The sequence below is a fragment of the Sphingobacterium chungjuense genome (assembly GCF_011316935.1).
Lineage (GTDB): Bacteria > Bacteroidota > Bacteroidia > Sphingobacteriales > Sphingobacteriaceae > Sphingobacterium > Sphingobacterium chungjuense.
Window position 1 is genome coordinate 461,372 of sequence record NZ_WLYS01000003.1, and the last position, 57,671, is coordinate 519,042.

43 protein-coding genes, 1 tRNA gene and 1 riboswitch (1 of these 45 cut by a window edge) are annotated in these 57,671 nt (G+C 41.7%); of the genes, 21 read left to right on the plus strand and 23 right to left on the minus strand.

What is annotated here, in order from left to right; genetic code table 11:
- Positions 1-98: 98 nt before the first annotated feature.
- Positions 99-2,366, minus strand: a complete 2,268-nt coding sequence (locus tag GKO22_RS09715) for a S9 family peptidase (protein WP_206367866.1) — start codon at positions 2,364-2,366, stop codon at positions 99-101.
- 120 nt (positions 2,367-2,486) lie between these two features.
- On the opposite strand from GKO22_RS09715, the gene GKO22_RS09720 reads away from it, so the two are divergent.
- Positions 2,487-2,999 (plus strand): hypothetical protein, encoded by a 513-nt coding sequence (locus GKO22_RS09720; protein WP_166334533.1) that lies wholly within the window; start codon positions 2,487-2,489, stop codon positions 2,997-2,999.
- 156 nt (positions 3,000-3,155) lie between these two features.
- Here GKO22_RS09720 and GKO22_RS09725 read toward each other — a convergent pair whose 3' ends face one another.
- From GKO22_RS09725 to GKO22_RS09740, 4 genes are read right to left on the minus strand one after another with little or no spacing between them, the layout of a single operon-like run.
- Positions 3,156-6,203: an efflux RND transporter permease subunit gene (locus GKO22_RS09725; protein WP_166334535.1), complete on the minus strand. Its 3,048-nt coding sequence runs from the start codon at positions 6,201-6,203 to the stop codon at positions 3,156-3,158.
- Positions 6,204-6,222: 19 nt separating this feature from the next.
- Positions 6,223-7,281, minus strand: coding sequence for an efflux RND transporter periplasmic adaptor subunit (locus GKO22_RS09730; RefSeq protein WP_166334537.1), 1,059 nt, complete (start codon positions 7,279-7,281; stop codon positions 6,223-6,225).
- An 8-nt stretch (positions 7,282-7,289) separates the two neighbouring features.
- Positions 7,290-8,639 (minus strand): TolC family protein, encoded by a 1,350-nt coding sequence (locus GKO22_RS09735; RefSeq protein WP_166334539.1) that lies wholly within the window; start codon positions 8,637-8,639, stop codon positions 7,290-7,292.
- Between the two features lie 20 nt (positions 8,640-8,659).
- Positions 8,660-9,298, minus strand: coding sequence for a TetR/AcrR family transcriptional regulator (locus GKO22_RS09740; RefSeq protein ID WP_166334541.1), 639 nt, complete (start codon positions 9,296-9,298; stop codon positions 8,660-8,662).
- 220 nt (positions 9,299-9,518) lie between these two features.
- On the opposite strand from GKO22_RS09740, the gene clpB reads away from it, so the two are divergent.
- Positions 9,519-12,128: an ATP-dependent chaperone ClpB gene (clpB, locus tag GKO22_RS09745; protein ID WP_166334543.1), complete on the plus strand. Its 2,610-nt coding sequence runs from the start codon at positions 9,519-9,521 to the stop codon at positions 12,126-12,128.
- An 86-nt stretch (positions 12,129-12,214) separates the two neighbouring features.
- Here the strand turns inward: clpB and GKO22_RS09750 are convergent, their stop codons facing one another.
- Complete coding sequence (locus GKO22_RS09750) at positions 12,215-13,417, minus strand: S41 family peptidase (protein ID WP_166334545.1); 1,203 nt, start codon at positions 13,415-13,417, stop codon at positions 12,215-12,217.
- A gap of 37 nt (positions 13,418-13,454) precedes the next feature.
- Positions 13,455-14,195, minus strand: a complete 741-nt coding sequence (locus GKO22_RS09755) for a porin family protein (RefSeq protein ID WP_166334547.1) — start codon at positions 14,193-14,195, stop codon at positions 13,455-13,457.
- A gap of 494 nt (positions 14,196-14,689) precedes the next feature.
- Here GKO22_RS09755 and GKO22_RS09760 point away from each other — a divergent pair, with 494 nt between their 5' ends.
- Positions 14,690-16,108, plus strand: a complete 1,419-nt coding sequence (locus GKO22_RS09760) for an SDR family oxidoreductase (protein ID WP_166334549.1) — start codon at positions 14,690-14,692, stop codon at positions 16,106-16,108.
- A gap of 63 nt (positions 16,109-16,171) precedes the next feature.
- Positions 16,172-16,600: an EamA family transporter gene (locus GKO22_RS09765; protein WP_166334551.1), complete on the plus strand. Its 429-nt coding sequence runs from the start codon at positions 16,172-16,174 to the stop codon at positions 16,598-16,600.
- Positions 16,601-16,611: 11 nt separating this feature from the next.
- Here GKO22_RS09765 and GKO22_RS09770 read toward each other — a convergent pair whose 3' ends face one another.
- A complete protein-coding gene (locus GKO22_RS09770; RefSeq protein ID WP_166334553.1) occupies positions 16,612-17,073 on the minus strand; it encodes a GreA/GreB family elongation factor in 462 nt (153 codons plus the stop codon).
- Positions 17,074-17,277: 204 nt separating this feature from the next.
- Between GKO22_RS09770 and rpsF the strand changes: the two genes are divergently transcribed.
- The 4 genes from rpsF (at position 17,278) to GKO22_RS09790 (ending at position 18,748) form a co-directional block, all read left to right on the plus strand.
- Positions 17,278-17,646, plus strand: a complete 369-nt coding sequence (gene rpsF, locus GKO22_RS09775) for a 30S ribosomal protein S6 (RefSeq protein ID WP_066750515.1) — start codon at positions 17,278-17,280, stop codon at positions 17,644-17,646.
- Positions 17,646-17,909, plus strand: coding sequence for a 30S ribosomal protein S18 (gene rpsR / locus GKO22_RS09780; RefSeq protein ID WP_066750513.1), 264 nt, complete (start codon positions 17,646-17,648; stop codon positions 17,907-17,909). The genes rpsF and rpsR overlap by 1 nt, the downstream gene beginning before the upstream one ends.
- A gap of 14 nt (positions 17,910-17,923) precedes the next feature.
- The gene (gene rplI, locus GKO22_RS09785) at positions 17,924-18,367 is read left to right on the plus strand and encodes a 50S ribosomal protein L9 (protein ID WP_166334555.1); all 444 of its coding nucleotides are present in this window, start codon (positions 17,924-17,926) and stop codon (positions 18,365-18,367) included.
- 87 nt (positions 18,368-18,454) lie between these two features.
- Positions 18,455-18,748 carry a hypothetical protein gene (locus tag GKO22_RS09790; protein ID WP_166334557.1) on the plus strand — a complete coding sequence of 98 codons (294 nt, stop codon included), beginning with the start codon at positions 18,455-18,457 and terminating at the stop codon, positions 18,746-18,748.
- Positions 18,749-18,769: 21 nt separating this feature from the next.
- Here GKO22_RS09790 and GKO22_RS09795 read toward each other — a convergent pair whose 3' ends face one another.
- Positions 18,770-19,531 carry a copper homeostasis protein CutC gene (locus tag GKO22_RS09795; RefSeq protein ID WP_166334559.1) on the minus strand — a complete coding sequence of 254 codons (762 nt, stop codon included), beginning with the start codon at positions 19,529-19,531 and terminating at the stop codon, positions 18,770-18,772.
- A gap of 150 nt (positions 19,532-19,681) precedes the next feature.
- Here GKO22_RS09795 and GKO22_RS16875 point away from each other — a divergent pair, with 150 nt between their 5' ends.
- The 4 genes from GKO22_RS16875 (at position 19,682) to GKO22_RS09810 (ending at position 28,092) form a co-directional block, all read left to right on the plus strand.
- Positions 19,682-19,993, plus strand: a complete 312-nt coding sequence (locus GKO22_RS16875; RefSeq protein WP_394352158.1) for a DUF6660 family protein — start codon at positions 19,682-19,684, stop codon at positions 19,991-19,993.
- Positions 19,994-20,218: 225 nt separating this feature from the next.
- Positions 20,219-24,580 (plus strand): CusA/CzcA family heavy metal efflux RND transporter, encoded by a 4,362-nt coding sequence (locus GKO22_RS09800; protein ID WP_166334561.1) that lies wholly within the window; start codon positions 20,219-20,221, stop codon positions 24,578-24,580.
- Between the two features lie 7 nt (positions 24,581-24,587).
- Positions 24,588-25,883, plus strand: a complete 1,296-nt coding sequence (locus GKO22_RS09805) for an efflux RND transporter periplasmic adaptor subunit (protein ID WP_166334563.1) — start codon at positions 24,588-24,590, stop codon at positions 25,881-25,883.
- A gap of 148 nt (positions 25,884-26,031) precedes the next feature.
- Entirely contained in the window at positions 26,032-28,092 is a 2,061-nt protein-coding gene (locus GKO22_RS09810; RefSeq protein WP_166334565.1) for a heavy metal translocating P-type ATPase, read from the plus strand.
- A gap of 122 nt (positions 28,093-28,214) precedes the next feature.
- On the opposite strand, the gene GKO22_RS09815 is transcribed toward GKO22_RS09810, so the two are convergent.
- Positions 28,215-31,469, minus strand: coding sequence for a TonB-dependent receptor (locus GKO22_RS09815; RefSeq protein WP_166334567.1), 3,255 nt, complete (start codon positions 31,467-31,469; stop codon positions 28,215-28,217).
- Between the two features lie 179 nt (positions 31,470-31,648).
- Positions 31,649-31,743: riboswitch (TPP riboswitch) on the plus strand.
- 68 nt (positions 31,744-31,811) lie between these two features.
- Here GKO22_RS09815 and thiD point away from each other — a divergent pair.
- From thiD to GKO22_RS09830, 3 genes are all read left to right on the plus strand, one after another.
- The gene (gene thiD, locus GKO22_RS09820) at positions 31,812-32,657 is read left to right on the plus strand and encodes a bifunctional hydroxymethylpyrimidine kinase/phosphomethylpyrimidine kinase (protein WP_166334569.1); all 846 of its coding nucleotides are present in this window, start codon (positions 31,812-31,814) and stop codon (positions 32,655-32,657) included.
- Positions 32,629-33,288 (plus strand): thiaminase II, encoded by a 660-nt coding sequence (tenA, locus tag GKO22_RS09825; RefSeq protein WP_166334571.1) that lies wholly within the window; start codon positions 32,629-32,631, stop codon positions 33,286-33,288. Before thiD ends, tenA begins: the two co-directional genes overlap by 29 nt.
- A gap of 66 nt (positions 33,289-33,354) precedes the next feature.
- The gene (locus GKO22_RS09830) at positions 33,355-34,302 is read left to right on the plus strand and encodes a zinc dependent phospholipase C family protein (RefSeq protein WP_206367868.1); all 948 of its coding nucleotides are present in this window, start codon (positions 33,355-33,357) and stop codon (positions 34,300-34,302) included.
- A gap of 1 nt (position 34,303) precedes the next feature.
- On the opposite strand, the gene GKO22_RS09835 is transcribed toward GKO22_RS09830, so the two are convergent.
- Positions 34,304-36,217, minus strand: a complete 1,914-nt coding sequence (locus tag GKO22_RS09835; RefSeq protein ID WP_166334573.1) for a TonB-dependent receptor plug domain-containing protein — start codon at positions 36,215-36,217, stop codon at positions 34,304-34,306.
- Positions 36,218-36,284: 67 nt separating this feature from the next.
- Between GKO22_RS09835 and GKO22_RS09840 the strand changes: the two genes are divergently transcribed.
- The 4 genes from GKO22_RS09840 (at position 36,285) to GKO22_RS09855 (ending at position 40,488) form a co-directional block, all read left to right on the plus strand.
- Positions 36,285-37,781: an aminotransferase-like domain-containing protein gene (locus tag GKO22_RS09840; RefSeq protein WP_166334575.1), complete on the plus strand. Its 1,497-nt coding sequence runs from the start codon at positions 36,285-36,287 to the stop codon at positions 37,779-37,781.
- A gap of 108 nt (positions 37,782-37,889) precedes the next feature.
- Positions 37,890-39,059, plus strand: a complete 1,170-nt coding sequence (locus tag GKO22_RS09845) for an MFS transporter (RefSeq protein ID WP_166334577.1) — start codon at positions 37,890-37,892, stop codon at positions 39,057-39,059.
- Between the two features lie 46 nt (positions 39,060-39,105).
- Complete coding sequence (locus GKO22_RS09850; protein ID WP_166334579.1) at positions 39,106-39,252, plus strand: hypothetical protein; 147 nt, start codon at positions 39,106-39,108, stop codon at positions 39,250-39,252.
- A 54-nt stretch (positions 39,253-39,306) separates the two neighbouring features.
- Entirely contained in the window at positions 39,307-40,488 is a 1,182-nt protein-coding gene (locus GKO22_RS09855; RefSeq protein WP_166334581.1) for a cysteine desulfurase family protein, read from the plus strand.
- Positions 40,489-40,500: 12 nt separating this feature from the next.
- Here the strand turns inward: GKO22_RS09855 and GKO22_RS09860 are convergent, their stop codons facing one another.
- The 7 genes from GKO22_RS09860 to GKO22_RS09890 form a co-directional block, all read right to left on the minus strand.
- A complete protein-coding gene (locus GKO22_RS09860) occupies positions 40,501-41,481 on the minus strand; it encodes an MBL fold metallo-hydrolase (protein ID WP_166334582.1) in 981 nt (326 codons plus the stop codon).
- Positions 41,471-42,064 carry a dephospho-CoA kinase gene (coaE, locus tag GKO22_RS09865; protein WP_166334584.1) on the minus strand — a complete coding sequence of 198 codons (594 nt, stop codon included), beginning with the start codon at positions 42,062-42,064 and terminating at the stop codon, positions 41,471-41,473. The genes GKO22_RS09860 and coaE overlap by 11 nt, the downstream gene beginning before the upstream one ends.
- Positions 42,065-42,066: 2 nt before the next feature.
- Complete coding sequence (locus GKO22_RS09870) at positions 42,067-42,939, minus strand: YbbR-like domain-containing protein (RefSeq protein WP_317165707.1); 873 nt, start codon at positions 42,937-42,939, stop codon at positions 42,067-42,069.
- A 191-nt stretch (positions 42,940-43,130) separates the two neighbouring features.
- Positions 43,131-43,457: a preprotein translocase subunit YajC gene (gene yajC, locus GKO22_RS09875; protein ID WP_166334588.1), complete on the minus strand. Its 327-nt coding sequence runs from the start codon at positions 43,455-43,457 to the stop codon at positions 43,131-43,133.
- Between the two features lie 40 nt (positions 43,458-43,497).
- Positions 43,498-43,944: a DUF1573 domain-containing protein gene (locus GKO22_RS09880; RefSeq protein WP_166334590.1), complete on the minus strand. Its 447-nt coding sequence runs from the start codon at positions 43,942-43,944 to the stop codon at positions 43,498-43,500.
- A gap of 20 nt (positions 43,945-43,964) precedes the next feature.
- Positions 43,965-44,915, minus strand: coding sequence for a transcription antitermination factor NusB (nusB, locus tag GKO22_RS09885; RefSeq protein ID WP_166334592.1), 951 nt, complete (start codon positions 44,913-44,915; stop codon positions 43,965-43,967).
- Between the two features lie 74 nt (positions 44,916-44,989).
- Entirely contained in the window at positions 44,990-46,063 is a 1,074-nt protein-coding gene (locus GKO22_RS09890) for a Glu/Leu/Phe/Val family dehydrogenase (protein WP_166334594.1), read from the minus strand.
- Between the two features lie 151 nt (positions 46,064-46,214).
- Here GKO22_RS09890 and GKO22_RS09895 point away from each other — a divergent pair, with 151 nt between their 5' ends.
- Together GKO22_RS09895 and GKO22_RS09900 are read left to right on the plus strand one after the other, a co-directional pair.
- Positions 46,215-47,993 (plus strand): ABC transporter ATP-binding protein, encoded by a 1,779-nt coding sequence (locus GKO22_RS09895; protein WP_166334596.1) that lies wholly within the window; start codon positions 46,215-46,217, stop codon positions 47,991-47,993.
- Positions 47,994-48,067: 74 nt separating this feature from the next.
- Positions 48,068-48,141 (plus strand) — tRNA-Ala (locus GKO22_RS09900).
- Positions 48,142-48,647: 506 nt separating this feature from the next.
- On the opposite strand, the gene GKO22_RS09905 is transcribed toward GKO22_RS09900, so the two are convergent.
- From GKO22_RS09905 to GKO22_RS09925, 5 genes are all read right to left on the minus strand, one after another.
- Positions 48,648-49,505: a hypothetical protein gene (locus GKO22_RS09905; protein WP_166334598.1), complete on the minus strand. Its 858-nt coding sequence runs from the start codon at positions 49,503-49,505 to the stop codon at positions 48,648-48,650.
- 141 nt (positions 49,506-49,646) lie between these two features.
- Complete coding sequence (locus GKO22_RS09910) at positions 49,647-49,856, minus strand: hypothetical protein (protein ID WP_166334600.1); 210 nt, start codon at positions 49,854-49,856, stop codon at positions 49,647-49,649.
- Between the two features lie 795 nt (positions 49,857-50,651).
- Positions 50,652-52,835: a hypothetical protein gene (locus GKO22_RS09915; RefSeq protein ID WP_166334602.1), complete on the minus strand. Its 2,184-nt coding sequence runs from the start codon at positions 52,833-52,835 to the stop codon at positions 50,652-50,654.
- 72 nt (positions 52,836-52,907) lie between these two features.
- Positions 52,908-53,195: a hypothetical protein gene (locus tag GKO22_RS09920; protein WP_166334604.1), complete on the minus strand. Its 288-nt coding sequence runs from the start codon at positions 53,193-53,195 to the stop codon at positions 52,908-52,910.
- 26 nt (positions 53,196-53,221) lie between these two features.
- On the minus strand, positions 53,222-57,671 hold the 3' portion of the coding sequence (locus tag GKO22_RS09925) for a hypothetical protein (RefSeq protein WP_166334606.1). The gene runs 125 nt beyond the window's last position; only the last 4,450 of its 4,575 coding nucleotides appear in the window; its start codon lies beyond the right edge, outside the window; its stop codon occupies positions 53,222-53,224.

Here is a 57,671-nt window from a genome sequence, read left to right on the forward strand (position 1 = left end):
CAGATTTGAATTAAAAAAAGGGGGCAAATAGTGCCCCCTTCCTCTCAGATGTACAAAGATACAAATATTATTGAAATAACAAACTACTGCTATAAAGATTAGTGAAGGTGCTTACCGAAGAAACCCATCATCGCTTTATAGAATTGAATCTGATTTTCTTCTTTACCAAAACCATGTCCCTCATCGTACTTCACCATATAAGGTACGTCGACACCTTTCTCGCGCAAAGCTTTCACGATCTGATCTGCCTCGGCGATCTTGACACGAGGATCATTTGCTCCTTGCACTACAAATAAAGGTGCTTGAATCTTTTCGATATGGAAAATAGGAGAAACCTCGGTTGCGATTGCCGCTTCCTGCTCATCATCTAAGTCGTACCAAATTTCGTACAACATGTCTTTATAAGGCTTCCAGTATTCTGGAATGGAGCTCATCAAGGTGAAGATATTGGATACACCCACATAATCTACACCCGCTTTATACAATTCTGGTGTTTTAGTCAAACCACGTAATACGGCATAACCACCGTGACTACCGCCATAGATCGCAATATTGTCTTTATCAACCCAACCTTGCTCAATCGCATATTGAATTCCATCTTCTACATCGTCCATGGCTTTGCGACCAACTTGCTTGAAGCCAGCACGTAAAAACTCTTTGCCGTAACCGCCAGACACGCGGAAATTCACTTGTAATGTAGCATACCCACGACTCGCAAACAATTGCGTTTCTGGGTTGAAACCCCAGCTATCACGCACACCTTGAGGTCCACCATGTGGATTCACAATTAGTGGCACTTTTTTTCCATCAACTGCTGCTTTCGGAAGTGTGATGTAGCCGTGAATCGTCAATCCGTCTCTCGAAGTGAACTGAATAGGGCGAACCTCTGCCATATCTGCTTCCTTTAATTGTGGCATCAAGTCGACTAATAAGGTTGCTTTCCCCGAAGCTGTATCATAGTGATAATATTTGCCATACAACTTATCGCTCTGCACGATAATTAGCAATTGATCCTCATCATCCGTTTTTCCTACTACTCTAAATTCGTAACCTGGAAACTGTTTTTCCAGATTTGCATAGATCTTCTTAAAGGTCGGACTGATTGGTTTGATCTCTACTTTCTCTCCTTCAAAACCAACGTAATCTACTTCCCAATTACGCTTTCTAGACAGGGAAATTAGATCAGCGTCGAATTGATCGTGTGCAAATATTTCGCGAATCTCTTCATTCTTGTTCAAATCGTACAATACGATACGTGCACGATCGGAAGTGAGATTGGTAATTGCGTAGGCTTCATCTTTGTTCTCTGAGGCGTAATTAAAAGATACGATACTAAACGAATCATCCCATCTGCCCGTATGTTTCTTCACGAATTCATCTGTACCAGCGGCCTTATAATAATACTCCGTCTGCGTTCCGTTTAGCATCTTCGCATAGCCGCGCAACACCCCTTCTTTATCAAAGTCATAGCCGACGATCGCATTAGCAGGATCTTCATTGGTAAATAGCTTTTCCAGATCTCCCGTATTTATATTGACTTTGTAAGGTTCGAAAACTTGTTTGTTATCCTTATTCATCTGCACGATGATAAAGTCTTTCTGCTCTTTTAGCATATTGAGAATGCTGGCTTGTACACCGTCAAATGGCGTAAGATCTATCCCATTGCTCCCATCGATGTTGATGGCAAATAAATGATAGTTTTCGTTACCACCTTCATCCATCACATAAATCAATCGATTATCGTTTATCCAGCCCGTACCTCGAATGAGCTCATCTTTCTCTTCGATCGCGCGCACAACATTGCCCGTAGCAACCTCTTTGATCATCACATGGCGCTTATTATTTTCGTCTTTCTCGCGGTACAATAGGTATTTACCGTTTGGAGACAACTGAAAACCAGACATAATTGGCTTCGCGAAGTAATCTTTTACTTGATACGCGAAATCACCTTGATCTAAAGCGATTAAGGCGTCTAGCTCTTCAGGACTGGAAACCAGCGACGGATCTCCGGGTTTGGTAATCGTGGTTTTTTCCAGAACTAAAGGCATTTCCATGCCTCCTTGCGAGAATGTTCCCGTGATTTTCCCGCCTTCCAACGTGCCTGCATATTTCATACCGGCTTGTTCTAAAGCTACCGATAAGGTATTATTCTCAAACGTGGCCGGAGATAATGGCAATCCGCTTGCCCCTTGCATCGGAATGTCTAAGGTGGCAGCAATGCCCTCAGGTGTTTCCGTAATATGGAAGATAAGTTCTAGGCTGGTGCCTTGGATATCCAACTTCCCTTTCCAATCGCCTGCAACTTGCGCAAAAGTATGACTCATTCCCAAAAGTACTAATACTAGTGTAAATAGATTTCTATTCATTGTTAAAAATGGTTTTTATAATAATTAGTAGCATCAATCTACTATTTGTTACATTTAATTACAAAAAAAACTTTTTTACCCCGAAGCGGTTTTATTCTAACATATAAAAGTTTAAATCCCATGAATCAGCTAACAACCTTATCGTTCATATTATTGGGCATAACCAGTATGATATACAGTTGTCAAAGTATGGAACAGCGCCGCGAAAATCAGGATCAGGATAGTACGAAGATGATGACAGAAAAGCATTCCGAAACTGTGCTTACGGACATACCATTTGCCATCGCGCAGAATTATTTTGTAAAGAATGATGCGCAGATACCTGAAGACCCTAAAATCACCGCGCAATCAGATTTTGACTCCATTTTTGGCAATGCCACATTGATGGGCGAAGATGGACAATCGACTCCGATAGATTTTGAGCAACAATTTGTGATTGCTGTCGTATTGGATCAATCTGATTTTGCAACGAAGATCGAGCCGATGGATCTAAGAAAATTAGATTCGGAAAAGATCCAATTTCGCTATGCGGTCACCGTTGGCGAACGCCAGCAATATATATCACAACCGGCATTGATCTTGGTGGCGGATAAAAAACATGAAGCCGATATTGTATTGAAAAGGGAAGAATAGCTTTGCAAAAAGTTGCTACACAAACTTACTAAACAAAAAAATTGTAATACAAAAAGAGCGCGCTGCGCTCTTTTTGTATATATCGAAGATTTATCGTCAATATATTGCGTTCATCACTCCTTTGCATCACAAAATTAAGCGATAAAGTTAACAGCTCTATTCAGCTACATTTGGTGGTATGAGCTTGTATACTACAGGTGTGACCACACGCGACAGCAAGGTTGAACTAATTAAACCGCCGATCATGACAATTGCCAAAGGTGAAATAAGTGGATTGGACGACCAGGCAATGGGCATCAACCCCCCAATAGCCGTCAAGGAAGTCAAGATAATCGGCAAGAAACGAATCTCACCTGCTTTTTCAATAGCTTCATTCAAAGGCATTCCTTCGCGACGCAATTGATTGGTAAAATCCACCAGCAAAATCGTATTCTTCACCTCTATTCCGGCTAATGCCACTATTCCTATAGTTGCTACAAAAGACAGCGTATTACCAGTCATTAGCAACGCTAAAACCGCTCCCACAATACCTAGAGGTATCACAGAAAGTACAATTAGCGTACTTTTAAACGTTTTGAACTCTAAGACCAATACCGCAATGAACATAAATACAGTGATAATAATAATCGTAGAAAATCCTCCAAAAGCCGCTTCGCGACTTTCCACTTCACCGCCCATCGAATAGCTGTAGCCATCTGGAAAATCAAAGTTATCCATCTGTTGGATCACCGACGTGATCACTTCGTCATTGCCGTAGCCTTTTTGCACGAAGGAATTGACCGAAACTGTGCGCTCTTTGTTACGGTGAAAAATGCTTGATGGTGACGATTCTAATTCGAAACTAGCCAGTTGGTACAATGGAATGGATTGCCCTTCTATATTTTGCACAAAGATACCTTCCAACGTATTCAAATCAGCATATTCGCCGCGGGGAACGGTGACCAATACTTCGTAATCATTATCGTCCGAGTTTGGATCAGAAAATGTACCCGCGGAATATCCAGCAAGAGCTACACGCACGGTTTGATCAATCGTGCTGCTCGGTACGCCAAAAGCCATGGCTTTCTCGCGATTCACGCGCACCCGAATATCAGATTTATTGCTTTTGATCGGATTGTTAACATATTCTGTGCCGGCTGTCTTTTTCAGCAGCGTTTCTACCGAAGCAGCTAAACGTTGCAGCGTATCCAGGTTCTCCCCTTCAATACGAACTTCGACTGGGGAAATCACCGGAACACCTTGTTCAAAATCACGCACTTCTACCTTAGCACCTAGATAGGGCGACCATCGTTTGCGTAACTCTTCGATTAATGCGATCTTTTGTTTTGATTTTACATCATCGTGCAACTGCACGAAAATCTCCGCATAAGCCGGATTCTCGTTGGCTTGCTGCATATTGTAATAAACGCGCGGATTACCTTTACCCACGTTACTAGTATAGTATTTCACATCCGCCATTTCACTGAGCTCCTGCTCTATTTGTCGCGTGATGCTATCGGTCGTCATTACGTTTGCTTGTTGTGAAGCTGTTACATGCACCATAAATTGCGGTTTTTCGGACGGCGGGAACAAGCTAAAACCAACCACAGGAATTAACGCTAATGAAGCCACAAAAACAACAACTGCCACAATGGTGGTGATGATGGGATGTTTCAACGCTTTGTCCAACAATTTGCCATAGGTCTGATGGATTCCTTTTTGCATGGTGCGGAGAATGATATTTCCACCTTCATGCTCATGCGGTTTCAACAGCTTACTTGCTAAGAACGGCACGACCAACAAAGCCACGAGCATAGAACCAACAACAGAAGCGATGACGGCTGTCGGCATACTCCGAATAAATTCGCCCGCCATCTCCGGCATAAACATCAAAGGCATAAAAGCAATTACTAGGGTCACTGTACAACCGACAACAGCCAAGGCAATTTGTTGCGTACCTTTAATGGCTGCCTCTAACCGCGAATAGCCATCACGCATCCAACGCTCAATGTTTTCGACTACCACAATACTATCATCGACCACCAAGCCCAGCGCCACCACAAAACCTACTATACTTAACTGATTCAAGGAATAACCCGCTATATTCATCGTTATTAAACCCAGCCCGAGCGATAGCGGAATCGCAATCATCACCACGAGCGAAGCGCGTGTACCTAGCGGTAATAATGTGATCAAAACCAGCGTAATCGCGATTAAGAAATCGATCCCTAAGCCACCAAGGCGCTGATTAACGTTATTCCCTTGATCAAAGGATAAAATCAGATCAACATTATCTGGAAGCTTTTCTTTAAAGCTGGAAAGTACTTGGGTGTATGCTTCCTGTGTTTTTGCAATATTTTCCCCTTCTTTTTGTGCCGCATTGATCAGCACACATTGGTATCCATTCAATCGCGTAATGTGTGTATTGGGGCCAAAACTGGGGTATACATCAGCGATATCTTCCAGAAAGACGTTGCGACCTTCGGCACTCGACACTACGGTACGACGTATTTGATTAACATCTTGATAGCTTCCACTAGTGGTTACGCTGAAATGTCGTGTCCCTGCATCCAGACTCCCGCCAGGGATATTTTGGGTCTCGCTGCGTACAATTTGCAAGACCCGATCCATCGGGATCTTCTGCTCGCGCATTTTATCCATATGCAGATCTATGCGTACTTGCTGCGGCGGCATACCAGATATGTTCACATCTTTCAGTGCTTTTACTTTTTCCAATTCCGACTTTAGGTCTTCAGAAAGTCGTTTCATGGTAGTTCTTGATGCATTTTCAGATACTAAGGCAGCTTGAATGACGCTCACATTGTTCGGATCTACCTTGAGCACTTGCATACTATAGATATTTTCGGGCAATTCGCTACGTGCAGCATTCAACTCCCGCACCATTTCCTGATACTTGCTTTCGTAATCCGTTTTGAATTCGTATTCTACAAAAATGAAAGCCAAACCATTATTGATGGTCGTCTTGATTGTTTTGATGTTGTCTAATCCGTAAAAGCGGGATTCCAATGGTTTTACCACGAGGTTTTCCATATCTTTTGGACTGGTACCGGGGTAGACCACCACGACAGGAAAGTTAGAAGCTTTCATTTCCGGATCTTCCGCGCGCGGCATGGTGAGCAAGGTGCTAATGGCAACGACCATAATCATCACCACCATGATCATGGTAAACTGATAATTCTTGATTGGATATTTTATAAGACTCATAGCGATAGTTTCTAAAATATTATGGTTTTACGCGTATGGATGACCCTTCGGTAAGGTAAGGGCTGCCGGCAACGATCACGCCTTGCACATTTTCTAATCCCGAAACAATAGTGACGGATTGCTGACCAATCTCGCCTAATTGCACGGCCTGCTTGGCCGCCGTCTTTCCATCTTTTGTCACGTAAACGTAAGCCTGCTTACCGTTGGCGTCGACTAATGCTTCATATGGGATTTCCCAACTATTTTGGCGGGCCACGATATTGTTTGACTGTTGGACGGAAATGCGTGATTTACCAAAAACGCCTGCGGCAAGTTTACCGTTCAAAGGAGATTTTACGTCGAGATAGATAGCAAAAGTACCGGATTTTGGATCCATCGCTTCGAGTTTTTTAGAAACTACAGCTTGCAGTTTCTGACCGGGAAGAGCATCCGTTTCAATCTCGGCTGTATCGCCTTTGTGGATTCTGGCCCATTGGCTATCACTCACCCCCACTTTCAACATCCACGTATGTGTACCGGCGCCGTTTACCTGTAAAACAGGAGTTCCAGGACCAACTACTTGTCCCTGATTAGCCAAGCGGGCTAGTACAAATCCAGAAACTGGTGCAATAATGTGTAGTTGCTGTTGATTGTACTGCACGGACTCTATATCGCGCTTGGCCAATTCCCAAGCGGATCGTGCATTTTGTAATTGCTCCAACGTGGCCACACTATCACGATAGAGCTTTTGCGCACGCTGATAATCACGCTCCGCTTTTTCCAATCCTACGTTGGCTTGACCGACTTTCGCATCGATCTCTGTGGCTTGAACAGAAGCCAATCGCTGACCTTTTCGAATAGGATCACCTTCTTTCACATAAATTTGTTGGATAACACCACCATTTTTAAAACCCAAAACGGTTTCATCATCTGTGGTAAATATACCGGTCGCTTCGATAGTTTCTCCACCATCGAGCTGTTGCAAGGATAGTAATGTGACTGGGATAGTGTCTTCTACCAAAATGGCTTCTTCCCGTTCCGCGTGACCACAAGACGACAAAATGGCGATCGTGATCAAAGATAAATTGAATATTTTCATGATAGGATTTAGTCTAGTATATAACTTGCTGTTTCTCGTTCTAATTTGGCTACCGCAATCATCCACTTGTACAAAGCAAGATTTTCGGCCAATTGGGCATTTGTATATTGCGAACGCGCGTCAATGGTTTCGATATAGGTATTGACACCTTCGTTGAATCCGCGTTGGATGAGTCGCTGATAAGTTCCGGCAGCCTCCAGCTGCTTCTTCGCATTTTGATAATTCCGGATCGTGCTGGTCACTTCATTATTGGCTACTCGTGCCGATGTCTCCAACTGTTGTTGCACACGCAGGCGTTGCTGTTGTGCTTCTGCTACGGCAACTTGACTTTCCCGAATTTTCAACTTGTTGCGACCGCCCTCAAAGATGGGCACCGTGAGCTGTGCACCGATCATCACATATTGCGATTCCCGATTGAAGCGCATATTTTCTGCCTGCGATCCCACATCCACAAATGCGTTTAGCTTTGGCACAAAGACCTGTTTGTTCATCTTCACCATCGTTTCCTGCACATTGATCTGATTGCTCAAGGCCTCCAGCTCCTCTCTTCCTTCCACTTGCAACTCACCTCGCTGCTGCGTTAGGTTTTCCACATTCGTCGGTTGCTGCTGGATAAGTTCCTCCGCATCCCGATTGAGTAGCATATTGAAGTAATAGCGTGCATTGGCTACTTGTTGCTCTGCTTCGACCAACTTTGTTTCCGCTTGTGCGATTTCCGCATCGGCACGTACGACATACGCCGGCAATCCACTGCCTGCTTCTAGCAACTTTTCGTTTACGCGTTTTCCTTCTTTAGCGAGATCAAGCGCGTTCTGATATACTTTTACACCATCTTCCGCACTCCAATAATTGTAATATGCAATCTTAATATCACGAACCAGTTCTCTTTGATAAATCTCCACTTCATGTTCGCGCATTTGCACTGCCTGTTCGTTCATGTGCTTGTTGTGCTTGATATCGGTATTGATGATCGGCATACCGGCACGAATACGCGCATCATAATAGTTTCGCGGCAAAAAGTTGATGCGCTCGTTGTTGATGGTTGGAAATGCTTGCGACTGCGTAAGTTGGTTGAGCGTCTGATACACCGGATTCAGCAAATCTCCGACAGGAAGTTCGATCATACGACCACCATTAGCGGTGGAGTACACCGCATCGAAGGAAACAGTCGGTAAATACATGCTTCGTGCGATATCCAGATTGACCATTGCTTTATCCAAGGATAGGTTTTTCTCGGCAATCGTCAAGTTGTTCTTCAATCCCACCGCTATATAGTCATCCAGAATGCTTTGTGCACTAGCCGATTGGGAGTACAAGGTAGTAGCTAACAGGCACGTGATCAGAAATCTTGTTTTCATAGTTAACAGTGTTTATTTTTTTATTTTATTCTCTCCAACATACTGACGTATAGTTGAAAAGTTCGCTCTAAAAATTCTGCTTCAAGCGCTTCGGAAAACAGCAAATTATTGAGTTGTTTCAGATGGCCCGACAAAAACAAGGAAGCCATTCCGTGCACGGTACTCCAGGCTTGTAGAGAAAGGGTTTGCGTATCCATTCCTTTAAAAAAGCCTTCTTGCTGACAATCCTTGATCGTCTCTATCAACATTTCAAAGACACGATCACCCTCTTCCCAATAGTCTTCCCCCCGATGATCATCTAAAAATTGCATGGGCTCTTTCATCATAAAAAGCAACTCGTAGTACCCTGGCTCCGTGACCGCAAAAGACAAATAAGCCTTTCCGATCGCTTTTAAGCGTTCAAATGCGTGATCTACATGCATCAGCACCTCCATTCTAGTACGCAACAAGGAACAACCTTCCAGATGCAACGCATACACGATATCCCGCTTATCTTTATAATAGAGGTAAATGGTCGTGGGACTAATATCAATAACCTTCGCAATCTTACGGATCGAAGTTGCTTCGATTCCTTCCTCGACGAATAACTTCTTTGCCGCGGCTAATATCTTGCTACGGAAATCTTCTTTATACTTGATTTTCTTTTCTTGCACACTCATGACGTTGCAAATATACTTAACACTGTTAATAATTTTAAAGTTTTTAACAACCTGACGATCGTGTGACGATCCGAAATACGGAAATTTAGGCAGGCCTCGCTAAACAATTAAGACATTTTGTCTTTCCAAAACCAACTTAAGTGACATAATTTCAGTCAGTTAGCGTAATGATTGACTAGGCATACGATTTGATAAAGCATTTGTATAAAACGACACAGCTATGAATTTTAACAACTATACTATTAAAGCTCAGGAAGCCATCCAGAAGGCCTCTGAGATTGCTACTGGAAATCAGCAGCAGGCTATTGAGCCAGCACATATATTAAAAGGGTTAATGACGGTAGATGAAAATGTAATCAGTCATTTACTCAAAAAACTACAAGTCAATATCAACCACACGACTGCCGAACTAGATCAGTACATTGCTGCTTTACCAAAAGTATCTGGAAGCAATATCTATCTGAGTAATAGCAGTAACAGCATTCTCCAGAAAGCTCAAACTTATTTAAAAGAGTTTGGCGACGAGTTTATTTCGGTAGAGCACCTCCTGCTAGCTTTATTGAGCAGTAGCGATAAAGCAGCGACCTTATTGAAAGATCAAGGTGCTACAGAGAAGGATTTGAAATTGGCTATTAAGGAGCTTCGCGGCAATAATCGGGTAACCGATCAAAATGCCGAAGCCACCTACAATGCTTTAGGCAAATATGCGCGCAACTTGAATGAATATGCGGAATCTGGCAAACTTGACCCTGTAATTGGTCGCGATGAAGAGATTCGTCGCGTGATGCAGATCTTATCGCGCCGCACAAAAAACAACCCTATTTTAGTGGGTGAACCTGGTGTGGGTAAAACAGCGATCGCCGAAGGTATTGCACACCGAATCATCAAAGGTGATGTGCCTGAAAACTTAAAAACAAAAACGGTCTTTTCGCTGGATATGGGCGCTTTGATTGCGGGAGCAAAATACAAAGGTGAATTTGAAGAACGATTAAAAGCCGTAGTCAAAGAGGTTTCGGACAGCGATGGTGAAATTATCTTGTTTATCGATGAGATCCACACCTTGGTCGGCGCAGGCGGTGGCGAAGGCGCTATGGATGCAGCAAATATCCTGAAGCCGGCTTTAGCGCGCGGTGAACTGCGTGCGATCGGAGCGACCACGTTAAACGAGTTTCAAAAATTCTTTGAGAAGGATAAAGCCTTAGAAAGACGTTTCCAAAAAGTGATGGTCGACGAACCGGATACGCAGGATGCGATATCGATTCTCCGTGGATTGAAAGAACGCTACGAAACACACCATAAGGTGCGTATCTTGGATGAATCCATTATTGCAGCCGTAGAGCTTTCTCAACGCTATATCACCGATCGTTTCTTACCAGATAAAGCGATTGATTTGGTCGACGAGGCAGCATCTAAGTTACGCTTAGAAATGGATTCGGTACCCGAAGTGGTGGACGAATTGAATCGACGCATCATGCAATTGGAGATTGAGCGTGAGGCCATTAAACGGGAACAGGATTCGCGTAAAGTCGATGAGCTTTCGGAAAGTATTGCTAACCTATCCAACGAGCGCGACTCGTTGAAAGCAGCTTGGCAGTCGGAAAAAGATTTGGTAGATCGGGTGAATCAGGAGATTCAATATATCGAAGATTACAAACTAGAAGCAGAACAAGCCGAACGCGCGGGTGATTACGGTAAGGTTGCCGAATTACGCTACGGTAAAATCAAAGAGGCACAAGATAATACCGAGAAGCTTAAGCTGGAATTGGCTGAAAAGCAACAAAACAGCCGCATGCTGAAAGAGGAAGTAACTTCGGAAGATATTGCCGATGTGGTATCTAGATGGACAGGTATTCCGGTGAATAAAATGGTGCAATCTGAGCGCGAGAAGTTACTCAACTTGGAAGAAGAATTGCATAAACGCGTTGCTGGACAAGAGGAAGCCATTGAGGCGATTTCTGACGCGATTCGTCGTTCTAGAGCAGGATTGAGCGATGCCAAGCGACCAATTGGTTCTTTCATATTCCTTGGCACTACCGGTGTGGGTAAAACGGAATTAGCGAAATCTTTGGCTGAATTTCTATTCGATGATGAGCAAGCGTTAGTACGCATCGATATGTCTGAATATCAAGAAAGACATGCTGTTTCGAGATTGATCGGAGCGCCTCCAGGATACGTGGGTTACGAAGAAGGTGGTCAGTTAACGGAAGCCGTACGTCGTCGTCCATACTCGGTCGTATTATTGGATGAGATTGAAAAAGCGCATCCAGATGTATTTAATATCTTGTTGCAAGTGCTGGATGATGGTCATTTAACAGACAACAAAGGTCGCGTGGTGAATTTTAAAAATACGATCATCATCATGACGTCTAATACGGGTTCACATCTGATTCAGCAAAACTTCGCGACCTTGAATGAGGAAAACAGAGAAAGTGTGGTCGCCAAAACAAAAGACGATGTATTTGAGCTATTGCAACAAAGTATTCGCCCCGAGTTCTTGAACCGGATAGATGAAATCATCATGTTCACACCGCTTGGTCGCGATGAAATCGGAGATATCGTGCGGATGCAGTTCTCTCGCGTGCAAAAGCAATTGGCCGAGCAGAACATATTCATCGAAGCGACGGAGGAAGCTTTGGATTGGCTAGCACAATTGGGTTACGATCCGGTATATGGTGCTCGCCCATTGAAACGCGTGATTCAAAAACGCATTCTCAATGAACTTTCTAAAGCCATCTTGGCAGATAAGGTCCGAAAAGACTCGATTATCAAGATTGATAGCTTCGACGGACAGTTTGTATTTGTCGAGAAAGAGCCGGAAACGACGGCATAGTTTACATAATAAAATAGAAAAGGATCGAACTTCGTTCGATCCTTTTCTATTTTATTATATTTTACATACTTATCAAAAAGATGAAATTACTGCCGGTTAATAAGTTGGATAGCCGCTTCTAACTGCGCATCCCGACCTGTCGCCAAGGATTCGGTATTGACGGTAACCATAACATCTGGTGAAATACCAATACCCTCGTAATTTCTATCATCTAATGCCTTGATTTGTAGTGATGAAGTATACACCTCACTCATAAATGCTGTTACAAACTGACCAGCATTGTATGTGGCATTACCTGTTAACGGCCCCATCGCACCCCACGTGCGCTCTCCTACAAAATGACCATTCGGCATTGCCTGTATCGCCAAAGCTGTAATCTCCGACATACTGGCTGAATAACGATCGGCAAGCAATACAATTGGAGATGTAATCTGCTTAGCATCAGTTGCGGGATTCACGTGAGCAGGTGCCCAAGGCGTATAATCCAAACGGTTGTTACTCAATTTTGATTTTGTGTATCCAAAATGAAGCGGACTGGATATCATACGACCTAATAAAAAGTCGAGATCTGCCAGATTTCCCCCACCATTATTGCGTACATCAATAATAATTCCACGCGGCTGTTCTTCACCTAATGTACGTGTAAAAAAGTTATCAAAAACTTCTTTATAAGATGCTGTATTAGCGGCTGAAGATTCATAGAGCCTTTTCAAATCGAAAACGTTGAAATATAGGTATACAATTCCTTCAGAAATGGTACCGCTTACGGCAAAATATTGAGAACCATTCGGCTCGTTCACTAACGCACGTGATGCACCAGAATCAAGATCTCTAAGTGGAAGAGTATTTAAAAAATAGTTTGGACTGATTGGATTCCGAAAATCTTCCCTCTGTTGCATCCTTCTAGATGCAGGTGAAATTGTGGCAGAATCTTGCAGAATGGTAGACCGAAATCGAAGTCTATAATGACTATCCACTAGACCATTGGTCATCGTCCTAAAGTAAGTATAGCTTCTTCTGATATCAGCGGTATCATTGATATTCATAGTTGCGAAAATCGGCTGATAACGACGGTACACCTGATCCCAGTCTGTCGTATCGATATCCCAAAAGACATAATTGTTATTCATACCATTCCAGAACGTTTCAAATACTTCTTCAAAGTTACCCCCAGGATAGTCGGTCGGCCGCTCCAGCTCGGGCATATCTTTGCGGCAGGCATTCAGCATCAGGAATAAAGTTGGAATAATAAGAACAACAGATCGTATGTTTAATATATATATATTCATTTTTTCTAAGTATGAGACAAGAATTGATAAATAGGAATTAGCGGCCGCCAAAGCCATATAACACACCCAATTGCACTCCAAACGTATTGTTGTAGCGTGGAATTTGATTGATCATATAGTTTTTCTGCAAGTCAGTAAGGCTATATTGGTAGCGTGCTTCCGCGAATACTTTATAGTGCGGAGATACGCGATACTCCATACCTACACCACCTAAAAGTCCTGCTTCAAAGCGACGATCCCGCTGCTTATCGAATTCTACACCTTCGTTTGAGCGATATAAACCAGAAATTTGAGTATAATGAAATAGCTGTTCATCATCTTCCCAACCACTACCGGGAGTAAATGGGTCAAGATTAGCTCCTCGAATTCTACTGCTAGCCCAATAGCCTGCAAAGCCACCTAGATTCAAGAAACCTCTTAAATCTTCACCACCAAACGAGAAGTGAGCCATCAGCGGAGCTTGTATAAAGCTGTTGGTAATCTCATTTTCCACCCCTTCAAAAAAACCGGTACGTCGCAGCGCATAATTTTTCTGTATATAAGCAAGATCCAACTGAACGCCAAACCAATCATTAACGTGATACTGCATCGGAATCGCAACTTGGAAACCGTTGAGCGGATAATTACGTGTGAAGGAACGACTTCCATTGTCAGTAGTCAGCGTATTGCGCGTGTAACCAGCAGATAAGCCGATTTCGTAACGTTGTTGCTGTCCATATGATTGGGTTACACCCATCATGAAAAAACAGGCCAGCAAAATGAGTATTCTTTTAGGCATCGCAGTGAATAGATATATTTCTAAATTTAGTTAAAGGGATAAGCTAGTATCACGATCGATAAAGCAAAACAAAATTTGTTATCGAAAGGAAAATTAATAGTTAGCACAATAATAGTGATATTTATCGATTATTTAGTAACTTGTTGTTAAAAAAATAACAAATAAAACCCTGAATGTAACTAGTAAGAATGAAAGCTTGCGAACTAAAACACCTTATAAGCGAATGCTCCAATAACATTAACTAGTTACTTTTTTTACTTGACTTTTTCACGCAGTTTGGAACAGTTTTGCCACCTTTCTTTTTAGTACCTTGCTGTTTATAGTCCGACCAGCATGGGTCTTTTTGATCTTTCTTTTTCATGGCTTCGTTTTAAATCTAGAAACAGCTCTTTGCAAGAATTTGTTTAGCAAACAATCCTGCTACTCAGCGGTTCATAAGAGTATGATCATTTGGAAACATATCATTTTCAGGTAAATCATCATCTTTCTACCGTATGAAAATACTACTCACTGGCGCCACCGGATATATTGGCAAGCGTATTTTACCGGCATTATTGCAAGCTGGACACGAAGTAGTATGTCTAGCAAGAGATGCTGGTCGATTGGCGTTGCAGACGCAAGGTGATCACAAGATTTCTGTTGTAGAAGCCGACCTAACTGATGCAGCTACGCTGGATCAAATTCCAAAAGATATTGATGTGGCCTATTATCTCGTGCACTCCATGGGAAGTAGTGGCGGTAATTTTGGTGATACGGAACGAATATCAGCAGAAAATTTTGCGCAAGCAATCCAAAAGACCAACGCTAAGCAGATCATTTACCTCAGTGGTATCGTAAATAGTCGCGAACTCAGTGCACATCTTGCCAGTCGTAAATTGGTAGAAGATGTATTACGCGCTGGCACTGTACCGGTAACTGCATTGGGAGCGGGAATTATTATAGGTTCGGGCAGCGCATCTTTCGAAATCATACGCGATTTGGTCGAAAAACTTCCCGTGATGGTGGCACCGAAGTGGCTGAATAGCAAATGTCAACCGATCGCGATACGAAATGTAATCGAATTCCTCCTTGTCGTATTGTTACAAGAAGAATTATACGACAAACATATCGATATTTATGGACCCGATTTGCTCACCTACCAGCAAATGCTAGTGCAATTTGCCGAAGTGCGAAATCTGAAACGTCGCATATTTATCGTACCAGTACTTACGCCAAAGCTATCCTCTTATTGGCTGTATTTGATCACTTCGACCTCTTTTGGTCTTGCGCGCCATTTGGTAGATAGCATGCGTATCGATGTGATTCCGACACAAAATGAGTGGGCAGAGCGTTTAGGAATTCAACTCATCCCGTACCGCGAAGCCATAAAGCTCGCTTTTGGGAAAATCGAACAAAATCTTGTCTCATCAACTTGGAAAGATGCCGGAAGTAGACGTGCTTCGCGACGATTATCTAGCTACATGGAAGTTCCTACGTTTGGGGTATTAACCGATCGACAGACCTTCGCATTAAAGGACCCGAGCGAAACATTAAATAGAATATTTGCTATTGGCGGTCGTACGGGTTGGTATTATGCCGACTGGCTGTGGCAATTTAGAGGATTTCTGGATCGATTATTTGGTGGAGTTGGTTTGCGGCGCGGGCGGCGCAATGCATTAGAAACTTCACCGGGCGAAGTTTTGGATTTCTGGCGCGTGTTACTTTCCAGCACAAGCGAAAAGAGGCTATTGTTGTACGCAGAAATGCGGATTCCGGGAGAAGCGTGGCTAGAGTTTCGGATTAATGAAAAAGATGAATTGGAACAAATTGCCACATTTCGTCCGTTAGGTATTGCTGGAAGGCTTTATTGGTACGCTATGTTGCCATTTCACTATTTTTTGTTTAGAGGAATGATTAAGAACATAGCAAAATAATACGGCTCCGATTAGTACTATAACATTTTGGGCAGGCATCTTTTTAACTGAAAAATGTAGATTATGTGGTTTTTATGGGCGATGCTGGCCGCGATATCAGCAGCTTTGGTAATTGTATTGACAAAGGCAGGCTTGAAAAATGTCGATTCCAGTTTGGCATTTGCCATACAATCCGTGCTTATCCTAACCATTACTTGGTCAGTCGTATGCTATCAAGGCAATTTCGATACATTAAAAGACATTAGTAAGCAAGCGTGGATTTTCTTGCTCTCCGCTGGTGTTTTTACCACGCTATCCACCTTATTCTCCTACAAAGCTTTGTCTATGGGGCCAGCATCGTATGTCGTCACGATTGAACGCACCTCCTTGGTGATTGCGATTGTATTATCCGTTATCTTCCTCAAAGAAAAAATAACCTGGCAACTTATTGTCGGCGCCAGTGTGATGGTGGCTGGCGCAGTGCTGATTGCCTTATCCGATCCGGGGGAATAACCAACCCAAATCTATAGCATATCTACAATAGCTTGTGATTTTTGCTGAAAGCTAAACTCCTCTCCGACTGTTTTACCCAACAACAATTGTCCGATAGGTGATTGAAGTGACACGACGAAAACAGTTTGTTCTTCACAAGTTACTTTTCCTATACCAACGCTCAAAAAGTATAGTCCTTGATCCGTCTTAACTAAACTACCTAAGCGTACTCGGTTTTCTGTTGCCGAAGGCAATGATGGAATGGACTGCAGAACTTGCAGATCTTTCTGTGCTTCGTTGAGCTGTCTTTGCAAACGATCCAAATCCTGCTGTATCATTTCACGAGAAGTCTCGTACTTATCGCCAGCACTACTTTTCGTGTCGCTCACCAACGCGTCTTGCGACAACTGGAGCGAGGTCTCAATTTGTTTGATTTTATCTTCTATGATAATCACACATTGTGCTAGTAGCGTTTGCTGAAAAGTTGGAGTCATGAATGCTGTGTTGTGTAGCCACAAAGATATGGTATCTTTGACAACCCGCTATGATCTATTTATGCGCAGTGCAAAGACTAATCGCTTCGTAAAATATTACCAGAAAAAGCTGCGCATAATATATTACATTGTTTCAAATATATTTTCTACCTTTGCACTTCCGTGTATACGGAAAGGATTTAATTAACATAACATATTAAACAAATGCAACAGTACGAATCTGTCATTATTCTTACCCCGTTGCTTTCAGAAGATGTAGCGAAAGAAGTCATCGCTAAATTCAAAAACATTCTTACTGAGGGCGGAGCCGAAATTGTCGCTGAAGACAATTGGGGTTTGAGAAAATTAGCGTATCCAATCCAGAAAAAAACAACTGGATTTTATCACTTAACTGAATTCAAGGCTCCGAGTGAATTAATTCAAAAACTAGAACTTGAGTACAAACGTGATGAGCGTGTGATGCGTTTCCTTACGATCTCATTAGATAAGCATGCACTTGCTTACAACGAGAAGAAACGTAGCGGAGCATTCAACAAGAAAACCGAAACCAAAACTGAGGAGGTAGCAAACTAATGGCAAACGAAAATATCCAGTACGTAACTGCCCCTAAAGTAGAGGACAACCGTAAAAAATACTGTCGTTTCAAAAAGAACGGTATCAAGTATATCGACTATAAAGATGGTAACTTCCTATTGAAGTTTGTAAACGATCAAGGTAAAATCTTACCTCGCCGTCTTACTGGAACATCATTGAAATTTCAACGTAAAGTAGCTCAAGCCGTTAAACGTGCGCGTATTATCGGACTATTGCCTTACGTAACTGATTCACTTAAATAGAGAGGGATACGATAATGGAAGTTATATTAAGACAAGATGTTAAACACCTTGGAGAGAAAGACGATGTCGTAGTAGTAAAGCCAGGTTATGGCCGCAACTACCTAATCCCTCAAGGATTTGCTACGTTGGCAACAACATCAGCAAAAAAAGTATTGGCTGAGAACATTAAACAAGCTCAGTTCAAACAAGAGAAGATTCAGAAAGATGCAGCAGCATTGGCTACTAAATTAGAAGCAGTGAAATTGACTATCGGAGCTAAAGCTGGCGAAAGCGGCAAAATCTTCGGTAAAGTGAATAGCCTTCAAATTGCTGAAGCGTTGAAAGCACAAGGTTATGAGGTGGATCGTCGCCGCATTACTTTCGAAGAAGAGCCTAAAAACTTAGGTGAATATGTAGCTAACCTTAACTTGCACAAAGAAGTGAAGGTACAAGTTCCTTTCGAAGTAGTAGCTGAGTAAGCATTCATACCGAAAAATAATGAAAATGGGATATCATATGATATCCCATTTTTTTTTACATTTATCCCAAACAACGCCTATCATCGTATGAATATTAAAAGCATTATCTCCGCCATTATACTTGCTGCCGTGATTATCGTGCTCTTCAACAATCATGAAGAAGCACCTTTTTGGCTTTTTGGCACGATCTACACCTCCAAACTCATCGTGTTAGGTGTATTTTTTCTTCTTGGGCTCATTGCCGGAGGATTTTTATTTCGTCGACGCAAAAAAGCACCGAAAGAATATACGGCCAGCAATCAATATGATCCCACTGTTTCGGCAGAAAATCCCGACTCTAATCTATCTGAAGAAGACCGCAACTACTTGCGAAGAGATTAGGAAATCGGTCAATGATAAATACTACGCTTTGGTCAACGCTTCTAAGTGCTGAACCAATGTTTGTGTGCGCTCTTTCGACGTGTAAATCATATCTTCATTCATACTTTTGATGGCTGGATTCACCCTTTGTACGCTCGATTTTTGTATGATCTTGGCAGAACTATGGATGCTATAAGCGTTCGTATGGCGCAATATTTCGGCGATATTGTTCTCATCTACACCAGCACCGGGCATAATCTCGATTCGTCCTGCGGCTTGCTCGATCAGCTCTCGCAACATCTCCTTCCCTGCCAATGCAGTTTCTTGCTGACCGGAAGTCAAAATTCGATCACAACCCAACTCAATAATTTCCTCCAATGCTTTCTTTGGGTCGGCACAAACATCAAATGCACGATGAAAAACCACTTGCATAGGTTTTGCTGCCGCAATGAGTTGAGCCATGCGTGGAATATCCACCTGTCCATCCGCATCTAAAACCCCGATCACGACGCCATCGCAACCAGCGGTTTTACAGCATTCGACATCTCGAAGCATTTCTTCAAATTCTACATCTGAATACACAAAATTACCTGATCTTGGTCTGATCAATACAAAAATACCAATCGACAAATGCTTTCTAGCCAGCTTAATTTGTGCGTAGGAAGGCGTGATACCACCGCTTTCCAAACTTTGACAAAGCTCTATCCTACTCGCACCACCTTGCTGCGCCGCCACGGCAGAGGTAGGTGAGCTACTGCAAATCTCTAATAGGAAATTTCCTATTTTGTGTTCTGTTCCTTTCATCGTAGACAAATATAATGAATGGTTGATAAAGACTTCAGCAAGCCATTTTGCACCGTAGCAATCGTATTTCGTCTACAAAATAATTTTTCACACACCTTTAACAATGCAAACTAGATCGAAAGTAGCAATTATTATTATCTTTGTGCTATGATGCGTTTGATTACGATGCTACTACTTACCTACCTCATGGCACTTATCGTCATGCCGTGCAGTGATGCTGTAGCTGTGATGCGTACAAATGATTCATCCGAATCATCACATCAACACACCGAAAACGCAACAGACTTGTGTTCACCTTTTTGCACCTGTCCTTGTTGTGGTATATCAATTGAGCATCCTCCATATTATAATCTAGAAATATCTACTCCATTATTCTCTTGCTGGCCAATGGAGTCTATAACTAAACAATTCGTGATGGCGGATACTTTTTTACCATCTGTCTGGCAACCGCCTCAATATTAATTAAGAAATATTTTCTTTTCTAGGGAGTCTGCCCGGAGGAATATATTATACATACCTAGTAAGCGATTAGCATCGCAGGCCTAGCTGTGCCTGTTTTTTTAATCCAGAACGTTCTTACTTCACATTTCCAATTTTGAATGAGCCGTATCAAAACGGATGCTGTTCCTAATCGCGAAATGCAGAAGAATCCAACTAATCTATTTCATTCAGAAAAATAGAAAAATCGTGTTAGATAGTATTATAAGATTTAGTATCAAGAATAAGATCATCATCGGAATGATGACCTTAATTCTAATTATTTGGGGTTTGTGGAGTGCTACCAAACTACCAATAGATGCCGTACCCGACATTACCAACAATCAGGTACAGATATTTACTTCTTGTCCCACTTTGGCTGGGCAAGAAGTCGAACAATTAGTCACGTTTCCAATAGAACAAAGTATTACGAACATCCCTGATATTGAAGAGATTCGTAGTATTTCGCGTTTTGGACTATCGGTAATCACCGTCGTGTTTAAAGAGAGTGTAGATATCTACTTTGCTCGCCAGCTGATCAATGAGCGTTTGAGCGAAGCATTAGAGAATATTCCAGCCGGCGTCGGAACGCCCGAAATGGCGCCAGTAAGTACGGGACTTGGTGAGGTGTATCAATACATCATTCACCCGAAAAAAGGAAGCGAAGACAAGTACACCGCAAAAGACCTGCGTACGATGCAGGACTGGATCGTTGCACGGCAACTGTATGGCACACCAGGTATTGCCGAAGTGAATAGTTTTGGTGGCGAACTGAAGCAATATGAAGTCGCGGTCAATTCTGAACGTCTTCGGGCGATGGGCGTCACCATTCCGGAAGTATTTACGGCATTAGAAAATAATAATCAAAATACCGGCGGTGCGTATATCGACAAAAAACCGAACGCTTATTTCATTCGTGGCATCGGCTTAGTGACCAGTCTCGAAGATGTGGAAAACATTCCTGTCAAGACAAATGGCGGCGTTCCGATCTTGATTCGAGACGTTGCCGAAGTAGGTTTTGGAAGTGCCGTTCGCTACGGTGCATTGACTTTTAATGGTGAAGTAGATGCGGTAGGCGGCGTGGTGATGATGCTCAAAGGCGAGAATAGTAATGATGTGGTTAATCGTGTCAAAGAGAAATTGCCCACGATTCAAAATTCTTTGCCAGAAGATGTGATAATCGAGGCGTACCTCGACCGTACCGACTTAGTAGGCCGTGCGATGAAGACCGTGGAAAGCAATCTCATTGAAGGTGCGTTGATCGTCATTTTTGTGCTCGTTATATTTCTGGGTAATCTGCGCGCAGGTCTGATTGTGGCATCCGCAATTCCGCTTGCCTTATTATTTGCTCTCGGGATGATGAATGTTTTTGACGTGAGCGCCAATCTTATGAGTCTGGGAGCAATTGATTTTGGACTAATCGTAGATGGTGCCGTAATCGTGGTAGAAGCTACCTTGCATCACTTAGGCTTACGAAAAAGCAGCGAAAGACTCACGCAGGCAGAAATGGATGAAGAAGTATTTAACTCGGCTGCCAAAATTCGGACACAAGCTGCCTTTGGCGAGATCATTATCTTAATCGTATACATCCCTATCCTCACGCTGGTTGGGGTAGAGGGCAAAATGTTTACACCTATGGCACAAACAGTGGCTTTCGCCATTTTTGGGGCATTGATCTTGTCACTTACTTATATCCCGATGATGTGTGCTTTATTTCTACCAAAAGAATGGGATGGCAAGCAGAGTTGGAGTGATCGTATGGTAGAAAGGTTACAGGTGGCTTACACTCCTTTATTACAAAAAGCTATTCGCGTCAAATATATCATCATCACGGGTACGGTAGCATTATTCGCCGTAAGCCTCTTTCTTTTCAGTCGTATGGGTGCCGAATTCATCCCACAATTGCAAGAAGGCGATTTTGCTTTCCATTGTATTCTGCCGCAAGGAAGTTCGCTGAGCCAAAGTATTGAAACGTCGATGCAAGCTTCGCGGATTATTCGCGAATTTGACGAAGTCGAGATGGTCGTTGGTAAAACGGGCGCAGCCGAGGTGCCTACCGATCCAATGCCGCCAGAAGCCACCGATTTGATGGTGGTCTTGAAACCGCAAAAAGAATGGACATCTGGCCGATCGTATAATGAATTAGGAGATGCGATCATGGAAAAATTGGAAGTAATACCGGGCGTGTTTTTTGAGAAAAATCAGCCGATACAAATGCGCTTCAATGAGCTCATGACTGGTATTCGCCAAGACGTAGCCGTCAAGATCTTCGGCGAAGATATGGATAGTCTGGCGACGTATGCGCAACGCGTAAGTCAGGTAATCCAGTCGGTAAATGGAAGTACAACACCGCAAGTAGAGCAAGTAAGCGGACTCCCTCAAATAAATATCGAATACCATCGAGCGCGAATGGCTAATTATGGCCTGACCGTGCGCGATGTTAACGACATAGTCAGTACGGCTTTCGCCGGAAAAAGTGCTGGCGTAGTGTATGAAAATGAACGAAGATTCGACTTGGTCGTACGGCTAGACCAAGCCAATCGTACCAGTATCGAGGATGTGAGCAACCTGATGATCCCAACAGCGCAAGGGGCGCAGATTCCATTGTCGCAAGTAGCTCAGGTAACATACAAATTAGGTCCAGCTCAGATTAGCCGCGAAGAAGGTAAGCGTCGTATTGTGATTGGATTCAACGTAGCTGGCCGCGATGTACAAAGCGTCGTGCGTGAGATTCAAGAAAAATTGTCTGCCGAAGTACCATTACCTACGGGCTACTACTTCACCTACGGTGGACAATTTGAAAACTTGCAAAAGGCGACCGATCGATTGATTATTGCCGTACCCGTATCTTTACTTTTAATCTTTATGTTATTGTATTTCACGTTTCATTCGTTCAAGCAAGCAGCGCTCATCTTTACCGCTATTCCGATGAGTGCGATAGGTGGTATTTTTGCCTTGTTACTACGCGACATGAGCTTCAGCATCAGTGCCAGTATCGGGTTTATCGCCCTTTTTGGCGTAGCCGTGCTCAACGGAATTGTATTAATCGGCAAATTCAATGAACTGGAAAAAGGAGGCATGAAGGATGTCTTTGAGCGGGTAAAAGAAGGTACAAAAATACGTTTAAGGCCCGTCTTGATGACCGCAGCCGTAGCTTCATTGGGTTTTCTACCGATGGCCATCAGTACCAGCGCTGGAGCTGAAGTACAGAAACCGCTGGCCACCGTGGTGATTGGTGGTTTGGTGACCGCCACTTTCTTGACCTTATTTGTCCTACCTTTATTGTATATCATTCTATATACCAAGTTTACCTCGAGAAGACCAAGAAAAGCTGTGGTAACAACTTTGGTTGGTATTTTAGCACTTCTTTCTTTAACGATTAATCCATTGCAGGCGCAAGAACGGCTTACTATCGACCAGGCACTTGAGCAAGCTATTTCAGCCAATCTCGGTATACAAGCACGGACGCTGGATATTAGCGCCGCGGAAAGTTTACGCAAAACGGCTGGAGAACTTCCAAAAGCCAATTTCAATTTCCAATATGGGCAAAATGAGGGATTTGAGCTGAATGATGGTATCATGATTAGTCAAACCATTCCTTTCCCTTCATTATTTGGCGCCAAGCGCAATGCGGCCGATGCCCGCATAGGCGCTTCGAAGTTGGATCGGGCGATCTCGATTAACGAACTGAAGAAGCAGGTACGAACCTTTTATTATCAAATTGCTTTTTATGATCAGAATGCCGCAACTTTAAAATCGTTGGATAGTATTTACCAAGATTTCATCAAGATCGCAGAGCTCCGATACCGTACGGGAGATACGCCTAAAGTAGATATCAGCACGGCCGAAACAAAGCGCGGTGAAATCACCGTCATGCTGGTACAAAACGACATTGCACGCAAAAATGCCATGCAAAGTCTGCGTTTATTGCTGGGCAATCCCGCGGGACTAGCGCTTAGCGCAGAGAGCGAATATACGCCGCTCACCTTACAAAATAGTGCAGATAGCAATTTTGTAGCTACGAATCCCGCAATTCAAGCCATCTATCAGCAAGCCAAAATTGCAGAGCAAGACCAGAAGGTAGAAAGAGCCACGGGCTTACCAGATTTTACCCTCGGTTACAACAATATTTCGTTGATCGGTAATTTGACAAGAAACGGCGTAGAACAATATTATGGTCGTGGTCAGCGGTTTAGTTTTGTCGATGTCGGCATTACCATTCCCATTACGTATGGTGCTACGAAGGCGCGTATCAAATCTTTGGACTTTCAAAAGCAAGCCAATATTGCGGCAGCAGAATGGCAAGAAGATCAGCTAAAAACAGAGCATGCCAATACGTTGAGAGCGTATGAACAAAGTCTCTATCAGTACCGTTACTTTAGAGACCAAGCATTGCCCAATGCCGAAGAAATCATTTCGGCGGCGCAATTAAGCTATCGTACTGGCGATATTACGTACATGGAATACCTATTCTCTTTGCAGACGGCCACCGACGTAAAACTCAATTACTTAAAAAGCATACAGCAAGTCAACGACGCTGTGATCCAAATTTACTATCTCATCAATAAATAGTACCACCATGAAACGAAATTTCAACATCATATTGCTTGTATTTACCCTTATCTCTACGACGATAAGCTTGAATGCATGCAAATTTGGCGATAAAAATAACGAACAGACTGCTGAAGGTGATGATCATGATGACGATGATCACGACGAAGAATCTACCTTTGCAGAAATTACGCCCGCACAAATGGAGGCGGTTGGGATCAAATTAGGTTCGCTAGAAACTAAAAACTTGACGGCTAACATCACCGTGAATGGATTTTTGCGCGTGCCGAATCAAAATAAAGCCGACATCACGGCATTGTATGGTGGCGTGATCAAAAACTTACGTGTAGAGCTGGGACAGCGCGTGAGCAAAGGCCAAGTGGTTGCGACGATTGAAAATCCGCAATTCGTACAATTACAAGAGGAATATATCACCACAGCCAGCCGCATTACACAAGCTGAGCAAGAGCTCACACGCCAGCAAGAACTGAACGAAGGAAATGCCGGAGCATTACGTAATTTGCAAAATGCGAAAGCAGAGCTTACCACGCTACGTACACGACGCGCATCATTGCGTCAGCAGATTCTGCTAATGGGTATCAATCCAGATCAAGTGAACGACAGCAATCTGCGCAATATACTGAACGTAACGAGCCCGGTATCCGGTATTGTCAGTCAAGTATATACAAAAGTGGGCAGCTATGTCGATGTCTCCTCGCCTATTGCGGAGATTATTGACAATAGCCAATTGCACCTCGATCTTCAGATATTTGAAAAGGATTTGCCGAAGATCAAAGTAGGACAAGTGGTCGATTTTACTTTAACGAACAATCCTTCGAAAGTGTATCAAGCCAAAGTATTTAACATTGGTTCGTCTTTCCAGAGCGAAAGCAGAACGATCGCCGTGCATAGTACCATACAAGGCGATAAAACCGGACTCATCGATGGCATGAACATTACAGCGGCATTGAGTATCGGCGATGTAGCATCCACGGCAGTGCCAGATGCAGCCATCGTCGAAGCGGACGGGAAATTCTACATTTTCATTCAGGTAGATGCTAAAGCCGAAGAACCACATGTGCATGTAGAAGGCGAAGAACACGATCATGAGGAGGAAGATGATCATGCAGATGAGGCTAATGGCGATCATGAAGGTGCTTTGAGCTTCGAAAGAATTGAAGTCGCGAAAGATGTTTCGTATATGGGTTATACCGGGATTACACCGGTAAAAGAAATTCCTAAAAACACCAAAATCGTCATTAGTGGTGGATTTTTCATTAATGCCAAACTAAATGACGCTGGCGAAGAAGGGCACGCACATTAAGATAAGTTCCATGATGCTGTAAAAACCCAACAGGTGATTACCTCCCAAAAGTCGGTAGTCACCTGTAAATTACCTTAGCTGCAAAATCTGGATATAAATCATGTTGCTTTCGGTTCAGAAACCGGCGGCAAATTATAAGGAAACTATTATGAAACATCAACATACGTACAATGATAAAGGCGAGAGAATGTGCTGCAACCAGACCGAGAAAATTTACACCAAAGCTGGTGCAGAAGCGCTCCTATATCCGAACGAAGGCGCTCCGAAGTCGGCCGAAGAGAAGAAACATGTACAGCGTGACAGTGATGGACATGACCATAGTCATGAAGATAGTGCGAGCCCTTGGACGCTATTTCTAGCGCCTACTTCAGCTCTTATCCTACTGTTGCTGGCGATCAGCTTTGATAACAATTGGCTAAAATCAGCTTGGTTTGTCGAGACAAACCGACTTCTTTGGTATGTTGTTACGTATTTGATTGTCGGATTTCCTGTACTGAAAGATGCTGTTCGCAGCATGTTGAAAGGAGAAGTCTTCTCGGAGTTTCTCTTGATGAGCATCGCTACGTTGGGCGCATTCTACATTGGCGAATACCCGGAAGGTGTTGCCGTGATGTTGTTTTACGCCGTAGGCGAAGTTTTTCAGACTTTAGCCGTTTCTCGAGCCAAAAATAATATTAAGACCTTATTAGATCAACGCCCGGATGAGGTCACTATTTTGGAAAACGACACACCAAAAACCATTAAAGCGGAGTTGGCCAAGATCGGTGATATTATTCAGCTTAAACCAGGCGAAAAATTGGGGCTCGACGGAGAATTACTATCCGCGCGTGCCACGTTTAATACCGCAGCGCTTACTGGTGAAAGCAAACCCGATACAAAAACAAAAGGTGAAGCTGTATTGGCAGGGATGATCAATTTGAATACAGCCAGCCAAGTGCAAGTAACCGTAGCGTATACCGACAGCAAACTCAGCAAAATATTGGCTATGGTGCAAGATGCTACATCGCAAAAAGCGCCAACAGAACTATTTATCCGCAAGTTTGCAAAAGTGTATACACCGATAGTCGTTTTCTGCGCGATAGCTATTACACTGCTCCCCTATTTTGCGGTAGACAATTATGTGTTTAATGAATGGTTGTATCGCGCGTTAGTTTTCTTAGTGATCTCTTGTCCATGTGCTTTGGTCATCTCCATTCCATTAGGCTATTTCGGTGGCATCGGAGCAGCTAGTCGCAATGGCATTTTGTTCAAAGGCAGTAATTTTCTGGACTCATTAGCCAATGTCCAGCATATCGTGATGGACAAAACAGGAACCATGACGGAAGGAGTTTTTCAAGTACAAGAGGTAAAATTTGATGCAGGGTTTGATGAAAAACAGATCCTACAACTCGTGAACTCTATAGAAAGCATGAGCACGCATCCAGTTGCGACTGCTATTCACGAGTATGTGGGCGAAGTGGATCGTTCGATTGTATTAGAAGATACAGAAGAGATACCCGGACAAGGTTTACGCGCGGTTGTGGATGGTAAAGAACTATTGGTCGGTAATTTTAAACTCATGGATAAGTTCAAAATTGCGCACCAAGTTGATGTTGCATCGATCATTTACACCGTGATTGCGGTCGCCTACGGCGGCAAATTTGTCGGATACATTACGATTGCAGATGCTATCAAGGATACTGCTGCGGAAGCTATCAAACAATTCCACCAATTAAACGTGCGCAGCACCATGCTGAGCGGCGACAAAACGAGTGTGGTGGAGTATGTAGCGAAACAACTGAACATCGAGCAAGCATACGGCGATCTATTACCAGAAGATAAAGTCGATAAAGTAAACGCCATCAAAAGCAAAAACGAATCGGTCGCCTTTGTCGGCGATGGCGTCAATGATGCTCCTGTAGTGGCGCTTAGCGATGTAGGTATTGCCATGGGCGGATTGGGAAGCGATGCTACCATCGAAACCGCTGATGTCGTGATTCAAGATGATAATCCGCTCAAGATTGCCATGGCGATCCGTATAGGCAAAAAAACCAAGCAAATCGTCTGGCAGAATATAACTTTGGCCTTTGTGGTAAAAGGTATTGTGCTGATATTAGGCGCTGGCGGTTTGGCGACGATGTGGGAAGCAGTCTTTGCAGATGTGGGTGTTTCCTTGATCGCTATTCTTAATGCAATTCGGATTTTGCGCAGTAATTTTGACTCAAGATAAAACAAACTGCAAAGACCTTGAAATAAAAGGACCCGAAGATTGTCTTTATTCAACAATCTTCGGGTTCTTTTTTTATTATCTATCTAGCGATAGCTAATGGCTAGCTGAGATCAGCCAATTCCTTAAAAGCTATAGCGAAGACCTAATTGCATCTGCCAACGGGAAGCGAAGAAATCACGCGAATAATTCGTGACGTTACCGTCACTAAACGTATATTGCGGGTAAGCGGTAGCCGAGCCGGTTTGACCATCAACAGGCGTTAGTCCTATACTCGATGTTGAATTAAACGTATTTGGTGCGAAATATTGAATCCCCCAATTTTTGTATAGCAAATTAGTCAAGTTGATAATATCATACGTCAACGAGATCGTTTGTGTTTTGCGGCCTTCACGTACGATATGGTAGTCTTGCGAGAATCTAAAATCTGCCTGAAAATTCCAAGGTGTGCGTGCTCCGTTACGTTCGGTAAAGTTTCCACGTCTTCCACGTAGATAACTATCGCCATCAATATACGCATCGAAAGCAGCAGCTTGTGCTCTTCCGACTTCGGTGGCAGCAAAAAACAATGCCGTTTCTTCTACTCTTGGAATATAGGCTAGCCCGATGTTTTGTGCGGTACCATTAATCGTTCTATTAACAAAACCCAAGGTATAAGGCAATCCAGATTGTGCATTAAAGAATAATGAAAAATTGGAAACCCACTTTCCGCTACTCATCCACTCTTTTCTATAATTCATCGTACTCACGATACGATGACGGATATCAAAATTCGAATAAGCCAACTGTGGATCATTGGGATTGAGCGCTTGATTGAGCTGCCAATTAGATTCCATCGAGTTACGAATACCGTTGGTAATATCTTTTGACTGTCCGTACGTATAGGCTACCATCAAATCAAATCCCATCGGAAAACTCTTTGCCACTTGGCCGGTGATGCTGTAGCGATGTCCTTTATTGGTATTTGACAATAAGTAAGCATTAGTATACAACGGATTAATAGCACGTGTACCATCTGATGCCACGTAGATCGGTTGTTGGCGATCAGTATCATAAGGTAAGTAGATTGGATTATCCTTCAAATTGACATACGTAAATTGTAAGTCATTAATCACTTTAGTGTAGATTCCTTCCAAGGTAAATTTCCAACGATCTTCGGTCAGATAATCAAATGCTAAATGGCTTCTCCAAGCTTGGGGCATCTTAAAATTGTTATCAATCAAATCCACTTGTGTAGCGCCCAAAGCGTTATTAGGATTCACTCCCTGATTCCGAACAAACCCTGCCGCGCCCTCTCCTGTCATCGAATCAAAAATTGGATCCGAACCTGGAGCCGGCATCACAGGATTATCTCCGGTGTAAGTATATCGCCTGTCGAATGCACCATAGCTATCTCCATTGTTATAATACGCATAACCTAGCCACGCGAATGGAATTCTTCCGGTGAATATTCCCGTACCTCCACGCATAATCAATTGATTCGTACCAAACACATCATAATTAAAACCTAATCGCGGAGATACTTGGATCTGACCCAGAAAATCATTGCGAATCGCTGAAGGCTGCGTATAGGTAAAGGTTGTTCCATACTGCGGATCTATGGGAGATTCGGTCGTTTTGGCGCTCAGACTAGGCTTTGTGGGCATTTGCGCCAGATCAAATCGTATTCCGGGTGATAAACGCAAATTCTGCCCGATCTGTATATCATCTTGAGCGTATAAACTATATAGATTTACCCGAAATTGAGCAGGCGGATTGTCGATGATATTATCACGGATGTTGTCTTCATAATTGAAATTCGTCCGCACGCGATTCGGTTGGTTGTTTAGAAAAGCATTCACGCTCCCATAATTTACACGGCCATTCCAACCGTTGACAAATCCGTAATTGATATTGTAAAACTCATTGTGTGTACCAAAAGTAAATTGATGATTGTCCTTGATCCACGTGAAGTTGTTGGTCAATTCAAACGTTCGTTGTCGGAGATCAAAAATACTGGCCTCTCGATCGGTACCCAGAAAGATCGTTCCTCCACCAGAAGAAATTTCAATCTGCGGAAATGCAGGATCGGAAGATGGTCTTCTGTAATCGTGAATATTCGAATATCCAAGCAAGAAACTATTGGACATCGCACTATTGAAATGACTCTTCAATTCGGCTACCGTAGAATTTTGATTATTGACTTGCCGAAAATCTATGCTCCCGAAACGGAAATTCTGCTGATCACGTTCTAAATTAGTAGCCTGAGAAAGGATCGTGTTATTGCGAACCGATAAATTGTGTTTATCATTAATGATCCAATCCATGCGGTTAAAGAATTTGTTTGAGCGAGAGTAGGTATTGTAATCGCCATACTCACCTGCATCCAAATTATAACGACTAAATAAATAATCAGTAATCTGTTGCGCTTGTTCGAGGTTGATGACGGGCATATCTTCCGAGCCCGCGGCCAAAATCACTGGATCTTGTCGTCGCGTAATTTCTTGATTGGTGAAGAAAAACAATTTGTTGCGAATGATGGGAAAACCCAGACGGAAACCGGTTTGGTATTCGTAAAAGGAAGAAGGCATTCTGGAATTATCTCCCGCACGATTCCGACCGGTAATCGTTGCATTTCTTCCAAATCCGTAAACCGATCCACTGACCTCATTAGATCCGCTACGTGTGACCGCATTGATACTTCCGCCTAGAAAATTTCCAATCTTCACATCAAAAGGCGCCAGATATACTTGTATATCTTGAATCGCATCCAGCGAAACGGGATTGGTACGTGTACTGCTGCCCGGTTGTCCGGAAGTATTCCCCTGTCCTCCCAATGATGGACTGAAACCAATGGCGTCATTGTTTATTGCACCATCCAACGTTACGTTGTTATACCGGAAGTTGGTCCCCATAAAGGAATTGTTCGAACTCTGCGGTGTAGTTCGGGTAAAATCTTGCAAACTACGACTAATGGAAGGCATTCTCTTGATCTGCGCCTCACTGATTCGGGTACCGCCTCTCACATTCTGATTTACCCTCCCATTCACGACCACATCATCGATCAATGCTGATTCTTCCATCAAGATAAAATTGTAATTGGATAATCCCAGACTCAAATTTGCATTGGTAATGATATCTGCGGCTAACCCTATAAATGTAGCTTGTAGTGTATATGGTCCACCAGGATTCAGATTGGCAATGGTATAGCGCCCTTCTGCATTAGTCGTGGCGTTATAGCTTCCTCCGGTTCCATTATTGGTAACCAAAATAGAAACGCCAGGCAAAGGTTTGCCATTTTCATCTGTTGCTCGTCCTGAAATAGTGGAACTGGTAATCTGCGCTCGCACGATAGAAATAACAGTAATAAAGACTAAAGAAATAATTAATTTAAGTTTCATAATTGCAATTTGTTTCCGCAGTCAAATATCGCCTCACAACATTACCTTAATGTTAATTAATTCTTAATATTTAAATAATGTAAACTATAATGAAATTTAAGTAGTAAAATGAGCACTTCTTATAAACTTCGAGTAAAATCGCACAATATACTGTATTGATGGATAATTTTAATATATTTGAGTGGCTTTAGGGGTATTCTTTCATAAGAATTGAGACAGTCCCTTTGAACCTGATTCGGATCATACCGACGTAGGGAAAAGCGCGTAGCAGATCTACCAAGATCTGTTTCCATTTTTTCTATCGTATTCCGTATCATTTACTTTTTTGACTTCGGAGAAAAAATGGAAAAACACCAAGTTCCCACTGTATTAAGTATTGCTGGATTTGATGGAAGCGGGGGTGCTGGCATACAAGCCGACACCAAGACGGTTTCAGCATTGGGCGGATATGCGATGAATGTACTGACGGCTTTGCCCGTGCAAAACACACAAGGTGTTCGCCAAATCTATGACATCCCAACACAAGCCGTAAAAGATCAGCTAAACGCTATTTTTGACGATATCTATCCCGACGCTATCAAAATCGGCATGGTGCATTCCGTTGAGCTAGTGCGTTGCATACATGCAGCACTACAGGATTATAAGGGAACTATTGTATTCGATCCGGTCATGGTTTCTACCAGCGGCCATCAGCTGATTCAAGAAGATACCATTGCTTCTTGTGTAGAACTACTTTTTCCGAGAGCGACGATCATCACGCCGAATTTGGATGAATTAAGTGTTTTGGTGAATAAAGAAATCCAAATGGTATCGGAGATGGAAATCGCTGCGGAGCAACTTACCCGAAATGGTGCCCAAGCTGTGCTAGCAAAAGGTGGCCATCTCGCTAGCTCACGGTTAACTAGTTTGCTCGTACAACAGCACATACCTACAAAATCCTACCACTCAGATCGGATAGAAACGCAAAACACACACGGATCCGGATGTACGCTTTCCAGTGCTATCGCGACATTCTTGGCGATGCAAGATACGCTGGATACCGCCGTGCAGAAAGCACTTGATTACGTGTATGCCGCGCTTCTTTCGAGTAAAGATCTACAAATAGGAAAAGGATCTGGACCACTCAATCATTTTCACAACCCTCAAAAACTACATACTTATGCGCTGGAGCAATCAAGCATGGACTAATATCGCCCCTCTCTACGATCATATCATTGCGATGCCATTCATTCAGGAACTGAAAGCTGGTACACTGCCATTGAAAAAATTTCAATTCTATATGCAGCAGGATGCGCGCTACTTAGAACATTTTGGCCGCGCATTGGCTTATATCGGCAGTAAGAGTGTAGAAAATGAACAAGCAATTCAATTTTTCGACTTCGGCAAAAATGCGCTTATTGTTGAAAAAGCACTGCACGAAACTTATTTTAAGCAGTTTAAAGTGGTTGATGCACATGAAGATAGTGCGATACAGCCTATTTGCCATCACTATATCCATTACCTGAAAAGCACCGCGGCGTTCGAGCCGATTGAGGTGGCTATTGCAGCCGTACTTCCTTGCTTTTGGATTTATAAAGAGGTCGGAGATTATATCGTAGCAAAAGCTCAACCGAATAATCCCTATCAAGCCTGGATTGATACGTACAGCGGTGAGGATTTCGCCAAAGGCGTCAAAAAAGCAATCGCTTTCGCCGATAAAATGGCAGACAACAGCACCGAGGAAATTAGAATACAGATGTGGAAAGCATTTGAGAAAGCATCGCAATTGGAGTATCAATTTTGGGATGCTGCCTACCATACCATTCGCTGGAAAGAGTAAAATAAAGAAATTAATTTTCTTTTAAAAACATATAAAGCGATATTTAAGAACGCAAATTCGCTTAATATGAATAGGTTATTGATTTCTTTCGCGGGAATGATGCTAACTGTGCTATGTAGCTCATGGGGATTTTTTGCCCATCGTCTCATCAATCGGACGGCAGTATTTACGCTTCCAACAGAGCTTGCTGGATTTTTCAAAGCACACATAAAGACGATCACCGAGCGATCAATCGATCCAGATAAGCGCCGCTATATAGATTCTGCTGAATCTGTTCGGCATTTTATTGATTTGGATCGATATGATGACGTACCTGATTCGATCCCCATCCATTGGTCTAAAGCCAAAGAAAAATATCAGGAAAGGATTATGAATGCACGCGGTATTGTACCTTGGCAGATAGATCGTTCGTACCTCAATTTGGTTGCCGCTTTTTCGGAAAAAGATCTAGCTCGCATTATAAAGTATGCGGCAGACTTAGGCCACTACATTGCTGATGCGCACGTACCGCTACATACGACGGCTAACTATAATGGGCAATACACCAATCAAATCGGTATTCACGCCTTCTGGGAAACCCGATTGCCTGAAATGTTTTATACAGATTATGATCTGTTGGTAGGCAAAGCTAAATACATAGTCGATCCATTAGAAACGGCTTGGGACATCGTAAAACAGAGTTATGAATTGGTAGATTCGGTGCTGCTCGTAGAAAAAGAACTTTCTGAAAAAATACCAGCAAATCTACAACGCACGTATATCACCCGCAACAATGTTCTTGGATTACATTATTCCGATCATTACGCTACGGCATATCACACAACGTTAAATGGCATGGTCGAGCGACGACTGCGATCATCTATTCATTTGGTAGGTTCATACTGGTATTCGGCTTGGGTAGATGCGGGACAACCAGCGCTGCAAAATTTAGTAAATTTTGTACCGGAGGCTACGGCCGATACTTTGCCACCCTTGCCGACCGTCACATCGCTCGGTCGACAAGAGTGGCATTAAATTATCGTTTGGTGTATCGCAAGCCCAAGGTTTGCCAACGCCCGGGCATCGGCACCGCTCCTGCTTCCACATAAGTAACATCCCATAAGTTTTGCATGTCAGCAAATATGGTAAATGCACCAATCTGATACGCAGCGCGAAGATCTGAAATCACATAAGAAGTAGCAGATGCCCGTTCGATAAATCGATTGGTGGCTGAAAATGACCAAGCATCTACGCCTAAAGAGATCGTACTATTCAATTGATGCTTCAGGTTTTCGATCCGATAGCGTGATATCAAACCGTCTGTAGTAGATGCCACACGAGGGTTGAGATAAGTGTAGCCAAGACGTACTTTCAACTCGGTGCGAGGGCTCAATGGTTGCCCATATTCCGAAGAAAAATGCAGTCCGCGCATGCGGTTATTATCTACATTCGTTGCTTGATAAGGTTCATCTATGCTGCTTCGCTGCCAATCGATAAACTGGGCGACATTGCGGTAAAAATAGCCTGCCTGCGCGGTGAAGTTTCCGATTTGATAACGAAGACTTCCTTCTGCCTGCCAAGCATTTTCCGATTGCAAATTAGGGTTTCCGATATTGCCGGGGCGCTGATCGAGATACAGATCGGTAAAAGAAGGAATACGTTGACTAGAGCCAATATTGGCAGCAATACGCCATCGCGGTAGAAAATGATAGGCTACATCAATGCCTGGAAAAGCTTGCCAACCGTATTGAGAATTATAGTTTACATACGTTCCGACGTTGAGCAATACATCTTGAATGTACTCTGTTCTGAACTCGGCATAGTAACCATGATTCTGTCGGCGATGATTACCAATATTGGTACTTTCAATACGCTCCCACCGTGATTCCGCACCGACACCGACATCACCCAAATTGGTGTGATAGCGTGCATTCAGCTCGGCCGACCACACATCGGTTTCGTGCTCACTGCGCGCACGCGAAAGATCGTTTCGGAAATAACGATAATCATCCGTATTGTTGCGATAACTTAAGCGCGGACTGATGCGCAATCGATCGTTGAGATCGTGTCGCGAACTAATGGCGGCAATAGCGGTACGTACTACTTCTTCCGATTCCACATCACCAGGTGCTGCATAAAAACCATTTGCGCCAAATTTATTGTCGATGTATCCGCCCATCACTTGGATTTCGTCACGCGCACTTAGTTGTATTTTATTCTCATAGAAAGCGCGGAATGCCTCCGAAGCGGTATTATAGCGCTGACCATTGCTTTTTTCTGTGGTGAGATAGAGCTGATGCTGATGTTTTTCTCGTACAAATTGTCCGCCCACTTGATAGCCCATGCCATAGTACACACCTGATCTTCCGGCCTCTTCTTCTACCGATTTGAAGGAAGAGCCTGCATATGCTTGCGCAAAAATCTCGGACGACGCCGCTTGGCGTGTGACAATGTTAACAGATCCCGTCAATCCATTAATACCATAAATACGAGAAGTTGGTCCACGGACTACTTCGATCCGCTCAATCGCTTCTAGAGGTATTGGAAGATTCAAACTGTGATGCCCTGTCTGCGGATCGCTCATCTTAATACCATTGACTAAAACCAACGTTTGCTCAAAACTTCCGCCATCGATACCAATATCTGCTTGTGCACCAAATGGACCGCGCTGTCGCAGATCGACACCATTAATATGCGTCAATACTTCATTAATCGTACGCACTGGCATTCGCCGAATTTCCTCGTAGGTAATGATTTCAATATGGCGGCTATTCTTATTAAAGGGTACTTGCAATCTGTTTTCTTGAATGATGACCTCGGAAATTTGAGAGGTATCTCGCTGGCTGATTTGCCCAAATACAGTCGAGCACATTACCAAACCCGCAATAGCTAGTGTAATTTTGTTCTTTTTCGACTGAATAGTCTGAGATCGATGTAGAATTTGAATCATGTATTTATTTTAAGTGTGGCAAATGTAGTATATTGCCGGACTACAGCACTGTACCACTTTTTATATAATGACTAGTCCGGTTGCAAATCCAATCCTCCATCTATTGTCGATCGATCGATCCGCGACAAAAGATATCTATTTGCAGATCGTGCAGCAGATCGCCAATGCAATTCAGCGCGGGCTGTTGCGCGAAGGCAGCAAGCTCCCGGGGTCACGTAGTTTGAGCACGGTATTGCAAGTACATCGGCAAACCGTCGTTGCTGCTTTTCAGGAACTGGAAGCGCAAGGTTGGGTGGCGATCTCTCCTAATCGAGGCGTATTTGTGCTGAGCAACAAACCCAACGTCGGCGCTCGGCTTCATTTGGATGATGCAGCAAGGCAAGAACAATTGTATCCCACGAACGTGGGATTTACCTTCAAAAAGTCGAATATTTTAGATAATCCATGGACACAAACCGCTAGCGAATTTAGCTTCGATGATGGTGTTCCAGATATTCGGCTCACGCAGATCAATCAATTATCTACTTTTTATTCGGCCAACCTGAAAAGGAAAAGCAATATCAAAAAACTAGATCGCTATACCAACGAAGGTAGCGAGTATTTCAAGGAGCAACTGAGCACTTATTTGCATAAATCGCGTGGATTACGCATTAGTGAACAAAACATTCTGGTCACCAGAAGCACGGAGATGAGTTTATACATCATTTCTAAGGTGATGCTTTCTCCCGGCGATGTTGTGATAGTCGGCGCGCTGAGCTACTTCGCTACCAACATGATTTTTCAAGAGTCTGGTGCAAGAATGAAAACGGTGCCCGTAGATTCAAATGGTTTAGATACTGCAAGCATTCGTGCCCTATGTCAACAAGAAAAAGTACGCATGGTGTATGTTACTTCGCATCATCATTACCCTACTACGGTGACATTAAGTGCACAACGCCGAGTGGAATTGTTGGCTCTAGCGCAGGAATTTAGATTTGCGATTGTAGAGGATGACTATGACTATGAATTTCGCTATGATCAACAAGCCATTTTACCGATGGCCAGCGCAGATACCGATGGCATGGTGATTTACTTGGGCTCATTTGGCAAAACGCTTGCGCCTGGTTTCCGCACAGGGTTTACCGTTGCTCCGAGTGATATTATTGCAGAAATGCGCAAATATCTTGGCATCATTGATCGGCAGGGCGACATCACCATGGAATTGGCTCTTGGGGAAATGATTGCCGAAGGCGAGATCAATCGCTATGCGAAGAAATCATTAAAGATTTATGAACAAAGGCGTGCAAATTTGGTAGATCTACTCCAAAGCCGTCTTTCTCAGTATCTGCAATTCGAACCACCGCGCGGCGGACTTGCTGTCTGGACGACTTGGGATCGCCGTATAAATCTATCTCAATTGGCCATGCAATGCGAAAAGCAAGGCCTTCACATTCCTAGGAATCTATTGTATCAATACAAGGACATCGCGGGGATGCGCATCGGATTTGGGCGAATGGTTGAAGAAGAAATGACGACTTGCATTAGCAAAATACAATCTGCGTTAACGCAAATGAATGGGATCTAAAATCCGTATTGCAGGAGCAGACAAATACCTTTACATTTGCTTCCGAATTTAGAAGGGTGATCTTGTCGCCAAAACATTCTAAAATCACACTTAATAGGATTCTACCCCATGCTTAAAAAAAGTTTGATATCGCTTGCATTCGGATCATTTGCGATCGGAATGACAGAATTTACCATCATGGGCATATTGCAAGATATTGCCTTAGACCAGAATATTAGTATCCCTACTACTGCGCATCTTATCGCCATCTATGCTTTAGGAGTTGTGGTCGGAGCACCTACGCTCGTGTTATTTACTAGCAAATACCAACCAAAGAATGTGCTTCTTTTTTTGATGCTTCTTTTTGTGATTTTTAATAGTCTGTTTGCCATCATGCCAGATTACAATTCCTTGATGATTACACGCTTTTTGTCTGGATTGCCGCATGGGGCATTTTTCGGTGTTGGCTCTGTTGTAGCGACACAGCTAGCCACCAAAGGCAAGGAAGCGCAGGCAATTTCTATCATGTTTACAGGTATGACATTGGCCAACTTGTTTGGCGTGCCACTCGGTACGTATATTGGCCATCATTATTCCTGGCGATGGACGTATGGCATCATCAGCCTTTGCGGATTGGCCACCATCATCACCGTTTTCCTTTGGCTGCCTAAAGTGGTCAATTATCAAGCGGAAAACATGTACAAGCAACTTAAGTACTTTGCCACCAAAGAAGCATGGATCTTGATCGCGATGATCTCTATCGGTACGGGTGGTTTGTTTGCTTGGATGTCCTACATTTCACCGTTGATGACTAAAGTCGCGAATCTGCCCGAAGAGCACGTGAGTTACATCATGGCATTAGTTGGATTAGGCATGGTCGTCGGTAACTTTCTCGGCGGACGCCTTTCAGATAGTATTGGATCGGTGCGTGCTTCTATCGTGTGTTTTTCGTCGATGGCAGCATGTTTATTACTCGTCTATTTCACCATACACATCGAGTATTTGGCCTACTTTTTAGCTTTCCTGACGGGAATGATTTCCTTCACGATCGGTTCACCATTGCAGATCACGCTCATTAATTCGGCACGCGGTGCCGAAACGCTGGCAGCCGCAGGCGGGCAGGCCGCCTTTAATATGGGAAATACCTTAGGCGCGTATCTAGGCGGAATTCCAGTGTTGTATGGCATGGCCTACAATTCGCCTTTGTTGGTGGGTATCGGGATGGCGACCATTGGTGCACTTATTGCTTTTTATTACAAACTTTTAAGTAGTAAAACCACCGCACCGGTAAGTGCTTAAAACATTTTCGGCGATGGTGGTGTTATCTTGATAAAAACCACCGCGCATGAAAAAGCAATTTTTCGGTTTCCTGAATAGATTGAATAAGGCTGTACTACCAAGTTACAGCAGATTAGATCCTGCCAGATTAACCAAATTTCAACAAGCTATTTTAGCCTTTCGCTACTACGTGCTGATCCAATCCAAGGACTAGCTTTATCTTCTTAGCAAAAAGGTTTTCTTCGTATAGAAACCTTATTTTTATGGGATGATATACTTGGACAACAATGCCACAACTCGTATTGATGCCGATGTGCTGAACGCAATGATGCCCTACTTTATAGAATCGTATGGGAATGCATCCAGTACGCAACATCGATTAGGTAGACAATCCAACGAGGCTATTCAGCTTGCGCGACAGCAAATCGCTCGTGCGCTCACAATCCAAGATCCTAATGAAATAATCTTTACTAGCGGTGCGACAGAAGCTATAAACATTGCCATAAAGGGCGTGGCAGCAAGATATCATGCTGTAGGAAACCACATCATTACGTGCCAAACGGAACACAAAGCGGTGCTAGAAACCTGTGCGCAACTGGAAAAAGAAGGTTGCCGCGTGACGTACTTACCCGCTTTAGCGAATGGACAGATTGATCTTTCTCAGTTGCGAGAAGCCATCACCCCACAAACGATCTTAATCAGCCTCATGGCTGCCAATAATGAAACCGGTGTACTGCACCCTATAGCAGATATTGCTAAGATTTGCCAAGAACATGGAATACTCTTTTTCTGCGATGCCACACAATATATAGGCAAGCAAAATGCACTAGATTTGGCGCAAATCCCCATTGATCTGCTTTGCGCGAGTGCACACAAATTTCATGGGCCAAAAGGCGTTGGTGCTTTATACATTCGCCGTCGCAGAAGCAAACCGATACAAATTGAGCCTCTAATCGTTGGTGGCAATCAGGAAGGCGCACTGCGAGGCGGCACCTATAATGTTCCCGCTATAGTTGGATTCGGCGCAGCTATAGAACGGATTCAACCAAATGAATGGAAAACAGTAGCTACTTTGCGCGACTACTTAGAAACATCGTTAATAGAATCTGTGCCACATCTATTTGTCAATGGCGCAAGTGCTCCACGATTGAGCAACACGAGTAACTTAACTATTAAACATGTACTCGCTGCTGAGTTAATTAGTCGCTTGCCTGACATCGCATTTTCTACCGGCTCTGCCTGCGTAGTAGGCAGTGCAGCACCTTCACACGTATTGATTGCTATGGGTTTATCGGAAGACATGGCACGTTGCAGCATCCGGTTATCACTTAGCAAATATACTACGCGAGAAGAGATAGATGAGGTAGCGAAACAAATAGCACACGCTGTTAAGAAAATACGAGAGCAATCACCCGTCTGGATGCTGTTTGAAAAAGGTTTGATCGATTAAAGTGTATAATGATTACACAGTTGCTGGAATCATAGCTACGGATAGGATATCCCGCACATCAATCTGATCTTGTAAATGTGTTTTCAATTTAGAGCCATCGCCATGTATGGTCCAGATTTCCATAGGCTTTACCAACGTGATATAATGCAAAAGATCTGACCAATCCACATGATCCGAAATGTATAAAGACAGATCATTGTGCTGCTGCAATCTAGCCCAACCCGAAGCAAACACGCGTGTCACATTCGTAGCTCGGAAGTAACTATTGAAGGTTAATGGCGGCACCAAATACACTTTATTCGCCTGCCCTTCTTTCATATCTTTCCTCCCGTACACTTTATAATGCAGAGATACCGGACTATATTCATCGTACAACCGATGTGCCATCGTCATGCGATGATGCAACAATACTACTTTATCCGGGCAATACGTATTCACCAAATGCGTAATTCGTTGCGCTTTTCCAAGCGTATAACAGCCCAATAAGATATTTCCTTGAATAGCGTTAAGTTGCTGTATTTCCTGCACGGGATCTGGATGGACAACGTCTGGATCAGCAAACGTGGTTTCGGTGATCAAGACATCAGCTTGCACGACTTGGATTGGTTCGCATGTGGGATCTTCTTGCAACTTATAATCTCCGGTGTACAAGTAGCGTACACCTTTATATTCCATCAAGATCTGCGCCGATCCTAAGATGTGACCGGCTGGTATCAGCGTAACCCGAACATGATTTAATTCCCAAGATTGATTGAAAGGGATGATGGTATACGCTTCTCGAGTATATTTTGGAAAGCGCTGTTGCATAAATGCGGCCGTAAACGGTGTTGCATACGTATCCAAATGTCCGGGACTAGCATGATCGCCATGCGCATGGGATACAATAGCTGTCTTGACAGGATACAAGGGATCGATATAAAAATCACCGTAACGGCAATAATAGGCACCTCCCTTTTTTACCAGAAAATCGGGTAGAATGGTTTTACTTTTCATAGTTTAATAAGCGCTCGTGTAATGTCATCACTTGCGAGATCAGAGATTGTGTACCATCATTGATAATGAGGGCATCGGCCAATGCGATTTTCTGACTATCTGGCCACTGCTTTTCCATGCGGGCTCGTACTTGTTGCTCCGTCACCTTATCTCTTTCCATCACACGCTGAATCCGAATCGCTTCATCTGCGGTCACCATGATGGTGAAGTCAAGCTTCTTGTACGAGCCACTTTCAAACAACAATGCGGCTTCTTTCAAGGAATAAGCACCTTCTTGTGCATCTGCCCAAGTTTCGCCAGCGTGAATTACCGCAGGATGCACAATACTATTCAGTTCGTCGAGCTTAGCCTTATCATTAAAGACCATCTCCGCTAAGTACGCACGATCTAGTTCACCAGATGCTTGATATACTTGCGCTCCGAAAGCTTTTTTCAGCGAAGCAACGACTGCTTCGTCTTCCACCATAATATTTTTGGCTTCTTGATCGGCGTCGTATACCGGAATACCAAGTACTTGGAATAATCGGCAAACAATACTTTTGCCAGCCCCGATACCCCCTGTGATGCCTACTCTAAGTCCCATAATTACAATCGTACAAAAAAATCAATATTCTGTGGTTCGATGCGTAAGACCTGACAATATGGAGGAATCTTCGTGAGTTGCACGGGTAAGCTTGTCGCTTTGCCACGTGTCCAATCTTGCACATCGGCTACCGCTTCAAAATCGCGCGCTGTCCATTTGGCATAATCCAATAGCGAAACCAATAAGGTGACTTTTACCTTTCCTGGTATGGTACGTACCGATGTATATGATTCTGCGTTCTGCACACGAATCGGCAGTTCGATCACCTTTTCCGTCATCTCTCCTATGGGTATCAACACCTCTGCAAACGTGGGATAAACCGCTATGTTTGTTTTATTTTTGCGATTAAGATAACTTACGGTGCGCACATCATGATCGAGCAGCTCGCCCTTAATACTGTCTGTTTCAATGTACGCGATTTCGTCTATATCTTCTGCAGGCCCGGTAATCGTCACGAAAGCCGGATTTGTACGCACTTCACCTACGATGCCATACTGCTTGCGGTAAGTAATACCATATACCGGCTTGATGGGTACGCGTTTTTGAATTTGCTTTGAAAAATCAAAGAACAACGTATCCGGCATGACAGAGATAGCCTGCTTGTTAATCGGAAATTGCTTGTTTACGAAACCAATCTGACTACTAAATGCGATAAAATTTCTAGTCTTCAGCCCGCCAAGGTCTACTTCCAGACGAGCGGTATCGGGCTGAAATCGCTTGACCAAGATGTCCCAACCACTCATACGCAAACGTATTTGTACCATGTCTGACTGTAGTGGGTGAAAAGCTCTTTCTTCTGGGAGATTCACATAACTCACGCGGGCCATCTGCAAGAAATCATAGGAGCTAGAGATAGCAAATAAGGACCATGCCACAAAGGATATCCCGAGGCATCGCAAAAAGATATTGATCTTTCGCCGCTGAATTTTGGAAAACCGACGTGTTGGCATACCTACAAATGTAGCATTAACAGATTAAATAACCATGACTTTTGAATAGCACGAAAGCCATTCTTCGAATCGAAGAATGGCTTTCTGATTAGCTTGCGTGATAAATAGAAAGATACTTACGCGTCTTTTTTCTCTATTTTATCGACGTTTAAAGCTTTTGATGCATCTAATGAAACTGCCGATTTGTCGAAACGAATCTTTACTCCAGAACCTACATCTACTAAGAAAGAAGTTTCGCCTACTTCCACGATACGACCGTGAATACCTGCCGTAGTGACGATTTTAGCATTAACACCTAATTCTTGAATATATTTTTTGTGATCTTTCTGTTTCTTCATTTGTGGTCTGATCATGAAAAAATAGAAAACCACGAAAATCAAAATCATAGGAAGGAACATACCTAGTCCACCGCCTTGAGCTTGTAGTAAAATTGTTGATAGCATTATTTAACGTATTTGATGTAATGTAGATTATAAGATATGATTAGCTTACTTCACCTTTGAGCTGAATCGTTTGGATATTGTTTTTGGCATTGGATACCACGGTGATGATTTTTTGTTGTTTTCCAGATTGACCATGGCTATCAAAACGCACTTTTACTTCACCTTCGCCATTTGGAGCAACTGGAGTAGATGTATACTCCGGTGTAGTACAACCACATGAAGTAGATACACGTGATATGATTACGGGCTCTGTACCCGTATTTTTAAATTTGAAAGTATGATCGACCACTTCACCATCTTTGATCTGTCCAAAGTCGAATGCCTCTTCTGCAAATGAAACTTCGCCATTACCTGTATTGGCTTTAGCAACTTCTGTCGCGTTTGAACTGGAGTCAGTAGCACTAGTATTTGATGTATTACCTGTATTGTTACAAGCTACGAATAGCAGCAAACCCAAAGCTGCACTTATGTTATTGATATATTTCATCGCTTTAATTTTTTCTGTAACTAATCTTGCAATCCCCGACCTTCTTTGCGGATACGACCTTGCTGTTTCAAGTCAGAGAGAATTTTGTCTAAGATACCATTTATAAAGGTACTACTTTTCGCTGTACTGTAATCTTTTGAGATTTCGATGTATTCGTTCATGGTTACCTTTACCGGAATGGTTGGGAAGTGTAACAATTCGGTAATCGCCATTTGCATCAGCAAGCTATCCATCAATGCAATACGATCTGATTCCCAATTTTTGGTTTTATCGCCCACCAATACCGCATATTCTTGTTGGTAACGAATCGCTTTGGACAGGAGATCTTGCACATATTCTTGATCTTCCCCCCAGTTAGGCGTAAGATCAGCTAACTTGTTTTTAGCTGGATTATCATTAGAGAAGTTTTTGAATGTTTTAGCAATCATCGCCTGTAAAACCTCTTTGTCTACCGACCAATCAATAAAACGTGCCTCAAGCGCTTGTTCTATGTTGGGCGTTTTAAGGATGATTTTCTTAAAAATAAATTTTATGATATCCTTTTCCTTCGCAATAGAACGATCTTCTTCTTGCAAATAAGCGGTATACGTATCTGAGGCGGTGAGTTGTGCATAAATAGAACGAACAATCTCCGGATCGAAACTCCAATCTACGTTATATTTCTTCACCTTCTCTACATACTCTCTATTCTGACGCAGACTATCGATGAACGCATTGTTATTCAACTTCGTTGAAGACAAGAATTTATCTTGCTCAGATGGCAACCATTTTTTCCCACGTCCTTCCGAGTCAATCACCACATATTCAGCCACTTCATCCAACAAATTCAAGGTCCATATGTACATATGGTCTACCTCTTCGATGCTTCGGAATAAAGCTTTTTCAAAATCCTTGATACTTTTATCCTCAGTGAGGGAATACGCATAAAGCGCCTGCATAACTTTTACGCGGAGATGTCTTCTGTTTAGCATTTTTTAAAGAACGGGTGTGTATGTAAGAACGAACAATTAAATATGTATTAGTAGATAATAAGCACTTTATGTGCTTATTTCAATTTACGAAGGTCAAAGATACGCTTTTCTGCCAATTGTTTAGCGGCTTCGTAGGTAGATACGTTGTCTTCGTTTGCTTTTTGGATTACGTGGCGTGTCGCTGTATATATATGGCGAATCAAATATTCGGTACGTTCTGCTCCGTAACCTTCCAATTCCGAGTAGCAACTAATCAGTGCGCCAGAATTGATCAAAAAGTCGGGTGCGTACAATATGTTATGATCCTTCAATAATTGAATCGTACGTTCTTCTTCTTTTAATTGATTGTTGGCAGAGCCTGCAATGACTTTACAACGCATGCGCGGTACAGAATCCGGGTTGACCGTGCCACCCAAAGCGCATGGCGCATACACATCAATATCGTGTTCAAAGCTAGTAGCATAGGTTAATGGTTCCGCTTTGTATTTCGCTGCGATTTTCATTTTGCGTTCTTCGGTCATATCGGTCACATATACACGCGCATTTTCGCCCCGCAATAGCGCTACTAAATGCTCACCAACGCTACCAACGCCTTCTACCGCGATCTTGCGACCCGCTAAGTTGTCGTCTCCGTACAATTCTTTGATCGCCGCCTTGATGCCATAAAACACCCCTTTCGCTGCAAAAACCGTCGTATCACCCGCTCCATTTAATGAAGCCGGTAAACCTGCTACATAATCCGTTTCGGCATGAATATGCTCTAAATCGATTTGAGAGGTACCTACATCGGTACTAGCAATAAAATTACCATTCAATCCTTCTACAAACCGCCCGAATCGGCGCATCAATAATTCAGTTTTCTCGGTGCGATGATTTCCTAAAATAATTGCACTACCACCGCCTAAGTTCAGACCCGCCAAAGAGGCTTTGTACGTAATGGCTTTGGACAAACGCAATGCATCTTCAATGGCATCATCAAAAGATTCATAAGGCAACATTCGCACTCCGCCGATTGCGGGACCTAATGTCGTATCGTGAATGGCTACGATAGCTTGCAATCCAACTTCTGGATCTTGACAAAAAAATAAATTTTGGTGATCCGATGATTTCATCAAATCAAACAAAGAATGGCCTTGTTGCTGACTCATGGTACTTGTATAAAGAATTATGCTCCGCAAAATTAGAAATAATATTCCACGTGCAGAATTTTATTCCATCAAATACTAAGCTGCCTACAGCGCGTGATTTACGTCAAAATTTAAAAATCAGATCGCAGATATTTACGTACTTTTGTACTACATGAAAGAGCTTTCGTACCTCAATAAATATTTTTATAAATACCGTTGGCATGTACTCCCCGGTATTCTATTTGTCATCATTTCCAACTACTTCGGCATCTTGCCTGCGCAGGTTATTCGCGAAGCATTCGACTTGGTGCAAGAAAATATTGATATGTATCGTCTATACGACGGATTTGAGCGTCAAAACGTGATTTATAGCGTCTTTGGCAGTAGTTTATTATTTTTCGGTGTGGTGGTATTGGTTCTTGCCTTGATCAGGGGAATCTTCTTATTTCTGATGCGTCAAACCTTGATTCTCACTTCCAGAAGGATTGAATATGACATCAAAAATGAGATTTACGAACACTATCAGGCACTGGATTTCAGCTTTTATCGCCGAAACAATACCGGTGATTTGATGAATCGTGTGACGGAAGACGTGAATCAGGTACGTAACTACCTTGGTCCAGCGATTATGTATGCCATCAATACTATTGTATTGTCGATTATGATTATCTATGCCATGTACAGCGTCAATGCTACTTTGGCTACGTATTCATTATTGCCTATACCAATTTTGGCTGCCGTGATATTGGTGGTCAACAAAGTGATCAATCAGCGTAGTACGCGCATTCAAGCGAAGCTTTCTAAACTATCTTCTTTTGTACAAGAAACATTTTCAGGCATTCGGGTAGTCAAAACTTATACGAAGGAGAAGCAAAAACTAGGCATGTTTGCCACGGAGAGCAACGAATACAAAGATCGTATGCTAGATTTAGTACGTGTACAGGCCTATTTTTTTCCGCTTATTATTTTGTTGATAGGCCTAAGTACGATCATCACGGTGTATGTTGGTGGTCTGGAATTGAGCAAGGGTAATATTACGGCAGGTAATATTGCCGAGTTTATTATCTACGTGAATCAATTAACATTTCCGGCGATGTCATTGGCTTGGGTGACTTCCTTGATTCAACGTGCCGCCGCTTCGCAAAAACGTATTAACGAATTTTTGCACACGGAATCGGATATTCCTGATGGTACGGTTGACGAAGAATTGAAAGGACGCATCAAGATTGAGAACTTGTCGTACACGTATGAAACAACAGGTATACAGGCGTTGAAAAATATTGATCTGGATATTGCACCGGGTACTACGGTGGCATTAATCGGCCGTACTGGTTCTGGCAAGACTACCTTGGCCAATATGCTGCTTCGTATGTTTGATACCGACGAAGGACGTATCTTATATGATAATCACGATATTCGTGATCTTCAAACGACAAGTTTGCGCAGTCAGATTGGATTCGTACCGCAACAGGTATTTCTTTTTTCAGACACCATTGCGCGTAATATTGCTTTCGGTTTGGATACGCAAGATGACGACAAGATCGAACAGGCAGCACGCGATGCAGCTGTATACGACAATATTGTCCGATTTGAAGAAGGTTTTGAAACGTATATTGGTGAACGCGGCGTCACCTTGTCCGGCGGACAGAAACAACGACTTTCTATCGCTCGTGCTTTGGTAAAAGATCCTCAAATCTTGATCTTCGATGATTGTCTATCGGCGGTGGATACCAAGACCGAGGAAGAGATCTTGCACAACTTATCAAGAATCATGGAAGGCAAAACAACCATCTTCATCGCGCACAGGATCTCAACCATCAAAAATGCAGACCTCATCGTGGTGATGGATAGAGGTGAGATCGTAGAACGCGGTACACATGAATCGCTCTTGCAACAGCAAGGCGAGTATGCCAACCTGTACGAAATGCAACTGCTCGAAACTGCGGAATAAGCGATGTTTTTTGTATGGATTTTGTTTTGATATATTAGCCGAAATAGTATATTTGCATGCAATTCAAATACAACGGGGGATTAGCTCATTTGGCTAGAGCGCTTCGCTGGCAGTGAAGAGGTGATCGGTTCGAATCCGATATTCTCCACGTAAACTATTGTTTTTCAATAACTTACAACATTTAAAAGGGGTTTAGGTTAATACTTAAATCCCTTTCTTTCTGCGTGTTACAACGGTTTAAAGATACAAATTCCTGCCTTATTCTCCACTAAAATTTTAAATAAATTAGTATAAGATTTATTCGTAAATCTACAGAAATCGGCTATTCTTGGCAGACTTTTGGCAGAGTTTTTTGTGCGCTATTTAGTGGAGAATATAGAGAGAATTTTTATTCGAACCTAAATTTGATCAAACCAAAATTATCTGGTCTTATAAATGATCTGGTGAAGTCTGGGATGTACTAAGATGGTAAGGGGAGAAAAGTATTTGGAGGTGGGAAAAGAGACAGTGGGGCTTACTTTGGGGATAAATCACCAACTACCTAACTACCTATTAATCAAAACACTTAACTATCCAAAAGGTGGTAATAAAAGTATTTATTAAAATATTCCAATCTTATATAAATCTATTTAAAATCGGATTATTTTGTTTTAGTTATGTATTATTTGGTTTTATTCTCTCAATAATTTCATCAAAATTATAGTCAACGATGTTTTCATCCATCAAACGATATCTTGTAGTTCTGCAAACTTCTAAAGCGGATATTAATCCGCCAAACATAGTATCATTTACAGCTCTCAGATCTAAATCGTAGTTTCGTACTTTTACCATTTCTTTGTTATACATTTCGATCTGATTGTGAATATAGTAATAATTGGCAACTGACGTAAGATAAACTTTGTAGCAGTCGTGAAGTTTGGATATCCGATCATTATATGTACTTCCACTATCTTCAATTAACTTTCTAATGTGGTTAATGAGTAAGGTAAATTTCAGTGGAAGATTATCGTAATACAAAGCATACATATGGCCTCGACCGCTAATGCTTAGCTTTGATCTAACAAGAAACCTTTCTATGTTATGATTCAGCAATAGCGCTGTTGTTACCACTACTCTCACCGCTTCTAGCTTGCTAATTATATCTGTGATCTCTTTTGTATTTATTTGCAAGTCGTCAATAAGCAGCTCCACATCACTAATTTTCTTAATATCCAAATCAAGTTGGCGGTAAACTACATCCAGAACTCTATTATATTCTGTATCCTTTTTCTGATCGTCTATTTGCTTCTGTTGTTGTATAAAATTGGCATAAAGAAATATGATTGATACTGCTGTTGCTATAAGTGCTGTAAAGGATATAGCATTACTTGTTGTTTCCCATCCGAATTGAGATAGAACCGTACCACCAAATAGAGTGAATGAAAGTATAAATAAGCAGAATATACCACCTAGAACTAAAAGTGAAATTAATAACGTTGATAGCTTAAATTTGATCTCTTTATCCTTTATCATAATCTGGTTAATATCTTGATGCAAATATAATCCTTTGGTTGTTGCTAAGTTAATGATATAAGTATGGCTATTGTTATTGCGAAGATAATTAGAGTTACTAGATTAATACATCCTCTATGCCTATTTATTGTTTGGGTATATCTAGACATATTCCTTGACCAAAAATCCCAACCAAAATGCATCTACTTGTTTAAACTCGCTACCATCCTTTGGTGTGAAGTTTACCCAACTGTTTTTGATTCCTAGATCATAGTCTATATGACATAGTAGCTTTATTCCCTTTCCCTGTATTGAATCCTCTAATGCTTCCAAGATTGAAAGTATTATGTAGTCTTGCGCGGTAATCATCATAACTTTCAAAACTAGATATACTCTAATCTAGTTTGTTACGGTTTCCCCTATTTAGGGTTATTTAACCTTTTCTTTTTAATCTACAAATAATATGGGGATGTATAGTATTTTTAAGCTTCAGAAATTAGTTCTAAGCAACTATCTATATACAGGTAGAATCTTTATATCAGATGGTGATGCAATCGCTTAGATCGTCTTATTTAAAGTATTCAGTATTTAATTGGGAAATATAGGTTTTTAGGTTGTCTATTGAAATCCTGAATGGATATATATTAGTGAATTCACCACCGCAATAGCCTATTAGTACGATGGTTTGATCTACGGTATAATTGGTAATTGTAGCTATAATTAAGGAGCGTAGATAATCTATTTGTTCAGCCGTGTATGCTTTATTGATCAGCGGATCATCTTTGAGGAAAGAATCAACTATTAATACTTTAACAAGATGCTGTCCCATTCTACAATAGTTTAAATTTCTAAAAAACCCCACTACGCGCAAGAGCAATGGGGTCGGTTTTCTATCATTTACTTAGTAGTACCTATTGGGATAGGTAGAAAGCGTAAGCAATATAGCAAATTTTTGCTATTCATAATAAAATTACACAAAAAAAACCCCCACCTACATCTACTATTGGTGGGGGATCTACCTAATTTATCTTCTGCTTTGGGAGCAGTGGATTGGCCAAAGGTACACTTTTATACATATAAAAAAACCCTCACCTTATCTGCCAAAAGTGAGGGAATAATTTACTTAACTATTTAAATCTACAGTTATTAGTGGGATTTTGTAGAACCCTAAGATAATACTATTTTCTGCAATTTGATTGTGGCTGGTGTAACGGAATTGATATATTCCACTTCTAGTATTTTGAAGTAACTATTACCGTATTGACTTTGTAAGTATATTGGTTTTGACATATCTAGATTTGATATATCTGATTCGTGTAGGTATGCTTTTGCCTCAAATATTATTAAGTTCGGATCGGTTAAGTCCCGTATCTGTTGTTGGTGGTATTTGGTGTACAATGTTGTAGTATCATCTGTTTGTATATCATCCTTGGTAAAGTACTCACGCGGTAGATCAAACAATAATGTTCGGTCGTTTACAGCGTCTATCATACTGGCATACCCATAAAGACCAATAGGTGATAAATAATTCTGCCCTCTATATGTTAATTGGTACGCTTCTTTTGTATACTTACGCCCAACCAAATACATTATCCTTATTTTACTTTTGAACGCTTTTTTCTTTCCTGTTAAATATCCATCGGCTTTGTATATAACTGGCATTAACTTCTCATCCTGTGAATGCTGTATGTTTATGCTGGGTGCGAAGATTACTGTTTGTTCTTTTTGTTCGGCTGTACCTTGGCTATCATTAATAACGTGTTGACCGTATACTTCATTCCACGTGTTTTTGTACTTATCAGTTAGCATGTCGGAATCCTCCGACATGGTGAATTTATAAGCCATTGGTAGGTTGATATTAGTGCTAATACTATAATTTGTGAAATCAACTTTGCTAGTCCAATCTGTTGCCAGTGATCTATTTAGCTGTATTGTATCTTTATAGTAGTTGCTGTAAGTATCTAAAATAAATTTACTATCATCACTCGGATCAGATATCAAATACAGATTAAACATAGTCATCACCGACTTTAAAAACTCCATCACTTTCACATCTTTTGGTACGACTTCTTTGATAGTAAATTGGTCACCTTCGGTAATCTCGACCTTACTAATTTTACCTTGACCACCAAACCGCATAGTTAATTGGTTAACGGCAAAATCCAGATTATTTGCTCCTTCTTTAAAGATTGCGAATATGTATTTACCATCTAATGTTACATCATCAGGGATATCAACAGATACATTATAAACCTGACTTGCACTTGTTGTTTTGTTAATCGTTTGGCTATATAAGAAAGTTGATTTATTAATCTTTTCGCTGTCTTTGATGTTTACTAATCCAGAAGTAAATGTCCCTGTTTGATTTGCTCGTAAAGTAAGCTGGTAAGTAAAATTGATCGGTGCTTTGGTCTTGCTGTCCAGAAGTTCAAAGTAAGGTGTATTGGGATTGTTACCTGCTCCTTCGACTGGGTTGTATACTTCCAAAACACCAGTATTAAAGTATTTACTATTCCCTGAATATGTACGTCTACCGCTATCAATGCCACGTCCAAATGATGATATTCGTTCCAAATTAGACGTGTATGTATAGCTAGGCATTGTAACAGTTCCCCACTGATAATTAAATTCTTTCAATAAATATTCTTCATTAAATGGTATTACGACATCTTTGATAATAGTATCAATACGTGATGTATCCAGAGTGTAACCGCTAAATATGCTTGATAGATATTTGGTTAATCGCAATGCTGGCCTAAAGTTTTTGATATCATATGTACTGTCCCAAGTATTAATATTATCTCCTACCCTCTCATCAATCCCGTAATCAATCGTTGGATATAATATATCTGATCCATTAGACCAAGATTGTTGTATACTGTCCCAATTCCAAGTGTAATATATATTCCCATAATTAACTTTGTCCAAGCTTTGATCTTTTATTCTCCCAAAGAATGATACCAATGATCCAATGATAGCACATTCATAAGTGATGTTGTTGTTATCTATTTTGATATTCCTTACCCCTAATGAACCGCCCATTACCTGAATTTGATTCTCCAACAGGATACATTTAATTTGCTTATTTGGTACAAAATTGTGCGATAGATCGGTTGGGTATGTATCGCTTGAATACCTGCTTATATCATAAAGATTACCCAATGCTTGGTTATTGTTATCTGTACCCTTCAGTACTAAATCTTTTGTGATGTTATCCTTTCTCGCGCTGATATCTGCAATGTTTTCCACTGAAAAAATAGTCAACATATCGCTGGTATCATCCAGATCCAGTTGCTTGTATTCATTGGTTATGCTTGAAAAAATATGTAGGGTAAATTTGTTCTCTATCATATTAGATAGTGTTGCCCAAAACAGAAAAGGCTACCATGCGGTAGCCCTTCAAATAAAAAAGAAAATGAAAAATTAGTGTTGTGTTGGTCGTTCGGTTAATTCTGCAACAATAACATCTAGCTCATTGATAACATCATTTGCGGTTGCAAAGTCAAAAACTCCGTTGGCAAATGACATTGATAAGTTTGGGTTTACATAGTTCTTGTTAATATTGAATGCGTAGTTGCCATTCTTGTAAGCCATTACTGTGATATTATCTAATGTATTAGTTGCAACTACAATACTGAATGTTATTTGATATCCGTTATGCTCTGCATTATCCGTGCGAGTTGTATTGATAGATTGTGTTTCTCTGGTCATAATTATGTCTTTAATAGATAGTGTGACTAGCTAATACTGGTCATAATTATTATGTTATTTATCGTAACGGTTTCCGTGATTTTTCCACCCCAAATACGCATTACAATGACACTATACTCATTCTGTCCAGCATTAATCTCTTTCATCATAAATTGGTTACCTATACAATACCACCCATTAGGTATCCAAGCACTTGTTGCACCAGTTCCAACGTGGTATCCTTCATATTGCTTATTTTGTGATGATGTCGCATTATTACCAGCATTATATAAGTATCGTATTGTACCTACAGGTGTTTTAGGCTGACCACCACTACTATTACTTGATCCCTGCAAAACGTTTCTCGCGTCACCTTGGTTCAAATTTGAAGTACTTTGTAATAAAAACAAATTGACTGGAGTTGAAGTCTCTGGCGTACTGTCTACATATATGATACCTTGCTGTCCTGCTTCCCAAAGTTTTGCACCCTGTGAGTTATAAAAAATCATTGATGGTGACCCATTAATTAGTCCCATTTCAATTCCAACAGTTCCATTAGGATGTCGAACTTTAAGCATCCCGTCGTTACCTTCATTAAGCGTTGTTCTATCCTGATCTGTACTGGTGCGAAGATGACGAACCGTTAAATTAGCAACGTCTATTGAATCTGCTGTCACCATTCCGTTAAGCTTTATAGCCTTGCCGAAAACATTTACCGTGTTGGGGGTAATACTTATACCTGCCTGTACTTCCTCTCTACTTGGTAAATCTTCTGGTGCTGGTGAATAAGCTGTAGCTGTTGTACCAGCTTCAACTTTTAATTTACGTCCAATAGCAGCATAAGAAGGTGATACACCTCCACCCCTATAGAATACGATGCGCACAAAGTTGGTCTGGCTATGTAATTCAATTGTCGTAGAACTTTGGTTAGTTCCTCCTGGAACATTCGTACGTCGAATATAACTTGCACCAGAAGCATCTGCTGTTCTGTATTCAACTAAATCAAGTGTATAAATCGCGGTAGTATCAAGATATCTTGTAATAGTTAGATTTCTAAAACCTGTAACGTCAATCCAATTAGGATTTCGTATGTAATCAGAACCATTATCACTACCCCCAAAAATATTACCCTGATACCACGGCAACGAAAACAACAACAGATTTCTACCCTTCGCCTGACTTTCAATCAAATTTTGTGTTTGAGATTTAACAGTCAAATTAATTTCCGCTGGTGTAATCTTCGCTTCTGCACTTGATAACCTAGTACCTAATGCATCTGTAACACTTCTATCCGACTTTAATGATATAGCATTGTTTACGACACTTATCTGACTGTCGGTATATGTCCTTGCATTTGATTGCGCTGTATTAGCTTTATTTGTAGCATCGTTAGATGCTGTAGATATTGCACCATTAACTGAAGTATTCAATTCAACCTTCGTTGCACGTAAATTGATCGCATTATTTGTTAAACTAATTGATGTCTGCAAACTAGTTATTTGACTATCTACATCTTCTGGTGCAGGTGAATAATCAGTAGCTTTATTGCCTGCTTCCAATTTAACTTTTAAACCTAATTTTGCATAGTCAGGTGTAACACCATCACCACGATAAAATACCAAACGTACACACTGTGTCTGGGGATGCAAATCAATAATTCTACTTACATAAGTGGATAAACCTGAAAGATTTTGTCTTCTAATAAAACTCTCAGATGATACATTATCTATAATTCTATATTCAACAATATCCGCTGTATAAATCGTTTCATTTCCATAAATGGTGTATGTTAGTTGCTTCGTATTTCTTACATCTATAAAATTAGGGTTTCGGATGTATTGACCACCAGTATCTGTACCAACGCCAATATTACCCTGATACCAAGGAATACCAAATATTAACAAATTCTTACCACCTATGCTTATATTACTAATCTTATTATCTACCTGACCACTTACAGTCAAATTAATTTGGTCTGGTGTAATCTTTGCTTCCGCACCAGATAACCTTGTACCCAAACTATCTGTAACACTTTTATCTGCTTTTAGTGTAATAGCTTGATTAGTGAGATTAATTGAAGTACTAAGCGCTGTTATTTCAGCATCAATATCTTCAGGTGCTGGCGACCATGCGGTCGCATGATTACCTTCTTCCATCTGGATATTGCGTATATAAAATTCATTCCTAGCACCAGCGTTGTTATAGAAAATAATTGGATCGTTATTGTTAGTTGCAACTACCGTCACGGCTAACTTATTCCATACCGATGAGGAAGTTGGTATATTAACATACTTTGATGCTGTACCAACCGCTCCTGAATTAAATCCCACCCTAAATGATGTACCCATTTGGAAAGTAGCCATAGTCTCAAAACTGAATGTATAAGTCCTACCAGCTATCACACCGCTGTTCATCTGATAGATCCCCTGGCCATTACTAGCAAGAACTAAATGGGCACGATTTTCATTATTTTGATAGTATATAGTTCCACCATTAATAGACCAGTTATTACCACCCTTTATGAAGCTTGAATTTTTAACCATATTTCTACCACCTATGCTTATATTACTAATCTTATTATCTACCTGACCACTTACAGCAAGATTAATTTGATCAGGTGTAATCTTTGCTTCGGCTGATTGCAGTCTTGAATTCAATCCATCGGTAACCGATCTGTCTGACTTTAAAACTATCTTATCATCAACTATTTTTATCTGACTGTCCGTGTAGGTTCTTGCGTTTGATTGCGCTGTATTAGCTTTATTCGTAGCATCTGTACTAGCGTTAGTAACTGCTGTAGATAATTCTGTTTTTGTAGCTCTAAGATTGATTTGTCCAGCCTGTGTTGTAATGCTACCTTCTGCGGTAGTGACTCTACCAGCTATACCATTTACATTGTTATTTAAAGTAGTAAATTCGGTCTTGGTTGCTCTCTGCTCAATCTGATTAGCTTGTTGCGTGATTGTTGTTTCTGCTGTACCAACTCTTTGATTAAGGCTATTAAAATTTGATTCTGAAACTTTACTATTAATTTCAGTTTCAAGTACTTCAAATCTTGTGGTTGTTTCTGTTCTAACAACTTGTAAAGCATCATCAACATCCTCAGGAGCTGGTGTCCAGTCAGTAGCTTTATTACCCTTCTCTATCTTAATATCTTTGAAATAATAGAATGCCCAAGCAAAGTTTTTAAACGTTACATAGTTATTTGTAGTACTGTAATTATCAACTTTTACAGTAACAGTAAAGTAAGTCCATTGATTAGAAGATGGTACATTAACACCATTAGTACCCAAAGTATTAGCATCTATCTGAAAAGATAAATTAGCATTCTGACTTTGTCTAACATAACCTGAAATTGTCCAATCACCATTTTCTGTTACTACATTATTTAATTTAAAATTAGACGTTGATTGCGCACCGTTTACCCCAATTATATGAAAACCATTAGGTGCATCTGCGTGTGGTCTTTGAAAAGTTAGATTTGCATTACCTCTTTCAACTGGTGTTGTTTTACTGTATCTATTCCTTCCACCTACATTGATTGCCTTGATAGCATCGTTTGCAAACTGATTAGCGGTGTTTACGGCTTCATTTGCTTTAGTGGTTGCATCAGTAGCAGATGTACTAATCACTTCATTTTTTGCGGTGTTTATGGCTGTATTCGCCTCATTCTTTGTGAATACATTACTACCAGCTTGAACAATGAATTTCCCTTTAAAGTATCCATTTTGTGCGTATATACCATATCCACTAAGCGCACCCAAATCACTATCAACAATACCATCTAACTTACCTAAACGTACCTTCGTTTTACCTGCAAGGGATGCAGATGTAACACCATCTATTACGTCTAAGAATGGCGCACCGCTATCACTAGATGTTAGGTATAATGCACCTTGACGGTTTTTATCTGATGTATTTCCAACGCGAACAATTTGATCCTTTTCTTCTGGGATACTACCACCTTCAATCACTCGCAAAGTGAATGAATCATTGGTAGTTTTGGTTACAATTGCAGTGTAGTATTTAACGTTTTGACCGTTGAATTTCTGGCATCTTACGATATCGTTTGTTCTAAAAGGCGTAGCAATAGCACCACCATCACTATCTATCTTGCATATATATTCGTTGTTACTCGCTATTACCTCATAGGCTTCACTGGCATCTGATACCCATACCGAACCGTTTGTTGCTCGAATTTCGTTTATCGTCAACTGGTAAACATTCATCTCTTTTCTGACTGTGAGGTTATCAAAAGTAGCTGAATAGTCGCCATTGCTGTCTTTACTAATACGGTAACCTTCACCACTAAAACCAGATACAAATCTTTCACTTGAAATATCAGATGTACGTACTGCACCAGCTTTTAAGGTTTCATTAATTATCCCGTTATCCGCTTGTATTTCTTCCGCTTCAACACGCTGGAATAAAACATCACTGTCTGTAGATAAATCTTGGTTGATTTTATCCAGTAATTGCTTGTTGTTATGATCGTGT

Excerpts from the sequence above, each read along its gene's own strand:
- GKO22_RS09895 (WP_166334596.1), top strand. The coding sequence starts at position 46,215 with ATGAAAGAGCTTTCGTACCTCAATAAATATTTTTATAAATACCGTTGG.
- GKO22_RS09735 (WP_166334539.1), bottom strand. The coding sequence starts at position 8,639 with ATGAAAACAAGATTTCTGATCACGTGCCTGTTAGCTACTACCTTGTAC.
- coaE (WP_166334584.1), bottom strand. The coding sequence starts at position 42,064 with ATGGGACTTAGAGTAGGCATCACAGGGGGTATCGGGGCTGGCAAAAGT.
- tenA (WP_166334571.1), top strand. The coding sequence starts at position 32,629 with ATGCGCTGGAGCAATCAAGCATGGACTAATATCGCCCCTCTCTACGAT.
- GKO22_RS09915 (WP_166334602.1), bottom strand. The coding sequence starts at position 52,835 with ATGATAGAGAACAAATTTACCCTACATATTTTTTCAAGCATAACCAAT.
- GKO22_RS09855 (WP_166334581.1), top strand. The coding sequence starts at position 39,307 with ATGATATACTTGGACAACAATGCCACAACTCGTATTGATGCCGATGTG.
- GKO22_RS09740 (WP_166334541.1), bottom strand. The coding sequence starts at position 9,298 with ATGAGTGTGCAAGAAAAGAAAATCAAGTATAAAGAAGATTTCCGTAGC.
- GKO22_RS09765 (WP_166334551.1), top strand. The coding sequence starts at position 16,172 with ATGTGGTTTTTATGGGCGATGCTGGCCGCGATATCAGCAGCTTTGGTA.
- GKO22_RS09750 (WP_166334545.1), bottom strand. The coding sequence starts at position 13,417 with ATGAATATATATATATTAAACATACGATCTGTTGTTCTTATTATTCCA.
- GKO22_RS09730 (WP_166334537.1), bottom strand. The coding sequence starts at position 7,281 with ATGAAAATATTCAATTTATCTTTGATCACGATCGCCATTTTGTCGTCT.
- GKO22_RS09770 (WP_166334553.1), bottom strand. The coding sequence starts at position 17,073 with ATGACTCCAACTTTTCAGCAAACGCTACTAGCACAATGTGTGATTATC.
- GKO22_RS09810 (WP_166334565.1), top strand. The coding sequence starts at position 26,032 with ATGAAACATCAACATACGTACAATGATAAAGGCGAGAGAATGTGCTGC.
- thiD (WP_166334569.1), top strand. The coding sequence starts at position 31,812 with ATGGAAAAACACCAAGTTCCCACTGTATTAAGTATTGCTGGATTTGAT.
- GKO22_RS09795 (WP_166334559.1), bottom strand. The coding sequence starts at position 19,531 with ATGAAAGGAACAGAACACAAAATAGGAAATTTCCTATTAGAGATTTGC.
- GKO22_RS09880 (WP_166334590.1), bottom strand. The coding sequence starts at position 43,944 with ATGAAATATATCAATAACATAAGTGCAGCTTTGGGTTTGCTGCTATTC.
- nusB (WP_166334592.1), bottom strand. The coding sequence starts at position 44,915 with ATGCTAAACAGAAGACATCTCCGCGTAAAAGTTATGCAGGCGCTTTAT.
- GKO22_RS16875 (WP_394352158.1), top strand. The coding sequence starts at position 19,682 with ATGCGTTTGATTACGATGCTACTACTTACCTACCTCATGGCACTTATC.
- GKO22_RS09890 (WP_166334594.1), bottom strand. The coding sequence starts at position 46,063 with ATGAGTCAGCAACAAGGCCATTCTTTGTTTGATTTGATGAAATCATCG.
- GKO22_RS09815 (WP_166334567.1), bottom strand. The coding sequence starts at position 31,469 with ATGAAACTTAAATTAATTATTTCTTTAGTCTTTATTACTGTTATTTCT.
- GKO22_RS09840 (WP_166334575.1), top strand. The coding sequence starts at position 36,285 with ATGACTAGTCCGGTTGCAAATCCAATCCTCCATCTATTGTCGATCGAT.
- GKO22_RS09835 (WP_166334573.1), bottom strand. The coding sequence starts at position 36,217 with ATGATTCAAATTCTACATCGATCTCAGACTATTCAGTCGAAAAAGAAC.
- GKO22_RS09720 (WP_166334533.1), top strand. The coding sequence starts at position 2,487 with ATGAATCAGCTAACAACCTTATCGTTCATATTATTGGGCATAACCAGT.
- rpsR (WP_066750513.1), top strand. The coding sequence starts at position 17,646 with ATGGCAAACGAAAATATCCAGTACGTAACTGCCCCTAAAGTAGAGGAC.
- GKO22_RS09905 (WP_166334598.1), bottom strand. The coding sequence starts at position 49,505 with ATGATAAAGGATAAAGAGATCAAATTTAAGCTATCAACGTTATTAATT.
- rplI (WP_166334555.1), top strand. The coding sequence starts at position 17,924 with ATGGAAGTTATATTAAGACAAGATGTTAAACACCTTGGAGAGAAAGAC.
- GKO22_RS09860 (WP_166334582.1), bottom strand. The coding sequence starts at position 41,481 with ATGAAAAGTAAAACCATTCTACCCGATTTTCTGGTAAAAAAGGGAGGT.
- GKO22_RS09755 (WP_166334547.1), bottom strand. The coding sequence starts at position 14,195 with ATGCCTAAAAGAATACTCATTTTGCTGGCCTGTTTTTTCATGATGGGT.
- GKO22_RS09715 (WP_206367866.1), bottom strand. The coding sequence starts at position 2,366 with ATGAATAGAAATCTATTTACACTAGTATTAGTACTTTTGGGAATGAGT.
- GKO22_RS09920 (WP_166334604.1), bottom strand. The coding sequence starts at position 53,195 with ATGACCAGAGAAACACAATCTATCAATACAACTCGCACGGATAATGCA.
- yajC (WP_166334588.1), bottom strand. The coding sequence starts at position 43,457 with ATGCTATCAACAATTTTACTACAAGCTCAAGGCGGTGGACTAGGTATG.
- GKO22_RS09830 (WP_206367868.1), top strand. The coding sequence starts at position 33,355 with ATGAATAGGTTATTGATTTCTTTCGCGGGAATGATGCTAACTGTGCTA.
- clpB (WP_166334543.1), top strand. The coding sequence starts at position 9,519 with ATGAATTTTAACAACTATACTATTAAAGCTCAGGAAGCCATCCAGAAG.
- GKO22_RS09725 (WP_166334535.1), bottom strand. The coding sequence starts at position 6,203 with ATGAGTCTTATAAAATATCCAATCAAGAATTATCAGTTTACCATGATC.
- GKO22_RS09845 (WP_166334577.1), top strand. The coding sequence starts at position 37,890 with ATGCTTAAAAAAAGTTTGATATCGCTTGCATTCGGATCATTTGCGATC.
- GKO22_RS09805 (WP_166334563.1), top strand. The coding sequence starts at position 24,588 with ATGAAACGAAATTTCAACATCATATTGCTTGTATTTACCCTTATCTCT.
- GKO22_RS09790 (WP_166334557.1), top strand. The coding sequence starts at position 18,455 with ATGAATATTAAAAGCATTATCTCCGCCATTATACTTGCTGCCGTGATT.
- rpsF (WP_066750515.1), top strand. The coding sequence starts at position 17,278 with ATGCAACAGTACGAATCTGTCATTATTCTTACCCCGTTGCTTTCAGAA.
- GKO22_RS09850 (WP_166334579.1), top strand. The coding sequence starts at position 39,106 with ATGAAAAAGCAATTTTTCGGTTTCCTGAATAGATTGAATAAGGCTGTA.
- GKO22_RS09760 (WP_166334549.1), top strand. The coding sequence starts at position 14,690 with ATGAAAATACTACTCACTGGCGCCACCGGATATATTGGCAAGCGTATT.
- GKO22_RS09910 (WP_166334600.1), bottom strand. The coding sequence starts at position 49,856 with ATGATGATTACCGCGCAAGACTACATAATACTTTCAATCTTGGAAGCA.